Raw genomic sequence first — 57671 nt, 5'->3', positions numbered from 1 at the left:
AGTGGGAAGGTGCATTTCTGGTTTTCGCTATACTGCGACCTTGACAAATTCTGTTTTGGATAGTTCTACAATCTTTGATCATTGTTGATTCTTCTTTGTTTTCTCCAATTACAAAGGGATCTCCACTGTGTATTAAAACCGGGGGTCGATAAGAAGCAGCCGGTGTACAAAATTCTGGAGAAATTGTCCGGTCAAGGAAAGCTCAGACCCGGCAATGAATTATCCAAATGAGGGGATTATATAAAAAAAGAAAAGAAAGGATAGTTAGTGTATTCAGACAAATCAGCCGTGTATTAAATCCGGTAGATCAGTAAAATGGTTACCGGATTTTTTCATAAATATCCAATGCATTCAGGTTAAAGGAAGTTAGGTAAAAAGGCAAAAAATGAGTATTTCTAATACAAATAAAAAACATTATTTAACCAGTTCTTTGCAATGCTGCTTCAAACTCCTCCCTACTTAGCTTTATGATATCTTTTGCCGGATCAGCAATATTAACGGGTATTAAAAGAGAAAGAAAAATTCAAAAACAAGTAAAATTTATGCGTCCACCCTGGGCTTAAACTGAACTGCGGGCAATCATTAGTTTTTTTTAATATTAATTTACAACCCTTACCATTTTAGAATAAGTTTTACCACCATCTTTATCTACCTGTGCAATACGGATAAAATATTTGTCGCCCGTATTTTCGGCTAAACTATCTGTTCGTTTTGAGCAGGAAATAAACGTCATAAACAAAACAACCGAAACCATCAACAACTGTTTTTTATAACGATGCGCTACAGGCAACAGTAGAATAAGTAGAACAATGCCCAGCCCGGAAAAAGCAACTAACGCGCCCGAATCCGCTTCCCAGCTATATTGTAAGGTTGTACTGCTATTGCCGTCTTGGGCTTTGCTGGTAACCGTGGCTATGGTGGTAAAGTTTACGCCATCCTGCGAGGCTTCTATTTCAAAATGATCGTTATTGATTTCGGAAAGGGTTTGCCAGTTGACGGTAAGTTTATTGTTTTGGATAGAAGCTGATAGGGCGCCGAAGGATACGGGAAGGGAGATTAATTGTGTTTTTACAAAAAATCCACTAAAACCCCTAACATCAAAAGTTACTTCCCACCGTGCACTATTGGCATTCCAGATAATATTTGCATCAACAGGATTTATAGTTTCTATTGTGCCCGTGTAAGTGCCTGGTAAACCACTGCCATTAGTGCTTACACCACTTCTTTTCTCTATCAGTAAATTTGCTTTGCCGGCAGCATCAATTGCACTTGTTGGAAGTTTAACAGTATTTACCGCATTAAAATCTGTGAATTCCTGTTGTGTAAAATAAAGCGTAACTGTGCCACCATAGTCGTTTGGTTGATCGGCGGGTGTAATTTCATAATGGCGTTTTACAAACTGCGGATTTTGGGTATTATCAATCCATACTTTTGCAGTAACTGTATTCCTAACAGGGTTGGAACCATTTTGCATAATAGTACACACATTATGCAAACAATCGGAAAAATAATTCGTAATTGGTTGTTGAATTTTGGTAACGCTTATTGCAACATCGGAGAGCGCTGTAGAATTGGCACTTGTGCTACTTTCATACGCACCCATATCGTAGGTCTCCACACGGGCGTTACCTAATATATCCGTAGGCAGGGCGGGTGTGGGCGTAGTACCCATGTTGATGACGGGTGAGGAGCACGGAAAAAGTGCAAGGCCATCGTCGGCAGTCATCCAAATACCGTCAGAACCGGCAGGTGTGGTGGCGTTGACAAACAGAGGGTCGGTATCCAGATTACCCGTACCCGCATAACCACCCTGAATATCGGAATAGTTTATGATAGGTGTTGCGCCGCCAGAATTAGAAATACTGGCAATTAACCGCGCAGTATTACCATAAATAATAGAATTGGTAATAGTAGGGTAGGAGTAATTATAATTATACATAGCCCCGCCATTATCAGCCGCGGTATTGCCCGTAAATACACAATTGGTGATGGTTGGGCTAGCAGGCCTTGGGGAATAGCTTGAAGTGTTGTGTATGGCCCCTGCATGAGCGGCCGAGCTGTTGCCTGTAAATACACTATTGCTGATATTGGGACTGGAATTAGAATTATACATAGCCCCGCCTGAATTATACAAGGATTGATTGCCTGCAAATACGCAATTGCTGATAGTTGGATTGGAATTGCTATTATACATTCCCCCGCCATAAACTGCCTTATTATTGGCAAAAACACAATTTCTAATTGTTACCTGAGATGTGTAATTAGACATACCTCCACCATCGGCTGCAAAACCTCCATAACCATTGCTAATGGTGCAGCCGTCTAAAACCGCCGTGGCATCAAGGCTGGAGTTGCTAAATACGAGCTTATTACCTTGGCCATTGATTATGGTGGGGTTGGTTGCAAAATTGCGCTCACTAAGCTGCACTTCAGTACCTGCGAAGCCACCATAGATGGCTACCCCATTTTTCATTCCTAAGGTGGCGGCTGGTGTATAAGTACCTTTTTTAATCCATACCTCATCGCCGGGGGCCGATGCTGAAATCATAGCTGCAATATCGCCGCTGGCGTTTAACCAACTACTACCATTACCGGAGCCCGAAGGCGCCACATATCTTATAGTGGCATATCCCTGGCTGATGCACAGACAGCAAAACGCCAACAGGCATATTTTTCGTAGTAAAGCATTCTCCTGATTTTGAATAGTCATTTTGGCGTAATTTTTTTTCATCTTTTACTGATCTTTATTAAGGATTTTTGATAAAAATGTGCGGGTTATACATTTAAAAACAGTTTTTTAAGCTTTGTACGCCTTAATGTTCCCAAAGCTATTATGCAAAGCTACCTTAGTGCTTTGCCCTATTCAATCGTGAATTATAATGAGAAATGAGCCTTTTTATGATGTTATTGAGCGTGCTTATCATGAATATTCATGATATCAGTGCAGATAACCATTTACTTGCTACATTAGCATATACTTAGCAGTATGGTCAATACCATAAAATTTTTTATACTCATTTGCTTGCTTGCAGGTCACTATAATTACTTGCAAGCGCAAAACTATTTGCAACCAAATGCTGTGCAGGGAGAACCTCTTGGTGTAAAACAAGGTTTATCGCAGGGCATGATAAATTGCATATACCAGGATAAAGATGGCTTTATGTGGATATGTACTAAAGACGGCCTTAACCGCTACGATGGATACAACATTATTACATATAGAAACATTGCCAACGATGCATATAGCTTGCCTGATAACTACTGCAATGCAATAGCCGAAGATGAAAACGGTAATTTGTGGGTGGGTACCAATACCAAAGGCTTGTTTGTTTTTAATAAACAAACTGAAAGCTTTTATCCGGTACAGGTTATCAACAATAAAAAGGGAAATCTATGTATCAGGGAAATAAAATATGCTAACGGGAAACTTTTTCTAAAAACATGGACAGATGCGTTGATTTTAGATGTAAGTACTGTAAGACTTAAAAATAATGCCAGGGCAAGTGCTACAATACTGTTTAGCTATAACCAATGGCAACCCAATAAAAAATACAGGATAGATAATAATGTATATGCCCTCTATGGCTTGAGTGTTATGTCAAATCACTCCATTTGGGTGAGCTTTACAGATAGTATTTTTCATTTAACGCCTACCGCCGATTTTTCAAAATGGTCCGTCACTATATTTACTCCGGCGTTATTGGGTATTAAAGAAAATGGGAGGGGAGTGGTTTCTTTTTTTTCGCTACCAGGCGAGCCTGCCAATACGGTAATTGTTTATAAAAACCAAATCATCCATTTTAATGAAAACACCGGTAAGGTTTTATCTAAAAAAGCCATACCGGTTGCTAATCCTGCCAGTTTTAATAAATATTTCTTGCTAAATGACAGTAGTATCTGCAGTTTTAGCGATTCGCTGGTCTATATCTACCAGCCCCAATCTGGTAGTATAGTCGTTTCTGAAAGAAATAAAAGTTTACCAAAAGGAGCCATCATCTCATTTTTTACCGATGCCAGTGGCATACAGTGGTATGGAAGTTCGGGTTTTGGTATTGTTAAGATTGACCCTCATAAAAAACGATTTAAAAGTTTTAAACAGACGCATAGGGCAAATAATTTTTGGGCCCTGCCGCCTGTTTATACGCCCGGCATTGCACAGCAATTAAGAGACCATTACGGATTTAATTGGGTAGCTTTAGATAAGCAGGGAGTATATTGGGCTTATTTAAGAACCAGCATCAATAAACCGAATAGTTCTTTATTATCAAACAATACACATACCGGAACTATTACTACGCATCCGGGTTTACCAGACAATTACGTAGGGCAAAGCAATATATACAACGACCAGCAAGACAGGCTTTGGATATACTACCAAGATCGGGCTAATAAAAACTTTATAGCTCGGATGAATAAAACCACCGGAGCCGTGAGTGCCAGTTACAGCATACCTGATGATGTTGAATCGCCAGAACCTTTTGTATCACAATTTTACTTAGACCAGCAAGGTATTATTTGGCTCACTACCATTAATGGTTTGTATGCCTTTAATGAAATCCGAAATGAATGGAAGCATTGGAAAAATATTCCGGGTAATAGCAGCAGCCTGAGTGCCGACGGATTGTTGAGTATATGCGCAGACCCGAATGCACCCGAGAAATTTCTTTGGATTGGTACTGAAGGCGCAGGGTTGAATCGTTTCAACAAACAAGATGGCACCTGCTTACGCTTTGATGAAAAAGATGGACTGCCTAATAATGTGGCCTATTGCATACTTGCGGACAGCCTGAATAATTTATGGATTAGTACCAATAGAGGATTAAGCTGCTTTAACCCCGCACAAAAAATATTTAGGAATTTTACAGAAGAAGATGGTTTGCCTGGCAATGAATTTAACCGCTACTCAGCTATGAGGCTACAAAATGGGGAACTAATGTTTGGCGGTGTGGACGGGTTTGTTATTTTCAATCCAAAAGAAGTATTGCAAAAGCAGCCTGCATCTCCAATAACCTTTACCAACATTTCTATTTTTAATAAACCCATCCATTGGAAAACAGACAGCGCCAATTTAAATGCACCGGTTGGCTACGCAAATTCACTAACACTAAAACCAGGGCAAAATATTTTCAGCATCGGCTTTGCTACATTGGAGTATCGTAACAATGCAAAAAAAATGTATAAGTATAAATTAGATGGATTTGATAAAGACTGGACTAGCCCCAGCAGCAGAAATGAAGTAACTTATACCAATCTCTCGCCAGGAACTTATACATTTTATGTAATGGGCGCAAATACCGATGGGGTATGGAACGAAAAGCCTATCAATATGAAAATAGTTGTGTTGCCCCGATGGTACCAAACATTTTTGTTTAAGGTTACACTACTATTGCTGTTTGCAGCAGCATTATATGCCTTTTACCGTTATCGTTTAAAGCAAGGGTTGAAATTAGAAAAGCTCCGTAACCGCATTGCCCGTGATTTGCATGATGAGATTGGCAGCAATCTTAGCAGTATCTCTCTCTATGCAGCATCTGCACAAAAAATTACGACGGGTAATAAGAAGGCCGAAACCATTCTCTCAAAAATAAGTATTGGTACCAGTGAAATGATGGAAGCTATAAGTGATATAGTGTGGGCAGTAAACACCGGCAGCGACCATTTTGATGAGCTTGCTAACCGGATTCGTAGTTTTGCAGTACAGGTTACGGAGGCAAAGAATATTGAACTACGGTTTACTGATAACAAAGATATACCAGATATAACGCTCAATATGGAGCAGCGAAAAAATATTTACCTTATTTGCAAAGAAGCCATTAACAATGCCGTAAAATATTCCGGCTGTACGTTATTGGAAGTGCTGATCAGTAAAGAAAATCACCAACTGTGCATTAATATCCATGACAACGGAAAGGGTTTTGAATTGAGCAGTCTTGAATCACCTACTAACGCTCATTCATTTGGGGGCAATGGCATTAAGAACATGAAAAACAGGGCGGCAGAAATAAATTCTGTATTAGAGTTACATACATACCCAGATGCAGGCACAGGTGTTAAATTGATAACACCGGTATGAAAATCATGAGAATTAACGAGGGTATCTTAATATTCAGCGCTGTAATTTTGTAAAATGGACAAACGGATTGCAATTTTTGACGACAATAGTAAAAGAAGGGAAAGCCTTGAAATGCTGATTGAACTTACTGACGGCATGGCTTTTGCGGGCTCATTTCCTGATTGCAGTAATGTGATAAATGATATTGACATAAGCAATCCCGACCTGGTGCTGATGGATATTGATATGCCTAATGTGAATGGAATAGACGGTGTGATAATTATCCGAAAAAAATATCCGGATATTAAAATATTAATGCAAACGGTTTTTGAAGATGATGAAAAATTATTTGCCTGCATACGTGCAGGAGCTGATGGGTACATACTGAAAAAAGCACAGCCGCAGGAACTACTGAATGCAATTGAAGACGCACTAAAAGGCGGAGCCCCGATGACACCCAGTATTGCCCGGCAGGTGCTTCGTTTTGTTGGAAGTATCGAAAACAAAAAGCAAACCGAAGATTTTAACCTAACAGCCAGAGAAACTGAAATACTGTCTATGCTGGTACAGGGGCTTAGTTATAAAATGATAGCCAACCGCTGTTTTATATCTCTGCCAACCGTAAATTCCCATATTCAAAATATTTACGAAAAACTACAGGTGCATTCTGCCGTGGAGGCGGTAACTAAGGCTATTGGAAATAAAATAGTTTAAGGAGATTGGATTGCTATCAAAAACCTTTGCGCTTTATTCTATACTCTCGAGTTTATCCCTCCTGTGAGAATTTTAGAAAGCACATACCACGCCCTGGGATTATATGGAGTGAATTTTAAAGTCAGTGTGTCAGGGCACTTCCGACACTCGCGAGCTAATATTGTATTTGCAGGTATTATTATTGTAACTACCAAAGCATAGTTTAAATAGCATATGTTTTAAATATGCAATTCGTTGTTGTGCCCTACATGGGCCGGAATTAGATATGGTCAAAATATGGACGATTTGTACTGCTAAAATTCAACCAAATGTGCCGAATATCAGATGAACTCATATTATGTACCTGTACAGATGAAAATCAATCCACAGAAAGTCCATATACATGGAAATTGTATCGCCAACAGGAGTATATCGAACTGTTAGGGCGTTTTTTCCCATCTGCCCAATTACGGGCAGATATTATCCGGGATAATTATTCAACGCTGCTTTACAGATTAAATAGCGGTAATTGTTTTGATAAGGAAATACCCCTGGAAGACGGAGATGAGCTTAACTTGTTTTTAAATGTGCCGCTGAATAAAAAGAATAAACGTTACATCAATCGTAATGTTCAAGTCTTTAACCCCTACAGCCTTCTCCTGGAATATCGTTTTCGATTTGAATCGGGGAAATGGGAGCAAATGCCAAATCGATCCATGCAACTTGGAGCGCAGTATTGCAGCGGTGTTATCAAAGACCCATTTAAGGATAAAGGCCGTTCATCAGCGTTCCATTTTGGGAGGTAAGTCTCCACAGATCTCACCCGTAACAGGAAAATATGTATCTTTCAACTATCAATAAATAAGGTATAATCAAATGTTGTCCCTATGTTTACCCCAATAAAAAAAGACTCATACAACTGATTGATTTTCAATTATATGAGCCTTAATGTGGTGGTCCCACCTGGGCTCGAACCAGGGACCCTCTGATTATGAGTCAGATGCTCTAACCGACTGAGCTATAGGACCTTACGCATACGATTGCGCAATAATATTTTTTATTTTAAAGAACTCTTTTTCGGTCCACCTGATTATGAGTCAGATGCTCTGACCGGCTGCCCAATAGTTGCCGACTATTGTTGACAAAAAATACTTTAAGAGCAGCCGGGAACCACAGGGGTGGCCCGGGGGAGGGCGAAATTAAAGAAAATAGTTATTCCACAAACAGAAATACCCGATTTCCTACGGAAAAATTTATCGTTTTTCAAATAACCCCCGGTTATTAACCTAATTTTAACCCAAAGACAAATATATTTGCGCCAACTTAAAATATTTATGAAGAAAATAGTTCTATTCCTGGTTGCCTGCTTTTTGTTGGGTGGGGCGCTATATGCTCAGGTTGATACAACCGCTGCCGCAGCTGCGATGGCGGTGAACCCTCCGAAACCCAAAAAGAAAAAATATGATCTTACAAAACGGGCAAATGATCATTTTTTATTACAGTTGGGATATACGAATTGGACCAACCTGCCCGACAGTATCAAAACGGGTAACCTGCCCAGGAGCATTAATGCCTATTTTATGCTGGACTTTCCCTTCAAAAGCAATCAAAAGCTGAGTGCTGCTCTGGGGCTGGGCATAGGGTCAGATCATATGATGCTGGATAAAAACCTGAATTTTGTAAATGTAAGAGCAACAGGCGCAAGGATGCCGTTTAATGATACCACCCGCTTTGACGCAAAGAAAACAAAGCTTTCAACAGCCTACCTGGAAGCCCCGGTAGAACTGCGTTTTGTTTCAGATCCCGAGCATAGCGACAAGAGCTTTAAAGTGGCCCTGGGGTTCAAGTTCGGTACCATGATCAAGGCTTCAACCAGAACAAAAGTGATCCAGTCCAGCGGCGATTACCTGCTTAAGGAATCCAGCAAAAGATATTTTAATACAACAAGGATCGTTGGAACGGCCCGGGTAGGACTTGGACATTTTACCCTGTTTGGAACCTACCAGTTCACCAAGTTGCTGAAGGATGGTGTGGGACCGGAGATAAAACCGTACACGATCGGTCTTAGCTTTGGCGGGCTGTAGTTGTTTTTGAAACTTTTTGAGAAGCGGATCCGGACGGGTCCGCTTTTTTATTGTTGCACCCCGCTATTTCACTATCTTTCATAAAGTAATAGCATTTGTCAAAATATGTATATGAAAGAATGGATACGACTGCTTCCGAAAAAGCTGACAGGCTTAATAGTGCTGCTGCTGCCGCTGGCTTCCTTTGGATATGTAAAAAGAGACCTGCTTCAGAAACAGGGCAGTGTTCAGCAGTTAAAAAGCCTGTTACTGCCCCGGGAACAGTGGATCCCTTATCCCGCTTATAAAGACCGGACCGGCTGGGACCGGCTGATGGGGCACTATAAAAACGCATTTATTGAGCGGGGGAACACCGCGCTTTCCTATCAATGGAAAGTGATTAAAGCAACCGACTACCTGGAGTACGCGCGGAGCGGCTCCAGGGTTGTAATGGAAACCCCCTTTAATGATAACCTAACAGCGATCGTGAACCTGTTTGTTGCAGAACTGGCAGAGGGAAAAGGGCGGTACATGGACCAGCTGGCCAACGGTGTTTTTGCAACCTGCGAAATGACCTCCTGGTCGCTCTCGGCCCACCTGAGCCTGCAATCGAGCAAAATACTTTTCCCGGACCACCGGGAGCAGATCATCGATCTGGTAGCGGGCGACACCGGCTCGCTGTTTGCATGGATCTATTACTACTTTCATGACGGGTTCAAAAAGATTAACCCGCTGCTTGAACTGCGGCTGAAAAAGGAACTGGAAAGCCGCATCATCGAGCCGTATATGAAACGGGATGATTTTTGGTGGATGGCCCTCCGGTATAAGTCCGGAGACCTGGTAAATAACTGGAACCCCTGGTGCAACTCGAATGTGCTGCAAACCTATGCGCTTATTGAAGATGACCCGGAAAAGCTAGCCAGTGCCGTATACCGTACCATGACCTCGGTAGACCAGTTTATCAATTATACAAATGAGGATGGAGCCTGTGAGGAAGGCCCGTCCTACTGGGGGCATGCCGCCGGAAAATTGTATGATTATCTTCAGCTGCTTTATGATATGACCGGGGGAAAGATCTCCCTGTTTGGAGAGCCGATCATTAAAAATATGGGAACTTATATATCCCGCGCTTATGTAGGCAACGGCTGGGTGGTGAATTTTGCCGATGCTTCAGCTAAACTGAGCCCCGATGCCCCGCTGATTTACCGGTATGGCAGGGCGGTAAACAGTACTGAGATGATGCAGCTGGCTGCATTGCTTCAGAGCAGCAGCAAAGAACGGAATGCGCCCTCAGAGGGAAGGGATCTATACCGGTTGCTGCAATCGCTGCGTTTTGATGCTGCAATTGCCCGGAGCGAACCGGCGCATAACGTGCCGGCATATACCTGGTATCCGCAAACAGAAGTTTGTTATATGCGCGAAGGCGGAATGTTTTTTGCAGCCAAGGGCGGACATAACAATGAGAGTCATAATCACAATGATGTGGGATCATTCAACCTTTATATTGACAACACCCCGGTGCTGATAGATGCAGGTGTAGGTACCTACACCCGGCAAACGTTTGGCCCTGAACGCTACTCTATCTGGACAATGCAGAGCACTTATCACAATGTGCCGGAGAGCAACGGCTACGCACAAAAGAACGGGGCGGCCTATAAAGCCCGGGGTGCCCGTTTTGACCCGGCCGCAAAAACTTTTTCACTGGACCTGGCTGGTGCCTACCCGGAAGCGGCCGGTATAAAAACATGGAAACGTTCTTACCGGTTAAAAGCAGGCGGGCTGGAGATCCGCGACCAGTTCGTGATGACAAGGGCCGCAGAAAAGAACCGGCTTCATTTTCTCTGCCAGGGAACGGTAACAACGCCGGCTCCGGGGAAAATCGTCATCAGCCAGGGAAACCTCCGTTCACAACTACAGTATGAAGAACAGCTTTTTGATAGGACGGTGGACACTGTGAACCTGGACGACCGGCGTTTGTCGAACGTTTGGGGAAACCGGATTTACCGGATCACGCTCACCGCAAAGAAAGCTGCAGTTTCCGGCCGGTATATGTATACGATAAAAAGGCTCTGAGACGCAGTTTAAAACACAGCCTGTTATCTTTTTCACAGCTTACCGCAAGACCGGCGGCCGGCAGGTTTTTGCCGCCTCCGTCAATGGACCCCATTTTGCGTTTAACCAGCTCGCCGGCGGGAAAATTAAAAAGATGCATTCAGATCCAAACGGCTTCTGGTAGGATCAGGTACTTGTTGCATACTACCCGCATTAGCTTATAGCCGGGACAGGAACGCTGAGAAGGATGTGGGCTTTTGCAGAAGAGAGCAGCATCACACGGACACCCTATCCGGGATCAGAAACCGTGTTCCTCAAAATAAAGCAGTACATGGTCCTTCAGGAAATTTTCCTGCTCTATCGGGTTCATAACCGGCATTTGTTTTAACTGTTTAAAATGTGGCCAGCCATCTTTATCTTTTCCCTCAAAAGTATAATAACCGCTGGGCGTCAGCAAGCTGCAAACAGCCACGTGCATCAGCTCCTGCTTTTGTTCTTTCGAAAATTTTGGCTTTATCTGTCCGAATTCCTGGATGCCGATCAGGAATAAAAGGGTTTCCATATCCGGTTTTTTCCCGAAACGCTCTACCAGTTTTGCTTCCAGGCTCCACCAGCGCACCTGCAGATCATCACTCATTGTCATACTGCAAAAATACAGGGTTATTAAATACCTGTGTCCGGCCTTTTTACGGTGAAGAGCAACCCTTATCTTTGCAGCCCCAAAGGAGGGGTGTGCACACAATAGCGCCGGCTCCTTGGGAAAATAAAAACAAATCAGCATGAAAGCGTATAACTTTTTAATAAAGTACCGGTTACCCATCAGTATTATCTTATTAGTTGCGGGTGTATATGTGAATTATTCCGGCAGTTTTTGGCCGGCCTTTCCCCTGTACCTGGTCGGGGTTGTTCTTTTGTTCAGTCACTTCTTCTTTGGTCCCCTCCGGTTGATACAGGACTATATGGAAAATGGCGACCTGGACGGTGCTGAAAAAGTGCTGAATTCCGTTAAGTTCCCTAACCTGTTATATAAGCCTATCCGCTCTGTATATTATACACTGAAGGGGAATATTGCCATGAGCAAACAGGATTTTGACGGTGCTGAAACCATGATGAAAAAAGGACTGGACCTGGGAATGCCAATGAAAGAAGCAGAAGGCGCCAGCTTATTGCAAATGGGGATGCTGGCTATGCAAAAAGGCAATACCCGCCAGGGAGAGAGCTATATCCGCCAGGCGATCCGCAAAGGCCTGCCCGATAAAGAAAACGAAGCAGCCGCTTACCTGCAGATGTGCAGTATTATGATGAACAAAAGAGAGTTCAGGGCGGCCAAGGATTTTTTCCGTAAGGCCAAAGCCTGTAAGCCCACCACTCCACAGATCGTAAGCCAGATCAAGGAGATCGAAAAGTACATTTCCCGGATGCCGGGATAGGTGCGGTCAGTCACCCACGGTCGGTCTTCGGTCTTCAGTGGTCAGCCAACGGTTCTCAGTAATCGGCGACCAATCCCCGCTTTCCTGAGACAGTTTAACGCCAATCATTCAGCTATTGTGCCTTCAGGCAGTGCATAATCTGGAAATGTAAAAATGGAATATCCGGTATAAAAACGGATCAGAGGCGTGTCAGCAGTCAATACAGGATAGCACCCCAAACCTCAAACCTGGTTAAGCGGACAGCCGTTCTCAAAACTGAAAACTCCTATATTCGTTTTAAAGTTTCAGGTTCAGGGTTCAACGCTAAATCTGTTTAATGCGGTTGAACATTGTTTAAGGGGTGCTGATAACTGACAGTTAACTATTTTGGCGGCGGTTTCAGATTGATTTCCGGTTCCAGCGTCCAGTTGGCTTTGAAAGTAAGCTTCCGGTCCAGCGGCACGATGATCTCCGGCTGAATATGCTTGTCGAAATTTCCGGGATCCCATTTCCCGTTCCCGTTCCGGTCAAAAAGTATTTGCAACTCGTATTCACCGGGAGCATACAGGTCAATATCAAGGATATTGGTTCTGAGTGGAAATGCGTTTCTTAAGGATCCTCCCTGCGACATCAGCAGTACGGGGTGTACCGAAGTATCAAGGTTGTTAAAAGTGATCTGTGCCTGCCCGTATTCCTTACGTTCCATAGTGGCAAATTGCAAGGTATCAGGCTTAAGCAGCCCCCGGTCCAGGCTGTCAGAAGCAAAATCCTTTGGCAGGATCAGGTTATAGCGCGTGCCTTCCTTCCACTCAATGTTCATGGTAATGATCCTGCGGGTGCTGTCCAGTGTAAATTTATACCCGGTGGCGGGCGTATAGGTACTGTCTGTAGTGAGCACCATTTTTTCGGGGAAAAAATTCTTTAATGCACTTGGGAAGGTGAGCCGGACAGGCGCCAGCAGATCCTGTTTCCCCGACTGCAGGTTGCTCTGGAATTTCAGGCGTTTTTCCTTTTTATCCAGTTCCGGTTCCTCCTCTGTCCCGGAACCCTGTGCTTTCTCTTCTTCTGCATAAGCATAGAGCCGGACCGGCGGCGGCGGAGTGGGAGTTATTTCAATAGCGGAGTCCGCAAAAGCAAATACCTGTTGTTTGCTGGTATATATATAAGCGCCGCCCTCACTTTTGATGGCATAAAGCCGGTATGTGCCGGGGCGCAGGTAACGGAACAGGAAATTACCGCTGCTGTCGAGCCGGGCAATATAATCGGGATTCTGCTTATAAACCGCGCTGTCGTCCAGGTTGGAGTGCAGCATTACGGTTAAGGTAGAATCCGGCTTCACCGTTTGGGCCATCTTTACGTTACCGCTAAGCTGAAGGGAGTCAAAATAGTCACCCGTGGTTACCACGTAAAGCATATCCTTGGCCTTGTTACCCTCGGTTATATCTTTGATCACATTTGTGAAATTGAGCACATAGGTCGTGTTGGCCTTCAGCGTGTCTTTCAGCTTTACAGTAACCGTTTTTAACTTACGGTCTACCTGTGGTACCATTTTCGGCAGGGGCGACACCACGAGGTTCTGGTACACATCATTCAGTTCCACGTACTCATTAAAGTAAAAGACGATCTTTTTCTGATCAAAGTGTTTGCTCTCGTTGGGAGGATCTGCCCGAACGATCTGGGGGGGCAGGGAATCCCTGGGACCACCGCTGGGGGCAACGATATTGGCACATCCGCTGCCCGTGTAGATAAGCAGGAGTGCAGTTACGGCTGTGAAACATAAACCAATGAGGCGCTTTATTTGCATATGAATTGCAAACATAATTGCTTTTGCGGAAAATGGAACGACTGGCATGCTTAGTGATTGTTAATATGTACCAATTCTGAGCTTTCAGATGGGAGAATTGGGATATCCGGTATGAAAAGCCGGCGATCCGCCATCAGAAATCAGCTCTCAGCCGGCAAACTGACGGCTACCTGCCGGAGGCTGGAAATTGTTGCAGGTTTCTGTTTGTGGTCTGCCTTATATCTCAATTCTCAGGTCTCGGTGCTAAAACCAAGTTGTGTATCTTTGCAGGATGCAGTTTTCTTCCGGTTTATTGGAATCAGCGGTAAATGAGTTCGCAAAGCTCCCGGGTATTGGTAAAAAAACAGCGTTGAGACTGGTTTTGCACCTGTTACGACAGGAGCCCGGCACCGTTAGCCGGTTTAGTGAAACCATCGACCGCATGCGGAAGGAGATCTGCTTTTGCAAACGCTGTTTCAATGTGGCCGACGGTGATTTTTGTGCAGTTTGCGCTAATTCACACCGGCAGCAGCATACGATCTGCGTAGTAGAAACCATCCGGGACGTGATTGCGATCGAAAGTACCCAGCAGTACAATGGCACTTATCATGTGCTGGGTGGGGTCATTTCGCCGTTGGATGGTGTTGGCCCCGATCAGCTGAACATCGGATCCCTGCTGCACCGGGTAGAGCATGAAAGAACAGAGGAGCTTATTTTTGCCCTTAACCCCACGATCCAGGGCGATACAACCATTTATTATATTCAAAAGAAACTGCAGGACAGGCCGGTACGCATTACTACGATTGCCAGGGGCATAGCTTTTGGAGGTGAACTGGAATATGCAGATGAGTTAACGCTGGGCCGCAGCCTGCAAAACCGCCTGCCGGTGGAAAAATATATGAGCCGGTAAACGCATCCACCAGGTCCCGGATCACAACGTTCAGCAGTCCGTATCAGTTAAACGTTGCGATTGGCGGGGCGATGACCTTTAACACGGGATAGCTTTTGGGATTCTTTCGTAAATACCCCCCTCAGTCTCCCCGTTGTTCAAAAGCAGCTTCCGGCAGACCTGAGCAAATATAGGAGCTGTAAGCCGGGCTTTCTGCACTGAAAGCGGGTTGCTGATAACTGAAAGCTAAAAAACCGTACCTTTGCACCCGCAGGCGGATTTGTTTATTGTTCAGCCTGTTTAAAAATCTGAACTAATAAACGTTAGAATTCCCGCCAAAGATTTCCCACGTTTTTTTAGTTACAGATCCTTGTAATTCACAATTACATGCATTAAAATTTTGTACCATGAACAAAATAAAGGAACTGTTGCAGCAACGGATACTGGTACTGGATGGCGCCATGGGCACCATGATCCAGCGCTACCGGCTAACAGAAGCCGACTATCGCGGCGAGCGTTTTAAAGACTGGCATTCGGACGTAAAAGGCAATAATGACCTGCTCAGCATTACACGTCCGGATGTGATCAAAGCTATTCATAATGAGTACCTGGAGGCAGGTGCGGATATTGTTGAAACCAACACCTTCAGCTCCACTTCTATTGCCCAGGCGGATTATGATATGCAATCCCTGGCTTACGAATTAAATGTAGCTTCTGTAAAATGTGCGCGCGAAGCCATTGATGCATTTGCGGCGGCCCATCCCGGAGCCGGCCCCAGGTTTATTGCCGGTGCTGTTGGCCCGCTGAATAAGACGCTCTCTTTATCGCCTGATGTAAATAACCCCGGCTACAGGGCCGTCACCTTCGATGACGTGGTGGCGGCTTATATGGAGCAGATCCGCGGGTTGGTAGATGGCGGAGTGGATGTTTTACTGATCGAGACCATTTTTGATACGCTCAATGCCAAGGCGGCGATCTTCGCTGCAAAAAAGTTTTTCAGGGAGTACCCGGAAGCCGCAGTGCGGTTTGAGAACGGGAACGAAGGAGCGCCCATTATGATCAGTGGCACTATTACCGACGCATCCGGAAGAACGCTGAGCGGGCAAACCCTGGAGGCTTTTTATATTTCAGTGGCGCATGCCCGCCCTCTGAGCGTGGGATTGAATTGTGCACTGGGAGCAAAGGAAATGCGCCCGCATGTAAGCGAGCTGGCGCACCTGGCCGGTTGCTATGTGTCGGCCTATCCCAACGCAGGCCTGCCCAATGCAATGGGTGAATATGATGAACTGCCCGAGCAAACAGCAGCATTCCTCGAAGATTGGGCAAAGGAAGGCTATGTAAATATTGTAGGCGGATGCTGTGGCACCACCCCGGCACATATCGCAGCAATAGCCAAAGCCGTAAAAGGCGTGGAGCCGAGAGTGCTGCCGGTAGTGGAATATAGTTAAAAGAAAGGGGCTGAAAAGTCTTTCAGGGACCGATGGCCGTTCTGAACCCGGGACAAAAACGGCTTTTTAAATACTCCCGGATGATATTATAAAACCTTAGCGCCACTTTGTGCCTTGTGCCTTTGTGGTTCAAATGTATATTCATGTCAGGAATTACAAAAATACATACTTATTTAAGCCTTTCCGGGCTCGAACCGCTGGTGGTACGGCCGGAGTCGAACTTTATCAATGTTGGGGAGCGTACCAATGTGACCGGCTCCAAGAAATTTGCACGGCTGATCCGCGAGAACAAATATGAGGAAGCGCTGAGCGTGGCCCGGCAGCAGGTGGAGAACGGGGCGCAGGTTATCGATATCAATATGGACGATGCCCTGCTGGATGGCGTACAGGCAATGACCACTTTTATCAACCTCGTGCAAAGTGAACCGGACATCGCCAAAGTACCGGTGATGATCGACTCGTCAAAATTCGAGATCATACAGGCCGGGCTTAAATGTGTACAGGGAAAATGTATTGTGAACTCGATCTCTATGAAGGAGGGAGAAGAAAAGTTCATCGAGCAGGCAATCATTTGTAAAAGTTTTGGCGCGGCGGTGGTGGTAATGGCCTTTGATGAGCAGGGACAGGCAGATACCCGGGAGCGTAAAGTGGAGATCTGCCATCGTGCCTATAAGATCCTTACAGAAAGGGTGGGGATCCTGCCACAGGATATCATTTTTGATCCGAATATTTTTGCCATTGCTACCGGGTTGGAAGAGCACAATAACTACGGGGTCGATTTTATTGAGGCCGTAAAAGAGATCAAACAGCGGATGCCGGCAGTGAGCATCAGCGGCGGGGTAAGTAACCTCTCCTTTTCGTTCCGGGGGAATGAGCCCGTGCGGGAGGCCATGCATGCCGTATTTTTATATTATGCCATAAAGGCGGGTATGAATATGGGCATTGTGAATGCGGGGCAGCTGGCAGTATATGATGAGATAGAGCCGCAGTTGCGTCAGCTGTGTGAGGATGTGATCCTGAACCGGAACAATGAAAACAATGAAGCCACAGAAAAGCTGCTGGCTTTTGCAGAAACGGTAAGGGCATCCGGCAAAACCGAAAAAAAGGACCTGGCCTGGAGGGGTACAGACGTGGAAGAACGGCTGAAACATGCACTGGTGAACGGTATTACGGATTATATAGATGCAGATACCGAAGAAGCACGCTTAAAATATCCGCGACCGCTTGACGTGATCGAGGGCCCCCTGATGGCGGGCATGGATGTGGTGGGCGATCTGTTCGGTGCCGGCAAAATGTTCCTGCCCCAGGTGGTGAAAAGCGCCCGGGTGATGAAGAAAAGCGTAGCATGGCTTACACCCTTTATTGAGGAAGAAAAACTGGCCAACCCCGATATTGATGGCGATGCAGCTCCAACGATCCTGCTGGCCACGGTAAAGGGGGATGTACATGATATCGGTAAAAATATTGTAGGCGTGGTATTGGCCTGCAATGGCTATAAGATCATCGACCTGGGTGTAATGGTACCCACTGATAAAATACTGGATACGGCTGAGCGGGAGAAAGTGGATATCATTGGTGTGAGCGGATTGATAACCCCCTCTCTTGATGAAATGGTAAATGTGGCGCATGAAATGCAGCGCCGCAATATGCAGCAGCCGCTGCTGATCGGTGGTGCCACCACTTCCCGCATGCACACCGCTGTAAAAATTGCACCACAGTTTGATAAAGGAGTGGTGCATGTGCTGGATGCTTCCCGCAGTGTAACCGTGGCCGGCTCCCTGTTAAACCCTGAGCAGAAACCCCAGTTCCTGCAAGGCATCCGGGCCGAATACACCAAACTGGCAGCGGATTTTGCCAGTAAAAAAAAGGTAAAGGAATTCCTGCCGTTTGAAGCGGCACAACAGAATAAGGCCGGCATTGACTGGACCGGTTTTCAACCCGTGCCGCCGTCTTTTACAGGCGTGCGTACGTTTGAGGATTATGATCTTTCCGAAATACGGAAGTATATCGACTGGCAGCCCTTCTTTATTTCATGGGAGCTGCATGGCAAATTTCCGCAGATCCTGGAGGACCCCATAGTGGGAAAAGAAGCATCGAAATTGTATGCAGATGCCAATAAAATGCTGGACCAGATCGTTGCCGAAAAGTGGCTGAGGGCCCAGGGAACCGCCGGATTCTGGCCGGTGCATAAAACTTCGGATGATACGGTGCTGGTGCATAAAAGTGAAGAAGAAACCCTGCCGCTTCAATTCCTCCGCCAGCAGATAAAAAAAGCAGCCGGGCAGCCCAATCTGAGCCTGGCAGACTTTATTAGCCCGTCCCCGGGAGGAGATTTTATAGGGGCATTCTCCGTAACTATACATGGTATAGAGCCGCACCTGGAGCGCTTTATTGCCCAGAACGACGATTACAGCAAGATCAACCTGCAGGCACTTTCTGACCGGTTTGCAGAAGCTTTTGCAGAGCTGTTGCACGAAAAAGTGCGGAAGGAATTATGGGGATATATCCGGGATGAGCAGCTTTCAAATGAGGAACTGATCCAGGAAAAATACCTGGGCATCCGCCCGGCGCCCGGCTATCCTGCCTGCCCGGACCATACCGAAAAACGGAAGCTGTTCCGGCTGTTGGGTGGCGAGGAAAACACGGGAATCCATCTTACCGACGCTTTAGCTATGTACCCGGCTTCTTCGGTTTGTGGCTGGTATTTCAGCCATCCGGAAAGCAAATACTTTGGTGTAGGTAAGATCCAGGAAGACCAGTTCATGGATTATGTACAGCGGAAGGAAATGCCGGAAGAGGATCTGCGGCGCTGGTTACGGCCGGTACTGGAATAACCGTTAGGCTTCCAGTTCCTTCAGCAGGGAATCAAAATAGTGATCGAGGGAAGCGGTGGCATATCCCAGGAGGCGCCCGTTTTTTCCCAGTTCTGAAGAGACGATGGATGCTTTTTCGCGGATCTGCGTCATACAATAGGTATTGATGGCCTGCTGCATGGGCAGCGTAATGTATTGCCGGGCCTCGGCAATTTTGCCGCCCAATACGATCAGTTCAGGGTTGAAAAGCTGGATGAGGGTCGAAATGCCCTTACCCATGTTGGTGCCGATATTGGACAGCAGTTTGATCGCATACTGATCGCCCCGGTTGGCTGCCTTGATCACAACCTCCGCTTCAATGTTGTCGATCTCCTTCTCTGATAGTTCTGCGAGTATGGAGTTCTTGCCCGAGAGAATGCCTTCCTTTGCCATTTTTGCCAGTGCCAGACCGGATGCAACGGTTTCCAGGCAACCGTGTTTGCCGCAATAGCACAGGTCCCCGTTATCAATAAAAGGGATATGTCCCATTTCCCCCGAAAAACCGGACGCGCCCTGCCGTACTTTTCCGTCCATGATAATACCCAGGCCAACACCCCAGTCCATCAGCAGTACCAGCGCGTTTTTTTTACCAAGCGCCTGTCCGTGCCGCAGTTCCGCAACGGCAGTACCTTTAACATCGTTCTGAAGCACTACCGGGAGACCGAATTTTTCCTCAAAAGAATGTTGCAGCGTTTTTCCAGGCACATCGCCTGTAAAATAGCTATAATTTTCCCCTTTGAAGGAATCTACCAAACCCGGCATGCCGATGCTGACGCCAATAAGCCGTTTTTTATCGATACCCGACTGATCCAGCAGTGCAACGGCCATTTGGTGGATCTGGTCTATTTCGTGCCGGTCTTTCGACAAGGTATGCAGGGTGGTCACAATGGGTGTACTTTCAACATGGGCATTGTCCATGATGACCATCTTTACACTAAACAGTTCAATATCGATGCAAAGGGTGTACAGCGACCCGGGCTTCAGTCCAAAAAGGTCTGGTTTCCGGCCTCCCATCGACTTTCCAAAACCCCGCTTTTCAATCCATTGCTCTTTGTTCAGCTCTCCCAGCAATTTAAGCGTGGTTGGTGTGCTTATGGAAAGCGCTTTACAGATCTCTCCAACCGATGCTGCATTGACCTCATACAGGTACTTTAGTAACCGTACCTTAAAGAGATACTGTTTCCTGCTCTCAGAAAAAAGGAGGGGCTGTTCCTGCGCAACAATCGTTTTTGATTTCATGATCAGTCTGTTTCGTTATGCTGCCGAAAATAGCTAAACTTATTTTAAAAGTTTAATTAAGAAAAGAAAATCAGGAAAAAAATGGATTAAAAATAATGATTTGATTATTTTTTGTCTGAATTGAAGGTTTTTTAAATGAATAAATCGTTATAGCTCCGGAGTTTGCTAATTGTCTGGGGCCGGTGCGCTTTCAGAAGCCTGGAATTTCACAAAAGCTTTGCCCGGGCTCGTAAAATACTTCCGGTATTTGGAAAATTGGAGCAGATTAACAGATATGCGCTATTTTTACCAATCAGCAGGAAGCATGAAAACAGAAAATAATTGGATGATAATCAAATAGATGCTGGGAGGTTACCCAAACCTCAGGCATAGGATCCGGCTGCTCTTAGCCCTCTAAACCCAGGTCGCCGGTTTTGCAAGACCGGCGGCTACTTTTTTTTGTAGGTGATGGTCACCGGTACAACCCCGTCTTTTAGCATTCCGATCTTTTTAGCCGACTTTTTGCTCAGGTCAATGATCCTTCCCTGAACAAACGGCCCCCGGTCGTTGATATGTACCTTTACTTTCCGGCCATTATTCAGGTTGGTTACCTTCACTTTTGTACCAAAGGGCAGCGAGGGGTGTGCCGCCGTTCTTTTATACTGCCGGAAAACAGCGCCGCTTGCCGTTTTTCGCCCGATGAATGTATCTGCATAGTAAGAGGCCCTGCCGGTTTCGCTAACCCTGTGGCTGCAGGCCAGGAGCGTAAACAGGCATAGGGGCAATATGAAGGATCCACGCATCAGGACGACTGTTTGTTGGCGTAGGCAAACTTAAGATAGATCATCGTCAGCGACAGGCAAAGGATGACAGCATTGGTAAGAATGATGACCCAATCGTTCCGGAACGCGCCGTAGATGATCCATAGGATTTCATTGACCGCAGCAATGATAAACATCATCAGCGAAATATCTTTTACCGATTTTTCACGAACTGTTTTGAGTACCTGGGGCAAAAACGTAAGAGTGGTAATGGCGCCCGCAATATACCCTAAGATGTCAACTCCTGATACGACCAATGCCATGGGAAAATTGAATTATTTTTTGCGTTGTCTTTTTTTAGCGGCTGCAGCCTGTTGCTTGTTATAATAGGGACTGAGGTCAATGATCTCCACCTTCCTGAACTCTATGGGATGGCCCTCGCTTTGAAGGGATATATAGCCGGATTTTAAAAGCTCCCCGTCTTTTTTCACCGTGGGATCAAAATGGGACACGTTGCCGCCTCCGATCTGTGGTTTCTGGTAAACCAGTACCGTATCCCCGTTGGCTATGTGCTTGATCACCGAATCGCCCAGCACAAGTATCTCAGCCCGTACCCATTCCTCATTGCGGAAGGTTTTTGAGGTAGAGTTAATGCAATGCTGTGTTACCAGCTTGCCATCCATTTCTACATTGGTACCCGGTGTGCACAGGTTGCAGGTGCTCCGCTCTCCCGTGGCATCGCCACCCAGCAATTGTACCTCAATGGAGATCGGGAAATCCTGATCTTTGCCCATGGTGGCTGGCGGCTGGCAATGGATCATAACCCCGCTGTTCTTATACGCCCAGCCCGGAGCACCGGTGTTCTGTTTGCCCACAAAGCGGTATTCAACCGCAAACAGGTAATAAGAGTAAGGGGTTTTATAAAACAGGTGTCCAAAGCGGTCATCGAAGGTCTTATAGTGGTCATAGTTGACGGTTAGTTTTTTGTCGACTACCCGGAAAGTATTGCCAAAATTATCACCATAGGCATAGCCGGTGATCTTGGGTGTCCACCCTGTAAGATCTTTCCCGTTGAACAGCTGCACCCATTTTCGCGGAAATTTTTCCTGTGCATTGGAGAAAAATGAAATCACTGATAACAGAACAACGAAAAAGATCCGCATAAAAAATAAATTTGTTTAAAATAAAGATACCGAACTTTTAAAGGTACTATTTTAATCGGAGTTCCATAAGTTTCTTTGTATAGCCGGGCAAACCTACACCATCATTCTCTTCCTGTGCTGCGTGATCGGGAAGGACCACAGCTTTACCAATTTGTTAAGTTTCCGGAATTCATATAAAAGCAATATTAGCAGGATAGATTTGGGGCAAATATTCAGCACATGCAGCAATTCCGGGGTTTTATCAGTCAGCACAGGATGTTTGCCGGCTTCCTGTCGTTGTTTATTACCGGGGTGGCCTTCCCCAGCATACTGATACCCAGGGAACATAGTTTTTTCTGGCTGAATTTTTTCCATTGTAAAACGCTGGATGCTTTTTTTATTGCCTGTACCTTCATTGGAGATGGAGTGTTCTCGCTCTTTCTGGCATTGTTCCTGTTTTTTCTTAACAACCGGCTGCTGGCATTCCGCATATTGCTGGCTTTCCTGGTCTCCGGTATGATTGCACAGGTATTGAAAAAGATGGTGCATTTGCCAAGACCTATGGCGGCATTGGGATCGGCCGCCTATCCTTATTTTATCGAGGGGGTTACGCATTCGGGGTACAACAGCTTCCCTTCGGGGCATACCACTTCTGCATTTGCCCTGGCGCTGCTATGCTGTTTGCATACCAGGAAGCGGGGTGTGCAGGCCCTGTTTTTTTCCCTGGCCTGTATGACAGGGTACTCCAGGATCTACCTTGGGCAGCATTTTTTACCGGATGTTTTTGCCGGGATGCTGATCGGGAGCAGCACGGCTGTTGTTGTGTACGCACTGGCACAAAGCCCTTTCTGGCTTAAAAAAAAGGACCGGTTACCGGATGGGGAACATATGCCGGCTTAACTACCGTTTTTCAAAAAGCCAGGGAATGGGCCATCTTTTTTTGATCTTGTAGTTGGTGGTAATGTACTGGCGGATATGGTGCATGGCCTCGTCAATATCATCCGTCAGCAGTACCAGGTCCAGGTCCTCTTTTGAAATGGTCCCTTTGGCCGCCATACTTTCGATCGCCAGCATCAGCTCTTTATAGAATTCCTTTCCAAACAGCACAATGGGGAACTGTGTAATGGTCTTGGTCTGGATCAGCGTTACGGTTTCAAAGAACTCGTCCATGGTACCAAACCCGCCGGGCATAATAACAAAAGCGTAACTGTATTTTACCAGCAGTACCTTGCGGACGAAGAAATGCTCAAATGTTACAGAAGCAGTGAGGTACTTGTTATAATGCTGTTCAAAGGGCAGCTTGATATTACAGCCAACGGATTCGCCGCCGTTTTCAAAAGCACCCCTGTTGGCCGCCTCCATAATACCCGGTCCGCCACCGGTCATTGTGGTAAAGCCCAGTTCTGCTATTCTTTTCCCAAATTCCTCTGCCTTCTGATAGTAGATATGATCCTCCTTAAAACGGGCAGATCCGAAAACGGTGATACAGGGACCTACAAAGTGAAGGGTCCTGAACCCTTTCAGGAATTGCCATAACACATGAAAAGCAAATCCCAGTTCATAGGTCCTGCTTTTGGGCCCGTCTAAATATACATGTTCTTTTGCAGGAATGATCCGGTCGGCCTCTCTGCTCTTTTCTTTTAGGTCCATACGCTGTAATATCAGGGATACGAATATAATCCATATATAATTTTTAAATAACGAAATCCTTTTATTTTTGTTTTGTTTAATCAACCGTACGCTATGCGAATTATAAGTTATAATGTTAATGGTATTCGGGCTGCCATTAAAAAAGGTTTTATGGATTGGCTGAGGACCGACCCGGCCGATGTGATCTGTATCCAGGAAACAAAAGCGCTCCGGGAGGATGTGGATACCCGGGTACTGCAGGAGCTTGGATATGAAGACTACTGGTTCTCGGCCCAGAAAAAGGGATACAGCGGTGTAGCTGTGTTTACAAAGATCAAGCCGGATCAGGTTATTTGTGGAACGGGTCATCATACCAGCGATGAGGAAGGAAGAGTGCTGCAAATGGATTTTGGAACCATAAGGCTGATCAACGCCTATTTTCCAAGCGGTACCAGCGGCGATCTGCGGCAGGCCTTCAAATATATGTGGCTCGATGAACTTTATACCTACCTGGATGATCTGCGCAATACCCGCCCCGAGCTGGTACTTTGCGGCGACTACAATATTGCCCATGAGGCGATCGATATTCACGACCCGAAAGGGAACAAAAAATCTTCAGGATTTCTTCCGGAAGAACGGGAATGGATGACCAAATTCCTGAAGAACGGGTTCAATGATACATTCCGGATGGTACATCCCGATGTACCCCACCGCTACAGCTGGTGGAGCCAGCGGTTCCCTTCCGTGCGGCTGAACAATAAAGGATGGCGGATCGATTATATAACTGTTAGCGACGCGTTAAAAGGAAAAGTAACGGATGCTGAAATTTATCCGGATGTAAAGCATAGCGATCATTGTCCTGTTTACCTAAAATTGAAAAGCTGATGAAACCGGTTTATATATGGAATGTGACCACTAAAGTAACCAGAGGGGTTCACGATAAATGGCTGAACTGGTTGAAGGAAGTGTATATACCTGCCTTTATGGCTACGGGATGCTTTTATGATGCCATGATCTTAAAACTGATGAACCGCGATGAGGACGGAGACCCCACCTATGCCGTTCAGTTCTATGCCGGATCTGCAGCAGATTATGAGCAGTTTACGGCCTCGCATTATGCGGCGTTGAATGCGCAGATGCGAACAACCTGGGGCACGGATTGCTATAGCTTTGAATCGGCTTTGCAGGTTGTGAATTGAATGTGCATAACATTTTCGGGGGCAGGCAGAATGTCTGAAATAATTTGTATATTACCTGAAACCCTTGTTCCGCGTGGATTTCAGACGATAGTCCTCTGAAACCCTTTACAGCAAAGGGTTTCAGGAGGGATCTTTGTTTGGGCCGTGTTGTTCCTTAAATGCTTTTTCTGCTGGAAGTCTTATCAGGCGCGGGTTTCCCGGTAACGGAAGGAGCGCTATCGCTTAAAAGTTTTTTGCTACTGTCATTAAAAACCCTCTAATTTTGTCTTGTTATAAAAAACACTCATTAAATATTTTATTATGAACAAAGCAGAATTGATCGACAAGATATCCGCGGACGCCGGTATCACAAAAACACAGGCAAACACGGTTTTGGATTCTTTTGTTGAAGCAGTAACAAAAACGTTGAAGAAAGGAGATAAAGTGACCCTTGTAGGTTTTGGAACGTTTTCTGTGACCAAGAGGGCTGCGCGTAACGGGCGTAATCCCCAAACCGGTGCTGTGATCAAAATCAAGGCGAAAAAAGTTGCCCGCTTCAAAGCCGGTAAAGAGCTTGCTTCTAAGATCTGATCGCTTACTGAAAAAAATAGATGCCCCGTGATCTGCATTACGGGGCATTTTTATTACATAAAATGGCATTGTAGCTGCGGTGTATTATCCGGCCAGTATATCCGTACCGAATTTCATAGCGGTATTTGGAGGTAGAAAGGCAAGAAACCGTACATTTGCAAAAATTTAAAACTATGGGAAGAGGAGATAAAAAAACAGCAAAAGGAAAGCGCTTTAAGGGCTCATTTGGAAAAAGCCGTCCGGCCAACCCAAAAACAACAAAGGCTCCTGCCAAGAAAAAAGAGGAGGCGTAGCCGGGTTGATGGTTTATAGGTCATGGATCATAGAGGTGCTATGAACTGTGATCTATAGGCTGTGAACAAATAATGTATGCTCAAGCGATTCGTTTGGGCTTTTTCTTTTTCCGCCTTCTGCCGTACCATACAAGAAAACCTGTTACAGGAAGCGATGCACATACCAGGCTTGTTATAAAGGCAAGAATTTTCGTTGGCAGGCCCAGGATAGCGCCAACATGCACGTCGTAGTTAGCCCCGATAGCCTTTTCCCCGGGATTTTTTTCCCTGTGATTATAATTCTTTAGAAGTGCACCGGAGTTTTCATCAAAGATCAGCTGGTGCATAATATGGTAGGAATAGCCCAGTTGCTTCACATAAACGGAAAAGTTCGGATGCTCATGGCTATCCAGGTGCTCATTTCCCAAATCAACCGAATAACTGAACGCGGTAGGATACAGGGCTTCAACCTGCCGGCCGATCTTATCAAGGGTTTGTTCGTTGCGCAGGCTGTCCGGCGCCCGGGTTACAATATCAGAAAAATCCGGTATGGTGGTTTTGCCGCCTGAAAAGCTGAAATAAATGGCATTTTGTACAAATGTAAAGGCATAAAACAGGCCGGTTACAGCAATGATCAAAGCAGTAAAGGAAGCATAAAACCCAAGGATACTGTGCAGGTCATAGTTCCTGCGGCGCCAGGCGCGCACGTTTTTCCACCGGAACCAGATGCGCTGTTTCCGGGCCTTCCTGTTTTTGGGCCACCAGAGAATGATACCCGTGATGAGCATAACAAGAAAGATCAGCACCGGTATACCCACTACATATTTTCCCCAGCCGCTGTTTAACAGGAAACTCCAGTGAATGATCTTAACAATATTGAAAAAGCCGTTCTTTTCGTCGTATACAGCCAGCACTTTTCCCGTGAAAGGGTTTACATAAGCGGTTTTATAAATAATGTATTCATCAAAATAATTCCAGGCGTCCGGATCGGTTTCATAAAAATAGAACTGGTAAGATCGTTTTTTATCCATCGGGATATCTGCCCAGTGCACGTTGTACTTTTCATGACATTGTTCCTGGACCTTTGCTTCCAGCACCCGTAGGGGAAGAATGGTCTTGTTTTCAATGGAGGGCTCCCCGTGAAAAATGACCTCCCTTCGCAGCTGATCTTCGATCTCGTCTTTAAATACATACAGGCAACCGGTAATGGAAATGATGAATACAAGGATGCCAACGGTCATTCCCAGCCATAAATGCAGCCGGGAAGCCCATATTTTAAAAAGTCCCGGGATTTTTTTTCTCCCTGATGGGGGAGCAGAAGCATTGCCTGTATCCATAGTAGCAACAAAAATCGGCAAGGCCGCCTGCAGTATCTTTTCGCGATCCGGAGTTTTATTTACGCGATCGGGAATTTTTCCGGTGGATCGGAAAACAGCTGTTAGCTTTCGGCGATCAGTCGCCCAGTTTTACCGTTGCCTGAATTTTACGGCGCCAGCCGCTCAATTTTCCAAAGCAGGCCTTCCTGCCGTGTATACCGCAAACGGTCGTGCAACCGGCTGGGCCTTCCCTGCCAGAACTCTACGGAAACGGGGGTGACCTGGTAGCCGCCCCAGTGGGCGGGCCTTATGATATCCTGGCCGGAGGCGATGCGCTCGGTGATGGCCTGGGTCTGCTGGTCGAGGAAAGCGCGGCCGGGGATTACGGCGCTTTGGGGAGAAGCAATAGCGCCAATCTGGCTGCTGGCGGGCCGGGAATAAAAATAGGCATCGCTCTCGGCTTCTGACACCCTGGTAACGGTTCCGGTGATCCGTACCTGGCGTTCGAGTTCCTTCCAGAAAAAGACCAGGCAGGCATTCGGATTTTCGTGGAGCTCTTTGCCTTTCCGGCTTTCATAGTTCGTAAAAAAAACAAAGCCTTTCTCGGACACATCCTTCAATAAAACGATCCTCGCATCGGGGATGCCGTTGGCATCGGCCGTAGCCAGTGTCATGGCATTGACCTCCGAGATCTGGCTCTCCATCGCCTCCTGCCACCAGTGGTTAAACTGGCTGATAGGGTCTGCTGCCACTTCGGTTTCTGAAAGACTTTTTTTTGAATAATTGATCCGGATACCGGCAATTTCCTGGTTCATGGTATAGGAAGCTGTTTAGACTTTTATTAAATAATGAAACGCGGATTAATATCCCGCCGGCCGGCGCAGATTTTAACAGGTTGCATCCTTTACATAGACCTGGGGAAAAATAAAGGATAATGCATTCCCGGCGGCTAAAAAAAAATTGCGTCTTTTTTTAATGGATCAGCGTTCCGATTTTTTCCCCTTCTACCAGTTTCTTAAGATTCCCTGTCTGGTTCATATCAAATACAATGATCGGCAGGTTATTTTCCATACAAAGGGTGAAGGCGGTCATATCCATGATCCGCAGGTTCTTTGTGAGGCATTCCTGGTAAGTAACTTCATCATATTTGGTAGCAGTCGGATCTTTTTCCGGATCAGCGGTATAAACTCCATCCACACGGGTACCTTTCAGGATCACATCAGCGTTGATCTCGATCGCTCTCAGGGAACCGGCCGTGTCTGTGGTAAAATAAGGATTTCCGGTGCCGGCACCAAAGATCACCACACGTCCTTTTTCCAGGTGGCGGATCGCACGGCGGCGGATATAGGGCTCTGCGATCTGCTCCATCTTGATGGCGCTTTGCAGCCGGGTAAACAGACCCGTTTTTTCCAGGCCGGCCTGTAGTGCCATCCCATTGATCACAGTGGCCAGCATACCCATGTAGTCGCCATGTGCCCGCTCAATACCGGTCTCTGCCTCGTTCATTCCCCTGTAAATATTTCCCCCGCCGATCACTAAAGCTACTTCCACGCCCAGGTCCGTTACGGATTTTATTTCACGGGCATACTGCGAAATGACAGCGGAGTCCATCCCAAAATTTTTATCTCCCATTAATGATTCTCCGGAGAGCTTCAACAAAATCCTCTTATACTTTGGCATGAATGTTCTTTTTGAATGAAGGTGAATGTTTAACGCAACGAAGATACTGTTTCAGACAGTAAAATCAATATCTACGTAAAGTTGTATACTCAATGGTGTTTAAGATATCCGTATTTTTCTGTGAAAGTCCGTGGAATCTGTGAGCGACACATTGAGCATCTATGTACTAAGGAAATATTATTGAATCCGGGGTGTTTAAGATATCTGCAACTTTCTGTGAAAATCCGTGGAATCTGTGAGCGACATTATTGAGCGTTTACATGCTAAAGAAACGACATAGATGCTCGCTGCCGGATATTCTTCGTATGGCTCAACGCCCAATTCTCAATTCTTCACCCTCCATCCCCGGTCCTGTGTATGTTTTCTAAGCAATATCACCCTGGCGGCTGCTCTTCGGTGTTTAAGATACCCGCAGCTTTCTGTGAAGATCCGCGGCATCTGTGAGCGACACATTGAGCACCTATGTACTAAGGAAATGTTATTGAATTCGGGGTGTTGAAGATACCTGCAACTTTCTGTGAAAATCCGTGGAATCTGTGAGCGATACATTGAGCATCTATGTACTAAGGAAATATTACAGAATCCAGAGTTGTAATGCTCCATCCCCGGTCCTGTGTATGTTTTCTAAGCAATACCACCCTTGCGGCTGCTCTTCGGTGTTTAAGATACCCGTATTTTTCTGTGAAAATCCGTGGAATCTGTGAGCGACACATTGAGCACCTATGTACTAAGGAAATATTACAGAATCCGGAGTTGTAATGCTCCATCCCCGGTCCTGTGTATGTTTTCTAAGCAATACCACCCTTGCGGCTGCTCACCGGTGTTTAAGATACCCGCAGCTTTCTGTGAAGATCCGCGAAATCTGTGAGCGTTATCACCTGCGCTGCATATTATGGTAAAAAAAGTGGTGAAAAAGCAAAAAAAGGATGGATCCTTACTGTTCTTTAGCCGGAATTTGTCTGAGAATGATTGTACCTTCACCCGGCCGGTCTACCGGTCATTTGATAACAGGATTAAAAAAGAACTATGCAAAATAGAATCGGTACTACAGATGTTTCGGTAACACCCATTACCCTTGGCGCCTGGGCCATTGGCGGTGCCATGTGGGGCGGTAATGAAGAGGCAGATTCCATTGCGGCAATCAAGGCTTCTATCGATAATGGTATTACCTCCATCGATACGGCTCCCGTTTATGGAATGGGGTACAGCGAAGAACTGGTGGGAAAAGCGATCCGGGGATACGACCGGAGCAAGCTCCAGATCCTTACAAAATTTGGGATGGTATGGGACCAGGAAAAGGGCGACTATGCTTTTGAACGGAAAGATAATGCCGGTGTTTCAAGAAAGATTTATAAGTACGGAGGCTATGAGAATGCCATTAAAGAAGTAGAGATCAGTTTAAAACGGCTGCAGACCGATTACATCGACCTGATCCAGCTGCATTGGCCCGATAGCACCACGCCTGTCAGCGAAACCATGGAAGCCATGCAAAAAATGCTGGATGAAGGAAAAGTGCGGGCTATTGGTGTATGCAATTATAATGGTGCACAGCTGGCAGAAGCGGAGCAAACCGTAAAACTGGCTTCGGACCAGGTGCCTTACAGCATGCTGAAACGGAATATCGAAAAAGATGTAGTGCCTTATGCACTGGCAAATGAGCTTTCTGTGATCGCTTACAGTCCCATGGAGCGGGGATTGCTCACGGGCAAATACAATGCCGCATCGCAGTTTGCAGCAGATGATCACCGGAGCAATTATTTCAAGCAGTTCGATATGGATAAGGTAGCGGAGCTTACGGCCCGTTTAGCAGAAATGGCTGCAGGATACCAGGTTGCTGTTGCGCAGCTGGTACTGGCATGGACGGCGCATCAGCCTGCTGTTGCTGCTGCACTGGCAGGTGCCCGCAATGCAAAACAGGCGGCCGAAAATGCAGGAGCCATGCACCTGGAACTGGCAGAGGCCGACCTGGCACAGATCGAAGAATGGCTGGCCGGATCTTTTCTTTCATAAACCAAATGTATATTGCTGTTATGTGGAAACAAATAAAAAAAACGGCCGGACTGGCCGGAGCATGCTGTTTATTGCTTACTGCCAACGGGCAGGAGCAGGGCATACACCAACAATCCTCCCTGTATGAATGGCCGGCTGACCCGCTGGTAAAACAAAAGCTGGACCAGTGGCAGGATCAGAAATTTGGGATGATCATCCACTGGGGATTATATGCAGTACCCGGGATCGTGGAATCCTGGTCTATTTGCTCGGAGGACTGGATCGGCCGGGATAGCACCATTCCTTACGACACTTATAAACAATGGTACTGGGGATTGAAAAAGGATTTCAACCCGGTGCGTTTTGATCCGGATCAGTGGGCCGGCGCTGCAAAAGCCGCCGGGATGCGGTACCTGGTGTTTACAACCAAGCATCACGACGGGTTCAATATGTTTGATACCAAACAATCGGATTTTAAGATCTCAAACGGCCCCTTCGGAAATAACCCCAGGGCAGATGTGGCCAAATATGTATTTGATGCATTCCGGAAACAGGGCTTTATGATCGGGGCATACTTCTCCAAGCCCGACTGGCATAATGAGAATTATTGGTGGCCCATGTATGCAACACCGGACCGGAATGTAAATTATGATATTAAAAAGTTCCCCTGGCGCTGGCAGAAGTATAAGGACTTTACCTACAACCAGATCAGCGAGCTGATGCACAATTACGGTAATATGGATATTCTTTGGCTGGACGGGGGCTGGGTCCGTCCTATAGAAACGATTACCGATGAAGTGCGGGCCTGGGGCGCCCGGATCCCCGAATCGGGGCAGGACATTGATATGCCGAAGATCGCCGCCATGGCCCGGGAGGCACAGCCGGGCATCCTGATGGTAGACCGGACGGTACACGGCCCGTACGAGAATTACCAGACACCGGAGCAGCGCGTACCGGATCATAAGATCGATAACCCCTGGGAAAGCTGCATGACCCTGGGCGGCGCCTGGGGATATGTACGGGGCGACCGGCTGAAACCGGCATCACAGGTGATCCATACGCTGGTAGAGATCGTTGCCAAAGGCGGCAGCCTGCTGCTGGGCGTGGGACCGCAGCCAGATGGTACTTTAACAGCGGAAGCCGTATCCCGCCTCAACGAGATCGGGAAATGGCTGAAGGTGAATGGAGCGGCCATATACAACACCCGCACAACCGAACTTTATAACAGCGGCAATACCTGGTTTACCCGCTCAAAAGATGGTAAAACAAATTATGCGATCGCGCTGATCAAAGATGACCAAACACCCGCAGTTGTTGCGTGGGAAGGTAACCTGCCGCGTAAAGGATCTGTGATCCGGTCGGTTGCTACCGGCGAAAAAATAAAATGGGAAGCAAAAGGCAGCAAGGTAATCCTGCAGCTGCCTGCTAAACTAAAAACAATGAAGGATGCAACAGCATTCGCTTTCTCTTTTGTAAAAGATTAAAAATAGTATATGAAGAAGATTGTAGTCAGCTCTTTCCTGTGTATCGGGCTTTCGTTATGCGGCATAGCCCAAAAAACAGCACCTCCGGCCCCGGTATACCCGGTACCTTCTGCCCGGCAGCTGGCCTGGCACCAGTTGGAAACCTATGCCTTTATCCATTTTACAACCAACACGTTTACGGATAAGGAATGGGGCTTTGGCGACGAAGATCCTAAAATATTTAACCCTTTAAAAGTAGATGCCGATCAGTGGGCTGCAGTGCTGAAGCAGACAGGATTTAAGGCCATGATCCTTACCACGAAACACCATGATGGGTTTACACTCTGGCCCAGTAAATATACAGACCATTCTGTAAAGAATAGTCCCTGGAAGAACGGGAAGGGCGATGTGGTGAAAGAGGCCAGCGATGCGGCACGGAAAGCAGGGCTGAAGTTTGGGGTGTACCTGTCGCCCTGGGACCGCAACCGTGCGGATTACGGCAGCCCATCCTATATAACCTATTACCGCAACCAGCTGAAAGAGCTATTTACCACTTATGGTCCCATCTTTGAAATGTGGTTTGATGGTGCAAATGGAGGCGACGGCTATTACGGGGGAACAAATGAGAAAAGAAAAATAAATGGCGCTGCTTATTATGACTGGCCCGCTACTTTAAAGCTGGTGCGCAGCATGCAGCCCAATGTGCTGTTTTTTAGCGATGCCGGTCCCGATATACGCTGGGTGGGTAACGAAAGCGGTGTGGCTGGCGCCACCAACTGGAACAGCATTACACCCGATACGTTGTATGCAGGCAAAGCAGGGATCACCGGGTTACTGAATACCGGGTCTGCCGATGGTACAAAATGGATCCCGGCAGAAGTAGATGTCTCCATCCGCCCGGGCTGGTTTTATCATGCTTCAGAAGATAGTAAGGTAAAAACGCCGGAACAACTGTTTAACATTTACCTGACTTCTGTAGGGCGTGGCTCAAACCTGCTGCTGAATATTCCTCCCGATCGTAACGGGGTTTTTCACCCGACCGATGTGGCGGCATTAGAAGGATTTAAGAAACTGCTGGATGAACGGTTGACCCATAATCTTGCAAAACAGGCCCGCGTAAAAGCCAGCAATGTTAGGGGCCATTCGGCCGTTTATAACGGTGCAAAGATCACCGATGGAGACAGGAATACATATTGGGCAACGGATGATGGAGTAACCAAGGCCGATGTTGAAGTACAGTTGCCGGCGGCTAAAAAGATCAGTTATGTACTGCTGCAGGAATATATTGCATTGGGACAGCGTATAAGTGGCTTCGTGGTAGAAGCGCAGGAAGGCGGCAGCTGGAAAGAGATCGCCACCGGTACTACCATCGGGTATAAACGTATTTTAAAGATCGACCCGGTTGTTACCTCCAGGATCAGGCTGCGCATTACAGGTTCCAAAGCCGCACCGCTGATCTCTAACCTGGCCCTGTATTAAGGGCCGGTACCGGATGATATGAACTTTGCGTGTTTTAACAGAAACAATGATTTTTTATGACAGGGCAATTCCATACAGCTATTTGTTTTGGTGAAATCCTCTGGGATGTACTGCCCGACGGGGCACAGCCGGGCGGAGCACCCATGAATGTGGCGTATCACCTGAACCAGTCGGGGATTGCAGCCGGGGTGCTGTCAAAAAAAGGAAACGATGCCGATGGAGAACGGCTGATCCGTTTCCTGGACGGGCATCATGTAAACACGGCACTGGTGCAAACCGATCCGGTTTATCCCACGGGAAAGGTTCTGGCCACACCCGGGGAGAACTATGAAATGCAATATGACATTGTTTTTCCGGTGGCCTGGGATTTTATTGATGACAGGGACATGGCTGCGGAAAAGGTGGCTGCGGCAGAACTGTTCATCTTCGGGAGCCTTGCCGCCCGTAACGAACACTCGCGTAAAACCCTGTTTAACCTGTTGTCCGGTGCAAACAAAAAAATAATGGATATTAATCTGCGGCCACCGCATTTTACACAGGAATTGATCGAAGCACTACTGAATGAGGCCACAGTGCTGAAGCTGAATGAGAATGAGCTGGAGCTGCTCAGCGGCTGGTATACATTTACCGGTTCGGTGCGGGAGCAGGCGGAGGCGCTCGGGAAACGGTTCTCGATCCGGGATATCATCATCACAAGGGGTGCCGGGGGCGCGGCTTATTATACGGATGGCGCATTTTACGAACATCCGGGTATCCGCGTAAACGTGGTGGATACCGTAGGCAGCGGAGATGCCTTCCTGGCGGGGTTTCTATCGCAACTGCAAAAGGGCGGCAGCCCCGAAGCTGCACTGGACTTCGCCTGCCGGCTTGGGGCGTTTATCGCAACCCAAAAAGGAGCCTGTCCTGAATATGATCCTGCTAAAATATAGGCGTCAGCAGCCGGCTTTTCTTGTTTTCGGCATAATCGTTTCCCCGGTCTCCGCCAGCCCCAATGCCATTGGTTACCGGGATCTTGCCAGGGCTATTGGATGAACCGGGAACAAGCCCGGGCAAAACGCTTCTTTATCTTTTGTAGCAACCTCTTATTAGAAACAGCTTCTTAGAAAAAGCGGGTCTTGTAAAGCTTTATATCCGGGATCGTAATGGTCCTGTCCGGGTTGCGCATATAAATATGATAGGTCCACCAGCTTTCTTCAGCCTGTGTGAACAGGAGCTGTTTCTTGTGCGGATCATAGTTAGCCGATTTAATGTTCTGCCTTTCCTTTAATGGCTCAAAAACCTTAAAGCGCGCTTCCGGGATCGCAAAGGTGAAAACATTATGATGAGTGGTAACGATCAGGGTCTCCGGATCCATTGCTGAAAGATCGTGCCCGCCTTCAGATGGAAGTCTCCATTTTTGCTCAAGCCGCAAACGCGGTGCAGCGCTGTTCCAGTCTTGTAAGGCATAGGCCCTGAGTTCGCCAAACCCCAGAGCAAACAGCCGCTGGTACTTCGGGCTCCATACCACACCATGCCCGGAGTATAAGGAATCTCTGAACAACCGCTGCTCCGGTTTATCAAGATCATACAGTTCAATGCTGTTTCCCTGGGGATGGGTGGAAAGCGCTACTACCACCCGGTTGCCGGGCAGGATCTCGGCGGAATGAGCCATGGGTACGCGGGCATAAAAAACAGGTTTTTGGGTTTTAATATCCAGCAGTACCACGCCGCCTCCGGATGAGGTCAGCAGGAGCCTGGAGCGGTTCATCACCGGCTTGCAATCATCCAGGGGAACCATCCATTTCTGGTAGGCAGGGGGGAGACCCTGTGCATCGCTTACTTTCCAGCGCCAGCTGACGGCAGGCGCTGTGGCAGATTTCCGGCTGTTGAGCAGCAACACTTTATCATCGCCACATACTACAATATCTGCACTTCCCGCGTTGATCGTTGTTTTGGAGGTACAGGAACTCAGCAGCAATACACACAGGAAGCTGAAGCGGAATACAGGTCGTATCATTTCTTTTAATGGATTTTGATTTGTTATGCCCGGTAAAGGATTAAAGTTAAGGCGTCTCCGGTAAATAATAGCTATCAGCCGTCAGTTATCAGCTCCCCCAATTTCGGGCAGTCTTCGGCTATCGGTTTTCAGTCATCAGTGTCATTAAGGTATACACGCGGATCTGACGTTGAACCTTAAACTTTAAACTGAAATATACAAGGGAACAATCAGCGGTCAGCTAAACAAAATGTGCTTTTTTGTGATGCGCCCATTGTTCAACGCTCCGGAAACGGGTATTTTTGATGACACAAAATCAAAGAAGATGTTGTATAAGGAATTTAAAGAATCACTGGCCGCAACTGAGCAGCCTGCCGGTATGGGAGCCTTGCAATCGGGGCTCTGGCATGCCGCAAAAGGAAATTGGGAAGCAGCGCACCAGGTTGCGCAGGATCATGAAGGAGAACGGGATTTTGACCGGCTGCATGCCTACCTGCACCGGGTAGAAGGCGATTCGTGGAATGCGGATTACTGGTACCGCCGTGCAGGTACTACGATGCCCGCCCAATCCCCGGAAGAAGAGCTGGAATCGCTGATACAGCTTTGGAGCTGACAGCGGCATCAGGGTTTGGTATTTGAATCGATTTAATCTATAGAATTATAAATTTAATTGATTTTGTTTATGCGATAAATGTCGATAAGTTTGTTTATCTTTTACAGGAAAACGATCCTGGCAAAAGGAATCTGTCAATCATTATAAAAACTTATAAAAATGGGGAAAGATCCAAACGACATCAGCAAATGCCCGTTTCACAATGGCGCCATTAAACAAAGTGTAGGCGGCGGTGGAACCAAAAACCGCGACTGGTGGCCCAACCAGCTCAAGTTGAATATCCTGCGGCAATATTCTGCTTTATCCAACCCGATGGACAAAGGATTTAACTATGCCGAAGCATTTAAAGGCCTTGACCTGGGAGCCGTAAAGGAGGACCTGCATACCCTGATGACCGATTCGCAGGACTGGTGGCCTGCAGACTTTGGTCATTATGGAGGATTGTTCATCCGTATGGCCTGGCACAGTGCCGGTACCTACCGCGTAGGCGATGGCAGGGGGGGAGCCGGCTCGGGCCAGCAGCGTTTTGCACCGTTGAATAGCTGGCCGGATAATGTGAGCCTTGACAAAGCCCGGCGTTTACTTTGGCCCATCAAACAGAAATATGGAAAAAAACTATCCTGGGCCGATCTGCTGATCCTTGCAGGTAATGTGGCACTGGAGTCGATGGGCTTCAAAACCCTGGGTTTTGCAGGTGGCCGCGAAGACGCATGGGAAGCGGCCGAAGATGTATATTGGGGATCCGAAACTACCTGGCTGGGTGGCGATATACGGTATGCACATGGCCCCGAAGGAGTGGAAAAGAATGGCGGCGTTCTCGTAACGGACGATGATGCCGATGAGCAGACGCACTCCCGCAACCTTGAAAAACCGCTTGCTGCCGTACAGATGGGACTTATTTATGTAAACCCGGAAGGGCCCGACGGGAACCCTGATCCTCTTGCTGCGGCAAAGGACATCCGGGACACTTTTGGCCGCATGGCTATGAACGATGAGGAAACCGTGGCCCTGATCGCGGGTGGTCATACGTTTGGTAAAACGCATGGCGCCGCTCCTGCCACACATGTGGGTAAGGAGCCGGAGGCTACCGGCATAGAAGCGCAGGGACTGGGCTGGAGCAACAGCTTTGGCACAGGCGTTGGCGCAGACACCATCACAAGCGGACTGGAAGTGACCTGGACGCAGACACCAACAAAATGGGATAATAACTTTTTTGAAACCCTTTTCGGTTTTGAATGGGAGCTTACCAAAAGCCCGGCCGGTGCGCATCAATGGGTAGCAAAAGATGCGGAAGCCATTACACCCGATGCCTTTGATCCGGCTAAAAAACACAAGCCCACCATGCTGACCACTGATCTTTCGTTGCGGTTTGATCCTGCGTATGAGAAAATATCCAGGCATTTTTTGGAAAACCCGGATGCCTTTGCCGATGCTTTCGCCAAAGCCTGGTTTAAATTAACACACCGGGATATGGGACCGCGCAGCCGCTATTTGGGACCCGAAATTCCACAGGAAGAATTTATTTGGGAGGATCCCATCCCCGCAGTGGATCATGTGTTGATCGATGAAACCGATATCGCTGCCCTGAAGACAAAATTGCAGCAGTCCGGCCTGAGCATTGGGGAGCTGGTATCCACTGCCTGGGCTTCTGCAGCCACCTTCCGTGGAGGGGATAAGCGTGGGGGAGCCAATGGTGCCCGCATCCGGCTGGCCCCGCAAAAATACTGGCAGGTTAATAACCCCGTACAATTACAGAAAGTGCTGAATGTGCTTGAAGGCATTCAACAGGAATTTAACATGGCGCAAACAGGAGGAAAAAAAGTATCGCTGGCCGACCTGATCGTGCTGGCTGGTGCCGCCGGCATAGAAAAAGCAGCCAGGGATGCCGGGCATCCCGTGATCGTTCCCGTAACACCGGGTCGTATGGATGCCTCGCAGGAGCAAACGGATGTGGATTCCATCGCCTTCCTGGAACCCCTGGCAGATGGCTTCCGGAACTATCGCAAAACAAAAATACCCGTGTCTACGGAGGCATTACTGATCGATAAAGCACAGTTGCTCACACTTACAGCGCCGGAACTGACCGTGCTGCTGGGGGGAATGCGGGTGCTGCAAACCAACTTTGATGGCTCCGTATATGGCGTGCTCACAGAACGTCCCGGGCTGCTGACCAACGATTTTTTTGTAAACCTGCTGGATATGCGCACGGCATGGAAAGCAGCTTCCGGAGACCAGGAACTGTTTGAAGGGTACGACCGGGGCACCGGAGCTGCTAAATGGACAGCAACCCGTGCTGACCTGGTGCTGGGCTCCAATGCCGAGTTGAGAGCCATTGCTGAAGTATACGGGAGCGCCGATGGCCAGGAAAAATTTGTGAAGGACTTTGTGGCTGCATGGAATAAAGTGATGAACCTGGACCGGTTTGATCTGGGATAACGGATCATACAATTGGGATCTTATGAGACAGGCGGCCTGGGAACGGGCCGCCTTTTTGATCCGCTGTATGAGCATCGGGGCGTTGGCGATTCAATGTTTCTGCTGCGGTACACCGGCTTTTAAATTCCTGTTTTGATACCGGCATATGACCGTGCAATATGTAATCCAATCTTTTAGAGCCTGTTTAAATTTTATTGGTGGAATTTATTATGAAGCTATTTTGGAGCGAAACAAGGAAAATTTTGCAGGCATAGTAGGCCACTATGGCGAAAAATTTAACGCAGTTGCAGCCCAAAACGGCCATAATAAAGCCATTGAATGAATTTTAAACAGGCTCTTATTAATGAATCGTTAATTTTTTTATTAAATGAATGTTCAATTAATTTAATCAATAGCTTCCCGGCTGATCTACTGCGGTAATAACCTTCCTGTGCAGGCAGGTTAATGGAGTTGAGGAACAAATGAATTGCGAGTGAGATGTCTCCTGATTGCTGCTACTATAGTTGCCCTGCCGGCAGGTGTTAACAGGGCTCTGCGCCGGAAGCGGGGCAAAGTATATAAATTAAATTTAAATAGCATACAGCCCGGATCGATGAAACGGAGAGGGCGCCTGAACAGTAAATTATGAAGCAGTTTTTTTTGGCTATCGGAATTATTTTCCTGTGCTCGTGCAAACAGGGAACGCAACGGAAACAAACACGTGATCACCTTTCATTAATGCCGGAAGCTCCTGCCTGGGGTGCTTTGTGGCAGCAGCGTGCTGCAGAATACCGGGCCTTGTCGTACCAGGCTTATAACAGCGCAAGACTGAGCCTTGACAGGATCCTGGAACAACCTTCCGGGCGGCAAAGGGCCATCGTTACGGATGTAGATGAAACGGTGCTGGACAACAGTCCTTATTATATTCACCTGGCAATGAAACATGCGGGATATGCGGATTCATCCTGGATCAGCTGGACAAAGCAGGTCGCCTGTGATTCGGTACCGGGCGCACCCTCGTTTTTTCAATATGCCGCTTCAAGAGGGCTTACCGTATTTTATATCACCAACCGTATTGGAGGCGATCAGCAGCAAACGGTGGAGAACCTGAAAAAATATAACTTTCCCAATGCAGATACAAGCCACCTGATGCTGATGAGCACCACGTCCGACAAGGAAGCCCGCCGCCAGGTGGTGCTGAAGGATTATGATATCGTGATGTTGCTGGGCGACAATCTCGGGGACTTCTCGTCACTATTTGATAACAAAGAAATGAACAGCCGGCTTGAGTGGACCGAAAAGAACAAAGAATCTTTTGGTAAAGAATTTATCGTGCTGCCCAACCATATGTATGGCAACTGGGAGGAGGCTTATTACAGGGATCAGCAACTTAAAACCGCTGGAGACAGCAATGCTTTTTTGCAAACGCTTTTAAACTCCTATCCATAGGATGGCTACAGGAATCAGCTTCCAATTTCCGCGATCCCATTTTGGATCCGGGCATTGAGATCCGAGATTCGGAATCATGCATCGGAGATCAACCTTTTAAACGTTACCCCGGCTACGGTGACATCCCGGAATCATAAGTGTGCTTCCCGGTTACCCGGAACCTAAACCTATGGGGTCAATGAAAAATAAAATACACCGCTCTCAACCAGGGCGAAGCAGGCAGGTATAGCGTCAGCCTTACCCTGAAACGGACATAACAGACTACACTTCTTTTATCCCGCTTGCTGATCTTTGGCGGACCGGTCATCCCTTTTTACATAAAATTTTAAAGTTAAAACAACAAATACCAGTAAATTTGGGTAGATTAGATTAAACGAAAATCCTATGTTTGAAAAGTTGATTCCCAAAGAGGCAATAGCGCAATATCATATTATCCAGGCAGAGGAAGACCGCAGTATTCATTGGAAAGAGCATCTGAGTTATGCAGTGCGGCTGGGTAATGAATTTAAGAGTAAAACAACCGTTACATTTAATACCACCGAGGGGCCCCAGTCTGTAGAAACAACCGTATGGTCGCTCACGGAAAATCATATTTCATTAAAAGGAGGCGTCCTGATTCCGTTGAACAGTATCATCGATGTTCATTTTTAGTGCTGAAAAATTCAGTTTCCCTTCAGTATTATGATCCAACTTTGCAGGGATGAATATCCTGATTGTTGAAGATGAGCCAGCATTGAGCAAAAGTATCGTTACCTACCTGAAGCAGGAAGGGTATACCTGTGCAGTAGCCGCAACGGCGGCAGATGCCCTGGCTAAAACCGAGGTGTTTGATTATGATTGTATCCTGCTGGATATTATGTTACCGGACGGTAACGGACTCGACCTGCTCCGGACCCTGAAGCGGGATAAACGTACAGACGGCGTGATTGTGATCTCTGCCAAGGATGCACTGGATGATAAAATAACCGGACTGCAACTGGGGGCAGATGATTACCTGGCCAAACCCTTTTATCTGCCCGAGTTGAGTGCCCGTATTGCTTCTGTGATCCGTCGCCGGAAATTTGAGGGCAGCAATGAGCTGGAGCTGAACGAAATAAAAATAGATACGGCTTCCCGCATGGTAAGGGTACATCGCCATGTTGTGGATCTTACAAAAAAAGAATTTGATCTGCTCATCTATTTTATCGTCAACAAAAACCGTGTGTTATCCAAAACCGCCATCGCTGAACATCTTTCCGGTTCGGATGCCGATCTGTTTGAAAATTTTGACTTTATTTATGCGCATATCAAAAACCTGAAAAAGAAACTGGCGGCGGCAGGTGCAGATGACTACCTGAAGTCGGTGTACGGCATGGGCTATAAATTTGAAGTGGCTTGAGACTGATTCGTTATATATCCACCCGGTACAGCCTGTACACCATCATACTGGCGATTTTGTCAGTCCCTTTATTTTATTTCCTGGTGCAGCGTATCATGATGCACAACCTGGATGAGTCGATGGGGTATCAGAAAAACTGGATCCGGAAGAAACTGGAAACCGGCCCCCCGGAAGATTTTACATCCTATAATAATAGCGTGATCATTGCTCCTACGAAAGATACTGTGGTCCGGGACAGCTTTTACAACAAAGATATTTTTATACCGGATGATGATGAGATGGTAAAGCACCGGGTGTTGGAATCGGTGATCGGTGTAAATGGCGTGTACTATTCCCTCCGGATTCAAAAATCCATGTTAGAGGATATGGATCTTGTACAAAGTATCTCTGTATTGCAATTTGTTTTTATTCTTTTCCTGCTGGCGGGCCTCTTTCTTATTAACCGGAACCTTTCCCGCAATATTTTGAAGCCCTTCCAGGATACCTTGCGCAAGCTGGCGGGTTACCGGGTAGACAAACATCAAACCCCTCAGTTTGAACGGACGGCTATACAGGAGTTTGGCGAACTGAACCGGTCGCTGGATGCACTGTTATTGCGGAATGCCAGTCTGTACAAGGCGCAAAAAGAATTTACAGAAAATGCGGCCCATGAAACACAAACGCCATTGGCTATTATCCAAAGCAAGCTGGATCTGTTGCTGCAAACACCCGTAAATGGAGAGCAGGCCGGTCTTGTTGAAGAATTGAACCTAAGCGTGCGGAAGCTTCAGAAGCTGAACCGTACGCTATTGCTGCTAACAAAAATAGAGAACAACCAGTTCCCCGAAACGGAATCCATTGATATTAAAACAGTGGTCATGCACACGGCCGATCAATTTGCAGACATGGTCACAGAGAAGCAGATCCAACTCGAAACCGGTCCGATGGAAACCTGCCGGGTAGAAGCCAATGGACCGCTGATCGATATCCTGGCCAGTAATCTTTTTTCAAACGCGTTCCGGCATACGGCATCAGGGGGGACAATCAGGATGTCGTTGACGCAACATACTTTTACGGTAAGCAATACGACCTCGGGGTCTGCGTTGAACGCGGAACAGATCTTTCGGCGGTTTCAAAAGCAGTCAACTGATTCGAGAAGTACGGGATTGGGACTGGAGATCTGTAAACAGATCTGCGAATTATATGGGTACCGGCTGCAATACCGGTTCCTGGACCAGCGACACTATTTTTCAGTTTCATTTTCGTGACAGGCGCTTAATTTTTTGTTAAGGACGGAAACACATATGTAAAATTCCATTTTTCTACAGAATCATCGCTCAATTTTATACTGTCCGATTTTTATCCTGCTCTAAAAAATGTTGAAATGAAAACGAAGATCTTACTGGCCGGCCTGTTTGCCGGCATCAGCCTGGCTGGCTTCGCCCAGTCGAAAAGCTCACTTCCTGTTCCGGCGGCTGTGAAAGCGGCCTTTGAACACCAGTATCCCGGAACTAAGGCCAAATGGGAGAAAGAGGATGGCAATTATGAAGCTGCATTTACCAGCAAAGGCGTAAAAACAAGTGCCGTATACGACAAAAGTGGAAAGCTGATCGAAACTGAAACTGCAATATCCGGGGATGCATTTCCAAAAGCTGCAAAGGACTATATTGCCCAAAAAAAGCTGGGCCCTGTAACCGAAACCGCTAAAATAATAAAAGCGGATGGTACCGTAAGTTATGAGGCCGAAATAAAGAAGACAGATTATTTATTTGATGCAAAGGGAGCCTTTTTACGTGCACAAAAAGATTAGCTGACAGGCGCACAATAAAAAACGAATGTATACGATGTACCGGATTTTTGTTTTGTTGATGGGCTGTTGTTTTAGTTTGAATATTCATGCGCAGTTGAAAGTGCAGTTTCAGTGTCAAAACGCTGTCTCGGGTAAAGCGGTTCCGGGTGTTACAGTTACTGAGGATGGAAAAGCAACGGCTATGGCCGATACGAGCGGTGTTGCCGTCTTGTTGGTTCCCGCAGGAACGCATCATTTTTCTTTTTCCGCGGTAGGATATGAAAAAGCACAATTGACGATCCATATCACGCATGACACAACGCTGGTCATAAAAATGGGTGCTCTTGCTAAGGAAATGGACGAAGTGGTGATAGTGGCTACCACCCGGAACAACCAATCCATTGAGAATGCGCCTATAAAGGTGGAAGTATTGGGAAAAGAAGAAATGAACGAGGAAAACGGCATCCGGCCGGCCAATATCGCCAGTATATTGGGTGATGTAAGTGGTGTGCAGATCCAGCAAACAAGTGCCACATCCGGTAATTCCAATGTGCGCATCCAGGGATTGGATGGGCGCTACACCCAGATCCTGCGCGATGGGATGCCCTTGTATGATGGTTTTAGTGGCGGCTTTGGCATCCTTACTATTCCGCCGCTGGACCTGCAACAGATCGAACTGGTGAAGGGATCGGCCTCTACCTTATACGGTGGTGGCGCTATTGGTGGATTGGTCAATATTATTTCAAAACGACCAACGGCAGCGCAGGAAGGAAGCATTACGCTGAACCAGACCACCCTGAAGGAAACAGATGCCAATGTCTATTTGTCGAAACGGTATAAAGGATTTGGGTATACGCTTTTTGGAGGGTATATACACCAGAACCCGGTGGATGTAAACAAGGATGGTTTTTCGGATGTGCCGAAGCTGAATAGTTATAATCTACATCCGCGCTTGTTTTTCTATCCAAAAAACACCACCATTATTCTTGGTTACAACGGCAACATGAATCATACGAAGGGCGGAGATATGCAGGTGCTAAAGGGAAGCTCCGACGCGGTGCACCAGTATTTTGAGCAAAACAATACAACCCGTCATTCCGGTGAACTCGTGGTGGAGCACCATTTTGACAGCGGTAAAAGTCTGTATTTTAAAAATACGGTCAGTGATTATACTAATGATTTTGCAGATGCCCAACTGAACTATAAAGGCAACCAGCTGAGTTACTACAGTGAATTATCTACGTTGATCCCTTACGGGAATAAGAACAGTTTTGTAGGCGGGGTAAACGTAACCGGCGACCAGTTTAAGGCAACACATCAGAATCAGTTGATCCCCATCGCTTCACTGAACAATAATACGATCGGGGCCTTTGTGCAAAATACCTGGACGATAAAGGATCAGGCTACATTGGAACTGGGGCTGAGGGATGACTATCATCAGAAATATGGAAACTTCTTTTTACCAAGGCTGGCCTTTTTCAACCGGTTTAATGCGCATTGGGCTACCCGCCTGGGAGTAGGCTGGGGCTATAAAGTGCCCAATCCGTTTACGCCCTGGTATATGGATTATACGCCGGATAAAATTGCCGCCTTACCGGCCAGTATCACCCCTGAAAAATCGGTAGGATATAATGCAGAAATAAATTACAAGCTGGACTGGGAGGGCGGAAACAGCCTGTTTATTAACCAGGCCTTCTTCCTTACGCAGATCAAAGATCCGATTTACGGAACCATTAATCCGGATGGGACGTTGTTCTACCAGAACGGGAATAAGAATGTGCTCAGCCGCGGTTTTGATACCTATGTGAAGGCAAAGTTGGAGGAATGGGAGCTGTATGCCGGGTATACTTATACCGTAGTGACCCGGAACTATCTGCCACAGCAGCAATTTATGCCGCTGACACCCCGGAACCGGATGTCGTTTGTACTGGCCCGTGATTTTGAAAAGGCGGGCTTAATGACCGGACTGGAAGGCTCTTATAATGGGAGCCAAAAACGGCTGGATGGATCCAACACCCCGGGTTATATGTTTATGGCAGCGGTAATTCAAAAACACCTGGGCGATCATGTAACTGTAGTATTGAATTGTGAAAACCTGCTGAACTATAAGCAAAGCAATGTGGAAGCCCTGTATACCGGGTCTGTAACCGATCCTCAATTCAAACCGTTATGGGCACCCATCGACGGAAGGGTGGTGAACCTGTCGCTTCGTCTTAAACTGTAAGCAAGAAACCGACATGACTAAAATTTTCATTTTTTATCACAAGGGAATAAGAGTTTTAGTTATCAAAGGTTACATTCGACTATGAAAACCATAAAAATTTACGGATGAAAAAAATCATATTCCTGTGTCTATGTGTTGGTTCGTCCTTTTCCCTGTTGGCCCAGCAGGATTCTATGGTGGTGGCCGCAGATTCCGCTTACGTGCGGCTCCGGGAATTGCCGGCCTCCGGCAGCCCGGTCCGGTTAAAGCAATTTATTACGCCTGCTGCGCTGATAGCATTAGGTGGTCTGGCAGATGGAACCAATCTGTTCAAAGGATTGAATCAAACCACCCGGAATGAAATTGTAGAAGACCATCCGGATTTCGGAACGCATATCGATAATGTACTGGAATATACGCCCGGACTTGCAGTGTTTGCATTGCGGGGACTGGGGATAAAAGGGAAAAATACATTCGGGCATGAAGCCATTCTATATGCCATGTCCCTGGGTATAAATGCGGCCCTGGTAACGCCGTTAAAGCATATTGCCAATGTAGAACGCCCGGACAGCAGCAACCGGTTGTCCTTTCCTTCGGGGCATACGTCTACGGCATTCGCCTCGGCAGAGTTTCTCCGGAGAGAATATAAAGATGTTTCACCCTGGTACGGCATCAGCGGTTATTTGGTGGCAACGGCAACCGGTGTGCTCCGGATGTATAACAACCGGCACTGGCTGGGTGATGTGGTAGCGGGTGCAGGGTTTGGTATCGTTTCCACTAACCTGGCTTATCTCTGTTACAATAAATTGCATATCGGACAGAAAAAAGACCGGCAGAACAGGACTACTTATTTTTATCCCGCTGTTTCCGGCAGGTCGTATGGGATCGGACTGGTAAAAAGTTTTTAGTAAACTGATTTTTATGTGGTGGTTTTATGCATTGCTGTCGGCATTCTTTGCGGCACTCACTGCCATTTTTTCAAAACCCGGGGTGTCCTCTGTAAATGCCAATCTGGCCACGGCCATACGCACCATTGTGATATTGCTGGTGGCCTGGGGCATTGTTTTTGTAAAGCGGGAGCAACAAGGGCTGACTGCTATTTCCCGGCATTCCCTGTTTTTTCTGATTATTTCCGGTGTGGCTACCGGGCTCTCCTGGCTTTGTTATTTTAGAGCGCTGCAAATGGGGAAGGCCTCGCAGGTGGCGGCGGTGGATAAATTGAGTGTACCGTTTGTTTTTGTGCTTTCCCTTCTGTTTTTAAACGAATCACTCAACTGGTGGGCGTGCTATTCATTGCTTCTGGTTCTATTCTAATGATCCGGGCATAAAGGGTCTGGATGCAAACGAGCGTCATCTGCGGGAAAGTTATCCGTGATCTGTATTCGGATTTATTTCAATAATTTCACCCTATGGCAATCGGAAGAAAACGGGCACGGGGCACAACGGTCGACAATACCGGGCTGAATACGGCTGTAACGGCAAAATATGCCCGCTTTATCAATAAGGACGGAACAGCGAATGTGATCAACCGGTCGGGTTCCATGTTTGATAAATACAGCATTTATAATTTTCTGATCAACCTCAAAAGCTGGAAATTCGGCCTGCTCATTATCGGGTTTTACACAACTATTAACCTCCTTTTTGCCGTTATTTATTACCTGTTTTGCATCCCGCACCTGCAGGGACTGGTAAGGGGAACGCCGCTTGAGACCTTTGAAGAGGCGTATTTCTTTTCTTCGCAAACATTGACCACGGTGGGGTACGGGCGTATCAGCCCCATCGGGTTTATTACCAATACCATTGCTTCTATTGAAGCGCTGGTGGGTATTCTTACGCTGGCCATCATTACCGGCTTGCTGTATGGCCGGTTTGTAAAACCCAGGGCGTATATCCGGTTTAGCAAACACGCGGTCATTGCTCCCTTCAGAGGAGGGAAGGCGATCATGTTCCGGCTGGCGCCGATAAAAAATGCCATGCTCAGCGAGGTGTCGATGCAGGTTACGGTAAGTATGCTTGTAAATGAGAACGGTAAGGACAGCTACCGGTATTTTTCCCTGCCTCTCCAGTTTAATACCATTAATTCCCTGCATATATCCTGGACGGTAGTGCACCCCATTAACGAGGAAAGCCCGGTGTACAACATGACCATGGCGGAACTGGAACAGGCCGATTTTGAAATGATGGTCTATCTGAAGGCCTTTGATGAAGACTTTTCCAATACGGTAATTGCACGTACCAGCTATACGTATAGTGAGCTGGCGAATGGTGCAAAATTTGTTCCGGTATACCATGAATCTCCGGAAGGAAGGGGTACCATCGTGGAATTATCAAAATTGCACGACTACCGGCAGCATCCCGAAGCTGCGATCTGAGCGCATTTCTTTAAATTTGCGTGGTTTGAAAATAGGATATCATATCATTTTATATAGTTTGCTGGCAGCGGGCATCCTCTTGTTCAGTATGCCCATGCTCAGACCGGCATGCAAACGGATGCTACACCAGGTGAGCGCGGCATCCGGTAAACACAGTGTTCCTGCCGGTGATATGGAAACTCCGGTCTTTTGTGTTGTTGCGGGTATTGCGATTGAACCGGTTGTGGTGAACTATCTACCGGTGCTGACCGCATTGTTCCTCAAGAAAAACTACCCGCAGGCCAAAACCCGCTTTCCTGCAGATCCTTTCCCCGAATGCATTGATGCGCCTCCGCGCTGTTGCCCTGTTGCAATATGAAGTAGCAAACCCGTTGTTAAAGAACGGGCAGGGGCATAAATGGATCTTTATTTAACAAACAAAAAATAATTAATGAAACTGAATACAATTATACTGATGATGGGGTTGGGTATAGGCACCCTTACCGCCTGTAAAAATGAAGCAAAGCAAGATGCAGCGGATGGCACAGCACCTGCTGCAACGGATACGATAGCAGTGACTCCTGATGTGGAAACGAATACCGTGCCGGCAACACCCGCAGTATCGATGATGCCGGCATTTAAAATGTCCGACGAGAAAGGACAGCCGGTAAAGCTGGAATCCCTGAAAGGGAAAAAAGTGGTGGTAAATATCTGGGCTTCCTGGTGCCCGCCCTGCCGCGCGGAAATGCCTTCGATCCAGAACCTGTATAAAAAAACGGATAAAGAAAAAGTGGCCTTTGTATTACTATCGGTCGATGATCAGATGGAAGATGCCGCTGCATTTAAGAAAAAACAGAATCTGAATATGCCGATCTTTTTCCCAGGAGAGCAATTACCGCTTTTATTCAATGTACAGGCCATTCCTTCTACCTTTATATTTAATGAAAAGGGGGAGCTGATCAAGAAAATGGAAGGCATGGATGATTATGATACCCAGGAATATGTAGATCTGCTGAAGGGGTAAAATAGCAACTGAATGAGCGAGCGGGTTAAGAAGGAAATTAACGGAAAACGTTGTTTCCGCCTTAGCCCGTTTGCTTTTGTAAATATTCTGGTAGCAAAGGCCTTTGCCCAATCTCCTCCCGGTCTCCCCGTCCCCCAGTCAAATACTAGCAATTAATTATTTCACCATCTCATTATAAAGCTCATTAATAACATCATATAACAACGCCACCATTGATTTCTTATACTGCGGAATACAACCATTGGTGATGACTACAAACCCAAACTTCTTTTCCGGTTGAAAGAACATGCTGCTGTACAGGCCGTAGGCGCTTCCGGTATGGCCTACCATTTTTTCGCCATTAATTAGGTTTTCCGTAGACCAGAGCGCCAGCCCGTAATTTTCTTTGTCGGATCGTTTGGTCTGCATGGTTTTACTGCTTGCCTCACTGATGATCTGTACGCCATTACTGCTGCCATAGTTCATATGCATCATCATATATCTGGCAAGGTCCAGCGCCGAAATTTTCATGCCACCCGTAGGGGAAAACACCGGCGTGCTGTATCCCCTGGTATAGCCGGCCAGTTTTGCTTTGGGCGATGCATAGGCTGCCGGCGCCGCTTCAAATGCTTTTGTAGAATCATTGTACTCGTAAAGCGGAACCAGGCGGTCGTGCCCCAGCGAATCCACTACATAACCTCCGTATAAATGTAAGGGCTGCAGGATATGGTTTTTTACGTACTGATCAAACCGCTCGCCCGAAATCCGTTCCAGGATAGCCCCTGCCATATTAAAGTTCAGGTTACAGTACTGGTACCCTTCCCCGGGTTTGTAATCATTATAGCACCGGGCCCAGTCCGGGTTTTTTTCGGGATTGATAGCATCCAGTGTAAAATAGCCATTCTTGTCATTAATACTCGAGGTGTGGGACAGGATCATCTCCAGCGTAATGGGCACATCGGGGTACTTTGGATTGTTTACCTTGAAGCCCACCAGCCTGGTCACCTCATCTGTCAGACTGATACGGCCCTGCTCCACCAGCTGCATCAGTGAGGTGGCCGTGAAGGATTTTGAAATAGAGGCAATACGGAAGATATCCGTATTCCGGACAATGGTTTTATCGTCCGGGTTTTTATAGCCGAAGGATTTATTATAAATGATCTTATTGTCTTTCACAACGGCCACGGACAGGCCAATGGCCTGGTATTGCTGCATCAGCTTTAACAGGTTATTTTCAATAGAATCCTGTGCATAGGCATTCCCCCGCAGCAGTCCGGCAAGGATCATTATCAAAAGACAATATTTCATCATGGATGGGTAGTTTGCAAAGAAAGATACAATTAATGGCAAAAATGGTCAAACTTATTGTATAACTTTGGTAGGAGTTGCAAACGATCGGTGGCCTTTGAATAGCGGAATGAATCCATCTTTTAACGGTTAAACCTGAATACCATGACTACCACATTATTGGAAGAGCGCCTGAAAAACTGGTGGCTCTTACTTGTTTCCGGGATCCTGTTTGTATTGCTGGCCTTGTATATTTTTGGCCAGCCTTTGGCGTCCTATGTGGCGCTGTCCGTTTTATTTGCGTCTACCTTTCTGGTGGCCGGTATTTTTGAAATTGCCTATGCGATCAGCAGCCGCCGGCATGACCAGGGATGGGGCTGGTCGCTGCTGGGTGGGATTGTAGACCTGCTGTTTGGGATCTTCCTGCTTTCTTCGCCGATGCTTACGATGGCGGCCCTGCCAATGTATATTGGCATCGTGATCCTGTTCCGGGCTTTGCTGGGCGTATTTTATGCATTCAATTTAAAGAAAGCCGGAGTAACCGGCTGGGGCGGTGTATTGTTTATGGCCATTATCGGGACCCTCTTTGCCTTGCTGATGATCGGCAATCCTGTATTCGGGAGCTTGACCATTGTTGTGTATACTGCCGTATCTTTTCTAATGCTGGGGATCGTTCAGATCGCGCTTTCGCTGCTGTTGCGCAAGCTAAAAAAGCGGTTGGAATCCTGAATCGCTATGAATCCTGTTGCGAAGTCATTAGCCGCAACGATTTATTTGAACCGGTATTGTCCATTCCCGACCCGGATATGGCTATTGCTTAGAAGGCAGTCTGCAAAGAAGCGAGGGTGTTTCGAAGCATCGAATAAGTGCAGGTTTATAAAGATCCTGTTCGAATAAAATATGTTGACAAACGGTGCGTGCTTTTACGCGGTGTCAAATATGTAAAGGCGCAGCGCGCCGGTACCTTTGCAGCTCGGAGTAAAAAAAGAATGTTCCAGCCGCAGCGCGGCGGTAATCTCTATAACAGCGGCGACAACAACCGGCAGGTTTTTTCAAACAGCTGAATGTACAATGGCCGGTTCAACCATTTTTCGGCATCGATCCGTTCTGCCTCCTGCAAATCGGTTTCAAATGCCTGTGCCAGCTGCCCGGCAATAGAGGTGTCGTATACGAGGGCATTTACTTCAAAGTTCAGATCAAAACTGCGGTGATCCATATTCGCCGTGCCCACCATTGCGAGGTTGCGGTCCGATACCAATGTCTTTGCATGCACAAAACCCTTCTTATAGCGATAGATCTCCACACCTGCCTCCAGCAGTGTGGCATAATAGGAATTGGCGGCCGTGTTCACGAGCAAGGAATCAGAAATCCCTGGCACCAGGATCCGGATCCGGATACCGCTGTAAGCCGCTACGATCAGGGCTTCCATAATGCTTTCGCCCGGGATAAAATATGGGGTAGTAATCAGCAGTTCCTTTTTTGCCAGGCTGATGGCGCGAAGCATGGCATAAAGAATGGTTGGCTGATCGGAGTCGGGACCACTGGCCGCTGTTTGTACAAGAACGTTCCCTGGCTGGTATAGGGTATGTGGAGAGGGAAAGAACTGTTCATTGATCGAGAGCCGGTCGCCGGCGCAGAAATTCCAGTCGGCCAGGAACAGGTACTGCAGGTAATAAACACCAGGTCCGCGGATCATCAGGTGCGTATCGCGCCAGTACAGTTTGTTGTTGAATTCCGGCTTGTTCCAGTATTTGTTGCTGATATTGATGCCGCCTACAAATGCCGTATGACCGTCAATGATGATGATCTTCCGGTGATTGCGGTAGTTCAGCCGGTTGGCAAAGGCAATAAAAATGATCTTGTGAAACGGAAAGGCTTTTGCACCTGCTTGGCGCAGACGTTTAACCATTTTTCTCCGGATGGAGTGACTGCCAAAATCATCATAGATAAAGCGGACTTCCACGCCCTGTTGTACTTTTTCAATGAGCAGATCAGCAATGGCATTCCCGGTTTCGTCGTTCTCGTAAATATAATATTCGATGTGGATATGGTGCCTGGCGGCACGCAGTTGCTCCAGCACCCGGGGAAATTTTTCTTCGCCGTTGAGCAGGAGCGCTACCTGGTTTCCACCTGTAAGCGGACTACCTTCTTTTAGCAGGTAATGAAACAGGCGGTCGTTATTGGCCACCGATACCTTGCCCTGGTCATATGCTTCCAGGGAAGTGGTCTGTATCCGGTTGTTCAGTGATCGCTCCATGGTTTCGTTCATCTGCAGTTTTTTACTGTAGAGCTTTCGTCTCCGGTAGTTGATGCCAAATGAAAAGTAGGTAAACATGCCGATCACCGGCAGGAAGATGATCAGCAGCAGGTAGGCCAGTGTTTTGGTAGCGCTGCGCGTGTCATAGATCACCCGCATGCAAACCAGGATCACCAGGATCACATACAATACTTCCGCCACAAGAAGCCAACTCCAGTTCATAACTGTAAGTTAGCTCAAGGAACTCACAATAACCAATGTAAAATTTTGAATGTGAAAGGAACAGAAATCTCAATAGTACTTAGTGAACCCTCTTTTTGAAAAACAATCATACTTCAACATTCCAGTGTTTCCCAAGTTTCCCCGTCCCCTTTTCTAAGAAAATCACTCCTCATTAAAAATATCCCTCAACAACGAATAAGACCGGAGTTTCTTTTTCTGGTCAAACACCTGGGAAATCACCATCAGCTCCTGTATGCCGGTTTGCTCAATAAAATCGGTCAGCTCCTCTTTTACCTGTTCTTTACTTCCAAAAAAGGCATTGGACAGCATATGCATCACCCCGTATTTCTGTTCCGGGGTCCAGAGTTTTTCCAGCTCCCCATGCGTAATAGGAGGTTGCAACGGTGAACGGCTATTGGTAAAAATGCCCAGGAACATCCGGTAAAGCGAGGTGGAGAGTGCGGCTGCTTCGGCAGTGCTGTCGGCTACGATCACATTTACACAAGCCATGGCATAGGGCTTGCTGAGTACTGCGGATGGTTTAAAGCGACTTTGATAGATCTCCATGGCCTGCATCAGTTGTGCGGGGGCAAAGTGCGCGGCAAAGGCATAGGGCAGACCCATTTCCGCGGCCAGGTAGGCACTGTCGGTACTGGATCCCAACACCCATAAAGGAATATCCACACCCTCGCCGGGGAGTGCTCTTACCTTCGAATGACTGTTGTCTTTACTGAAATATTGTTGCAACGCTTCAATGTTGCTTTTAAAATCGTAGGGAATATTGACCGGCGCCTGACGGATGGTCATGGCCGTGAGCGCATCGGTACCCGGCGCCCGTCCCAGTCCCAGATCGATCCGGTTAGGATATAAAATACCGAGGGTGCCAAATTGTTCGGCGATGATCAGTGGGGAGTGATTGGGTAGCATAATACCGCCCGATCCTACACGGATGCTTTGCGTGCCGCCGGCTACATAGCCAATGAGGATCGAAGTAGCAGCACTGGCCACGCTTTCCATATTGTGGTGCTCGGAGAACCAATACCGGGTATAGCCCAGCTGTTCGGCATGGCGGGCACTTTCCAGGCTGCGTTCAAAGCTTTGTTGTAAGGTATCGTCCTGGCAAACGGTAGCCAGGTCCAGGATGGAATACTTGATGTTTTGTAAACGGCTCATATCTCCGGTTTTACTGTTTGTACCGGGTGTTTCCGGGAAACAGGCAAGTAAAAGAACAGTTGGGGAAGGAAAAAGTTTGATGGCCACTGAGGCACAGAAGCACAGAAGTACTGGATTATATCCCGGAGCCTCCTGGCAAAGCACTGTGCCCTGTTCCGCCAGTTTCCCCGTCCCCTAGGCAGCATTGGCAATAACAGTATGTTTATCATTCTATAGATGATTTTCTCAATTGCCAATTACTTAACCGGTTGTAAATGAACAACTCATGAGTAGTCTCTAATAGCCTACCAAGCTTGGGTATCTCAAAACGAGCGTTGGGTATCATACTACCGGCAGTATTTTGTATCCATAAAGCCGGTTATTGAGGGTATCTTGCAGAGGACGATTTTAGTGGACGGATTGTAATGTGTATTAAATACACATTTTGTTAAAAGACGATTTTTATTAAAATGATGAATAAAAAATTATTCCCCCTGGCCCTCGGTGGTCTGGGTATCGGAACAACAGAATTTGTGATTATGGGGCTGCTGCCGGATGTGGCGCAGTCGCTGGGTGTTGAGATCCCCGTTGCAGGCTATCTTATTTCCGCCTATGCGCTGGGTGTGGTCATCGGTGCGCCCTTGCTGGTGGCCCTGTCTGCCAAATACCCGCCCAAGCGGATCCTGATCGGACTCATGGTCCTGTTTACCCTGTTTAACGGACTTTCGGCGTTGATGCCCGGTTTTTACAGCTTATTCTTTGCCCGGTTCTTTTCCGGCTTACCACATGGCGCGTTCTTTGGGGTGGGGGCTATAGTAGCTTCGCGACTGGCGCAGGAAGGCAAGCAGGCCCGGGCCATTGCTATGATGTTTACCGGTCTTACCGTAGCCAACCTGGCCATGGTGCCCCTGGTTACCTTTATCGGGCACCAGTTTAACTGGCGACTGGCCTTTGGAATGGTATCTTTTATCGGTGCGCTCACCATCCTGTTCCTGCACCTGTGGCTGCCCGCAATGCCGAGTATGAAAACCACCGGCCTGCGGGAAGAACTGCAATTTTTTAAAACAAAAAAATCCTGGCTCATTATTGGCATTACGGGTATCGGTTTTGGCGGATTATTTGCCTGGTTCAGTTATATAGCCCCGCTCATGACCCGTGTATCCGGCTTTAGCGAAAGTTCCATTTCCTATATCATGGTGCTGGCTGGTGGAGGCATGGTGGTGGGTAACCTGGTAGGTGGTTATATGGCCGACCAGATGAAACCCATTAAGGCGGCGGCGATCCTGTTTTCGTTGATGGTGGCCGCGCTCATCGCCGTATTCTTTTTCTCGGGTAACCAGCCGGTATCCCTGGCGCTCACCTTTATCTGTGGGGCCCTGTCCATGGCCGTGGGTACCCCGGTAAATGTGCTTATGCTGCGTTCGGCTAAAAAATCAGAGATGATGGCGGCAGCCATTATGCAGGCGGCATTTAATGTGGCCAATTCATTGGGGGCCTACTTTGGAGGTATCCCGCTAAAGCATGGGTTCGGATACCAGTATCCTTCACTGGTGGGTGCGGTAATGGCCTTTGCCGGCCTGGGGCTTTGTTTTATTTTTATCCGGCGCTACCAGCAGGAGCGGGCCATTAGCAAGGTTCCGGCCGCCGTAGCTGCCACCACCCGCATCATTGCTCCAGAAAGCCGCGAAGCGACCTGCCCATAATTTCCTTCCAGCCCTGTTCATAATTTTCTTTTGCAAAGGCCGCACCGCCATCTGCCAGTTGCTCAATGCCCGAATGGGTAAGCAATACGCGGGTTTGATCACCTTCCGGGAACAGCTCCCAGGTAAGCAGGGAAACGCCCTTGCTTTGCTCCGGGTGCGTCCAGGTATGCTGAAACTTTTGCAGGGGAACGATCTCCGTAATGGTGCAGCGATGCAAAAATTCTTGCTTTTCACTTTCATAAAACTCAAAGTTGCTGCCCACTTCATGCCGGAAATCGGGGATGTTAAAGTACCAGCTTTTCATCTGGTTCTTATCTGTAAGCGCCAGCCACACTTTTTCTACCGGCGCGTTATAGGTTTCTTCATGTGTTATGGTTTGCGGTTCCATTTTTTTTATAAAGTTAACACGAATCCGGAAAATGCTCCGGCGCAGGCGGAGGCGTTGTTCAGTCAGGGGATTATTTGGGCGTGTCCCCGGCTTTCCGGCGCGTCCCGATAAATCGGGCCCAACACACGGCCGGGGCCGGGCTATACGCTGCTACTCCGCCGCAGCCCCACCGCACAGGGCTTCAGCGGGGTATCCGCTTCCATCCCTCACGCGGGCTTCCCGTTTCTTAACCCGGCTTATGGGTGGGAAAACGGCCAGCGAAATGGAGTTCAAGCGTAAAATAATTTGGGCTGTAGTAAAAGTTTATCCGCTGAGCGCCAAAGCAAGGGACAGGGTTACCAGGGATTCGTCATTTTCAACCCTTCAATATTTTTAAAATCAGCAGTATTGCGTGTAACAAGCGTGTAATTATTAACTAATGCAGTAGCAGCTATAATCGCATCCGGCAATTTTATTGAGTGTAATTTTCTGATCTCAATACTTTTTAAAATGACCGGCTCCTCAAGATTATATAAGATGGTGTTTTTAATAAATGCTTCTAACATTGCGAGTTCTTCTACGCTGGCGTTGCGCCAGGCCAGCAGTTCCATGCGGGTTATTACCGAAATGCTTAAAGTCTCTTTATCCAGTTCATTGGCTATTGCAGCCGGGAGCTGGTTATTAAGGTAATAAATTGCAATGTTGGTATCTATTAAATATTTTCCGGCCACTCTTTACGTATTTCCTGTGCGTGTCTTTGAAAATCTTCAAACTTTTCTTTTGAAAGTTTAAGTGCACCTCTGAAACCAGCCGTGTCGCTTGTTGCTATTTCAGGTGTCTTTATAGTTTTGCTCTTTTTTAAAACCTTGATAATATTTAAATCTTCAAGGTCTTTTAAAAGTTTATAAGCCTTATTGTTTGTTATTTCAATGATATAAGTATCCATGATAAACCGGTTTAAATCACTTTTCGGTTCCCCGGAAAATACCGGGTAGGCGGCCCCTTTCAATTAACATTTTACCGCTTATCAAAAAATGTGTTGTACAAATTTACTGAATTTTTGGTAAGTGATTTATTACTAAGAACAGGCAATACATTGCTCATTATCACATTGTTAAGGTTGTCAGGCTCTCTGGCCGCTATTAGTAAAGCCCGCCACATGCCAGGCTGAGCCTGTCGAAGCGTGAGCTTGCTACCAAAACCTCCGTAATCAAAGATGGCTGAAAAAGAATTGCGACTTCCTGTAGGGTGCATTTCAAATTTTCGCATAGTTATTTTGGGATAATGGGTAAATTTAAGAAACAAACCCATAAGTCATGACCAAACAACAATACCTTGATGCAGCAGAAAAACGATATGATGAGCTCCAGCGATTGAACCTGCTTACTGATTTTTATGATTATGAAAGCGAGTTTGTAAGAATTTGGCAGGACTTGGGTCGGGAGGTCCTGGAAAAGAACATTAGCACTCCGGGCAACGATAAGCGTAAAAAAAAACCTCACGACGCTCGGATACGTAACAATAAATAACAAGCATCCTTTTAGTGATGGTAAAAATGGGTTTCAAATT

General features: G+C 47.0%; 53 protein-coding genes and 1 tRNA gene. 35 read left to right on the top strand and 19 right to left on the bottom strand.

Features of this window, described 5'->3' with window-relative positions; translation table 11 throughout:
- Window positions 1-598: 598 nt before the first annotated feature.
- Complete coding sequence (locus tag BLS44_RS24185; RefSeq protein ID WP_090393282.1) at window positions 599-2731, bottom strand: choice-of-anchor Q domain-containing protein; 2133 nt, start codon at window positions 2729-2731, stop codon at window positions 599-601.
- Window positions 2732-2986: 255 nt separating this feature from the next.
- Here BLS44_RS24185 and BLS44_RS24180 point away from each other — a divergent pair, with 255 nt between their 5' ends.
- From BLS44_RS24180 to BLS44_RS24170, 3 genes are all read left to right on the top strand, one after another.
- Complete coding sequence (locus BLS44_RS24180) at window positions 2987-6073, top strand: ligand-binding sensor domain-containing protein (RefSeq protein ID WP_090393280.1); 3087 nt, start codon at window positions 2987-2989, stop codon at window positions 6071-6073.
- Window positions 6074-6127: 54 nt separating this feature from the next.
- Complete coding sequence (locus tag BLS44_RS24175; protein WP_090393279.1) at window positions 6128-6766, top strand: response regulator; 639 nt, start codon at window positions 6128-6130, stop codon at window positions 6764-6766.
- Window positions 6767-7074: 308 nt separating this feature from the next.
- Window positions 7075-7551 (top strand): hypothetical protein, encoded by a 477-nt coding sequence (locus BLS44_RS24170; protein ID WP_090393276.1) that lies wholly within the window; start codon window positions 7075-7077, stop codon window positions 7549-7551.
- 145 nt (window positions 7552-7696) lie between these two features.
- On the opposite strand, the gene BLS44_RS24165 is transcribed toward BLS44_RS24170, so the two are convergent.
- Window positions 7697-7773: transfer RNA gene (locus tag BLS44_RS24165), tRNA-Ile, on the bottom strand.
- A gap of 306 nt (window positions 7774-8079) precedes the next feature.
- Between BLS44_RS24165 and BLS44_RS24160 the strand changes: the two genes are divergently transcribed.
- Window positions 8080-8829 (top strand): outer membrane beta-barrel protein, encoded by a 750-nt coding sequence (locus BLS44_RS24160; RefSeq protein WP_090393274.1) that lies wholly within the window; start codon window positions 8080-8082, stop codon window positions 8827-8829.
- A gap of 111 nt (window positions 8830-8940) precedes the next feature.
- Window positions 8941-10881 carry a heparinase II/III domain-containing protein gene (locus BLS44_RS24155; RefSeq protein WP_090393302.1) on the top strand — a complete coding sequence of 647 codons (1941 nt, stop codon included), beginning with the start codon at window positions 8941-8943 and terminating at the stop codon, window positions 10879-10881.
- Window positions 10882-11158: 277 nt separating this feature from the next.
- Here the strand turns inward: BLS44_RS24155 and BLS44_RS24145 are convergent, their stop codons facing one another.
- Complete coding sequence (locus tag BLS44_RS24145; RefSeq protein WP_090393301.1) at window positions 11159-11503, bottom strand: hypothetical protein; 345 nt, start codon at window positions 11501-11503, stop codon at window positions 11159-11161.
- 136 nt (window positions 11504-11639) lie between these two features.
- Between BLS44_RS24145 and BLS44_RS24140 the strand changes: the two genes are divergently transcribed.
- Window positions 11640-12290: a tetratricopeptide repeat protein gene (locus BLS44_RS24140; RefSeq protein ID WP_090393270.1), complete on the top strand. Its 651-nt coding sequence runs from the start codon at window positions 11640-11642 to the stop codon at window positions 12288-12290.
- Between the two features lie 361 nt (window positions 12291-12651).
- Here the strand turns inward: BLS44_RS24140 and BLS44_RS24135 are convergent, their stop codons facing one another.
- Window positions 12652-14088 (bottom strand): Ig-like domain-containing domain, encoded by a 1437-nt coding sequence (locus BLS44_RS24135; RefSeq protein WP_090393268.1) that lies wholly within the window; start codon window positions 14086-14088, stop codon window positions 12652-12654.
- 256 nt (window positions 14089-14344) lie between these two features.
- Here BLS44_RS24135 and recR point away from each other — a divergent pair, with 256 nt between their 5' ends.
- The 3 genes from recR to metH all read left to right on the top strand — a co-directional run bounded on the left by recR (window position 14345) and on the right by metH (window position 19223).
- Complete coding sequence (recR, locus tag BLS44_RS24130) at window positions 14345-14962, top strand: recombination mediator RecR (protein ID WP_090393266.1); 618 nt, start codon at window positions 14345-14347, stop codon at window positions 14960-14962.
- Window positions 14963-15348: 386 nt separating this feature from the next.
- Window positions 15349-16389: a homocysteine S-methyltransferase family protein gene (locus BLS44_RS24125; protein WP_090393264.1), complete on the top strand. Its 1041-nt coding sequence runs from the start codon at window positions 15349-15351 to the stop codon at window positions 16387-16389.
- A gap of 143 nt (window positions 16390-16532) precedes the next feature.
- Entirely contained in the window at window positions 16533-19223 is a 2691-nt protein-coding gene (gene metH, locus BLS44_RS24120) for a methionine synthase (RefSeq protein ID WP_090393262.1), read from the top strand.
- A 3-nt stretch (window positions 19224-19226) separates the two neighbouring features.
- Here metH and BLS44_RS24115 read toward each other — a convergent pair whose 3' ends face one another.
- The 4 genes from BLS44_RS24115 to BLS44_RS24100 all read right to left on the bottom strand — a co-directional run bounded on the left by BLS44_RS24115 (window position 19227) and on the right by BLS44_RS24100 (window position 22383).
- Window positions 19227-20480 carry an ROK family protein gene (locus tag BLS44_RS24115; RefSeq protein WP_090393260.1) on the bottom strand — a complete coding sequence of 418 codons (1254 nt, stop codon included), beginning with the start codon at window positions 20478-20480 and terminating at the stop codon, window positions 19227-19229.
- A gap of 428 nt (window positions 20481-20908) precedes the next feature.
- Entirely contained in the window at window positions 20909-21262 is a 354-nt protein-coding gene (locus tag BLS44_RS24110) for a septal ring lytic transglycosylase RlpA family protein (RefSeq protein ID WP_090393258.1), read from the bottom strand.
- Window positions 21262-21543: a SemiSWEET family sugar transporter gene (locus BLS44_RS24105; RefSeq protein ID WP_090393256.1), complete on the bottom strand. Its 282-nt coding sequence runs from the start codon at window positions 21541-21543 to the stop codon at window positions 21262-21264. The genes BLS44_RS24110 and BLS44_RS24105 overlap by 1 nt, the downstream gene beginning before the upstream one ends.
- 12 nt (window positions 21544-21555) lie before the next feature.
- Entirely contained in the window at window positions 21556-22383 is an 828-nt protein-coding gene (locus tag BLS44_RS24100; protein WP_090393254.1) for a 3-keto-disaccharide hydrolase, read from the bottom strand.
- Between the two features lie 219 nt (window positions 22384-22602).
- On the opposite strand from BLS44_RS24100, the gene BLS44_RS24095 reads away from it, so the two are divergent.
- Window positions 22603-23262: a phosphatase PAP2 family protein gene (locus BLS44_RS24095; RefSeq protein WP_090393252.1), complete on the top strand. Its 660-nt coding sequence runs from the start codon at window positions 22603-22605 to the stop codon at window positions 23260-23262.
- Here BLS44_RS24095 and BLS44_RS24090 read toward each other — a convergent pair whose 3' ends face one another.
- Window positions 23263-24012 (bottom strand): LOG family protein, encoded by a 750-nt coding sequence (locus BLS44_RS24090; protein WP_090393298.1) that lies wholly within the window; start codon window positions 24010-24012, stop codon window positions 23263-23265.
- A gap of 93 nt (window positions 24013-24105) precedes the next feature.
- On the opposite strand from BLS44_RS24090, the gene BLS44_RS24085 reads away from it, so the two are divergent.
- From BLS44_RS24085 to BLS44_RS24070, 4 genes are all read left to right on the top strand, one after another.
- Complete coding sequence (locus tag BLS44_RS24085; protein WP_090393250.1) at window positions 24106-24876, top strand: exodeoxyribonuclease III; 771 nt, start codon at window positions 24106-24108, stop codon at window positions 24874-24876.
- Entirely contained in the window at window positions 24876-25190 is a 315-nt protein-coding gene (locus BLS44_RS24080) for a DUF4286 family protein (protein WP_090393248.1), read from the top strand. The genes BLS44_RS24085 and BLS44_RS24080 overlap by 1 nt, the downstream gene beginning before the upstream one ends.
- 300 nt (window positions 25191-25490) lie before the next feature.
- A complete protein-coding gene (locus BLS44_RS24075; protein WP_090393245.1) occupies window positions 25491-25760 on the top strand; it encodes an HU family DNA-binding protein in 270 nt (89 codons plus the stop codon).
- 173 nt (window positions 25761-25933) lie between these two features.
- A complete protein-coding gene (locus BLS44_RS24070; RefSeq protein ID WP_090393296.1) occupies window positions 25934-26053 on the top strand; it encodes a 30S ribosomal protein THX in 120 nt (39 codons plus the stop codon).
- Between the two features lie 80 nt (window positions 26054-26133).
- Here the strand turns inward: BLS44_RS24070 and BLS44_RS24065 are convergent, their stop codons facing one another.
- The 3 genes from BLS44_RS24065 to pyrH all read right to left on the bottom strand — a co-directional run bounded on the left by BLS44_RS24065 (window position 26134) and on the right by pyrH (window position 29028).
- Window positions 26134-27369 (bottom strand): PepSY-associated TM helix domain-containing protein, encoded by a 1236-nt coding sequence (locus tag BLS44_RS24065; RefSeq protein ID WP_090393243.1) that lies wholly within the window; start codon window positions 27367-27369, stop codon window positions 26134-26136.
- Window positions 27370-27515: 146 nt separating this feature from the next.
- Window positions 27516-28163: a pyridoxamine 5'-phosphate oxidase gene (gene pdxH, locus BLS44_RS24060; RefSeq protein WP_090393241.1), complete on the bottom strand. Its 648-nt coding sequence runs from the start codon at window positions 28161-28163 to the stop codon at window positions 27516-27518.
- A gap of 157 nt (window positions 28164-28320) precedes the next feature.
- A complete protein-coding gene (gene pyrH / locus BLS44_RS24055; RefSeq protein ID WP_090393239.1) occupies window positions 28321-29028 on the bottom strand; it encodes a UMP kinase in 708 nt (235 codons plus the stop codon).
- A 1026-nt stretch (window positions 29029-30054) separates the two neighbouring features.
- Between pyrH and BLS44_RS24050 the strand changes: the two genes are divergently transcribed.
- The 4 genes from BLS44_RS24050 to BLS44_RS24035 are packed head-to-tail and all read left to right on the top strand — an operon-like array spanning window position 30055 to window position 34888.
- The gene (locus BLS44_RS24050; RefSeq protein ID WP_090393237.1) at window positions 30055-31038 is read left to right on the top strand and encodes an aldo/keto reductase; all 984 of its coding nucleotides are present in this window, start codon (window positions 30055-30057) and stop codon (window positions 31036-31038) included.
- A 20-nt stretch (window positions 31039-31058) separates the two neighbouring features.
- Window positions 31059-32501 (top strand): alpha-L-fucosidase, encoded by a 1443-nt coding sequence (locus BLS44_RS24045; RefSeq protein WP_090393294.1) that lies wholly within the window; start codon window positions 31059-31061, stop codon window positions 32499-32501.
- Between the two features lie 9 nt (window positions 32502-32510).
- Entirely contained in the window at window positions 32511-33959 is a 1449-nt protein-coding gene (locus tag BLS44_RS24040) for an alpha-L-fucosidase (RefSeq protein WP_090393235.1), read from the top strand.
- Between the two features lie 56 nt (window positions 33960-34015).
- Window positions 34016-34888 (top strand): carbohydrate kinase family protein, encoded by an 873-nt coding sequence (locus BLS44_RS24035; RefSeq protein ID WP_090393233.1) that lies wholly within the window; start codon window positions 34016-34018, stop codon window positions 34886-34888.
- Between the two features lie 170 nt (window positions 34889-35058).
- Here the strand turns inward: BLS44_RS24035 and BLS44_RS24030 are convergent, their stop codons facing one another.
- Window positions 35059-35955: a DUF6528 family protein gene (locus BLS44_RS24030; RefSeq protein ID WP_090393232.1), complete on the bottom strand. Its 897-nt coding sequence runs from the start codon at window positions 35953-35955 to the stop codon at window positions 35059-35061.
- Between the two features lie 304 nt (window positions 35956-36259).
- Between BLS44_RS24030 and BLS44_RS24025 the strand changes: the two genes are divergently transcribed.
- The 14 genes from BLS44_RS24025 (at window position 36260) to BLS44_RS23965 (ending at window position 49135) form a co-directional block, all read left to right on the top strand.
- Window positions 36260-36547: a hypothetical protein gene (locus BLS44_RS24025; RefSeq protein WP_090393292.1), complete on the top strand. Its 288-nt coding sequence runs from the start codon at window positions 36260-36262 to the stop codon at window positions 36545-36547.
- Between the two features lie 159 nt (window positions 36548-36706).
- The gene (katG, locus tag BLS44_RS24020; RefSeq protein WP_090393230.1) at window positions 36707-38983 is read left to right on the top strand and encodes a catalase/peroxidase HPI; all 2277 of its coding nucleotides are present in this window, start codon (window positions 36707-36709) and stop codon (window positions 38981-38983) included.
- A gap of 145 nt (window positions 38984-39128) precedes the next feature.
- Window positions 39129-39305: a hypothetical protein gene (locus BLS44_RS26720; protein ID WP_176954539.1), complete on the top strand. Its 177-nt coding sequence runs from the start codon at window positions 39129-39131 to the stop codon at window positions 39303-39305.
- 302 nt (window positions 39306-39607) lie between these two features.
- Window positions 39608-40411, top strand: coding sequence for a 5'-nucleotidase, lipoprotein e(P4) family (locus BLS44_RS24015; RefSeq protein WP_090393228.1), 804 nt, complete (start codon window positions 39608-39610; stop codon window positions 40409-40411).
- 384 nt (window positions 40412-40795) lie between these two features.
- Window positions 40796-41062 (top strand): hypothetical protein, encoded by a 267-nt coding sequence (locus BLS44_RS24010; RefSeq protein ID WP_090393226.1) that lies wholly within the window; start codon window positions 40796-40798, stop codon window positions 41060-41062.
- Between the two features lie 49 nt (window positions 41063-41111).
- A complete protein-coding gene (locus tag BLS44_RS24005) occupies window positions 41112-41789 on the top strand; it encodes a response regulator transcription factor (RefSeq protein WP_090393224.1) in 678 nt (225 codons plus the stop codon).
- Window positions 41786-43036, top strand: coding sequence for a sensor histidine kinase (locus tag BLS44_RS24000; protein WP_090393222.1), 1251 nt, complete (start codon window positions 41786-41788; stop codon window positions 43034-43036). Before BLS44_RS24005 ends, BLS44_RS24000 begins: the two co-directional genes overlap by 4 nt.
- A 116-nt stretch (window positions 43037-43152) precedes the next feature.
- A complete protein-coding gene (locus tag BLS44_RS23995; RefSeq protein ID WP_090393220.1) occupies window positions 43153-43578 on the top strand; it encodes a PepSY-like domain-containing protein in 426 nt (141 codons plus the stop codon).
- Between the two features lie 34 nt (window positions 43579-43612).
- The gene (locus BLS44_RS23990; RefSeq protein ID WP_090393290.1) at window positions 43613-45781 is read left to right on the top strand and encodes a TonB-dependent receptor; all 2169 of its coding nucleotides are present in this window, start codon (window positions 43613-43615) and stop codon (window positions 45779-45781) included.
- Window positions 45782-45885: 104 nt separating this feature from the next.
- The gene (locus BLS44_RS23985; RefSeq protein ID WP_090393218.1) at window positions 45886-46668 is read left to right on the top strand and encodes a phosphatase PAP2 family protein; all 783 of its coding nucleotides are present in this window, start codon (window positions 45886-45888) and stop codon (window positions 46666-46668) included.
- Between the two features lie 13 nt (window positions 46669-46681).
- Window positions 46682-47074, top strand: coding sequence for an EamA family transporter (locus tag BLS44_RS23980; protein WP_090393216.1), 393 nt, complete (start codon window positions 46682-46684; stop codon window positions 47072-47074).
- 95 nt (window positions 47075-47169) lie between these two features.
- Window positions 47170-48132 (top strand): ion channel, encoded by a 963-nt coding sequence (locus BLS44_RS23975; RefSeq protein ID WP_090393215.1) that lies wholly within the window; start codon window positions 47170-47172, stop codon window positions 48130-48132.
- 25 nt (window positions 48133-48157) lie between these two features.
- Window positions 48158-48490, top strand: a complete 333-nt coding sequence (locus BLS44_RS23970; protein WP_143019913.1) for a hypothetical protein — start codon at window positions 48158-48160, stop codon at window positions 48488-48490.
- 72 nt (window positions 48491-48562) lie between these two features.
- Window positions 48563-49135 (top strand): TlpA family protein disulfide reductase, encoded by a 573-nt coding sequence (locus BLS44_RS23965; RefSeq protein ID WP_090393211.1) that lies wholly within the window; start codon window positions 48563-48565, stop codon window positions 49133-49135.
- A gap of 156 nt (window positions 49136-49291) precedes the next feature.
- On the opposite strand, the gene BLS44_RS23960 is transcribed toward BLS44_RS23965, so the two are convergent.
- A complete protein-coding gene (locus BLS44_RS23960) occupies window positions 49292-50425 on the bottom strand; it encodes a serine hydrolase domain-containing protein (protein WP_245729392.1) in 1134 nt (377 codons plus the stop codon).
- A gap of 141 nt (window positions 50426-50566) precedes the next feature.
- On the opposite strand from BLS44_RS23960, the gene BLS44_RS23955 reads away from it, so the two are divergent.
- Window positions 50567-51130, top strand: a complete 564-nt coding sequence (locus BLS44_RS23955; protein ID WP_090393209.1) for an HdeD family acid-resistance protein — start codon at window positions 50567-50569, stop codon at window positions 51128-51130.
- 289 nt (window positions 51131-51419) lie between these two features.
- Here the strand turns inward: BLS44_RS23955 and cls are convergent, their stop codons facing one another.
- Complete coding sequence (gene cls / locus BLS44_RS23950) at window positions 51420-52880, bottom strand: cardiolipin synthase (protein ID WP_090393207.1); 1461 nt, start codon at window positions 52878-52880, stop codon at window positions 51420-51422.
- Window positions 52881-53042: 162 nt separating this feature from the next.
- A complete protein-coding gene (locus tag BLS44_RS23945) occupies window positions 53043-54053 on the bottom strand; it encodes an LLM class flavin-dependent oxidoreductase (protein WP_090393286.1) in 1011 nt (336 codons plus the stop codon).
- Between the two features lie 449 nt (window positions 54054-54502).
- Here BLS44_RS23945 and BLS44_RS23940 point away from each other — a divergent pair, with 449 nt between their 5' ends.
- Window positions 54503-55735, top strand: coding sequence for an MFS transporter (locus BLS44_RS23940; RefSeq protein WP_245729390.1), 1233 nt, complete (start codon window positions 54503-54505; stop codon window positions 55733-55735).
- Here BLS44_RS23940 and BLS44_RS23935 read toward each other — a convergent pair.
- From BLS44_RS23935 to BLS44_RS23925, 3 genes are all read right to left on the bottom strand, one after another.
- The gene (locus BLS44_RS23935; protein ID WP_090393205.1) at window positions 55698-56123 is read right to left on the bottom strand and encodes an SRPBCC family protein; all 426 of its coding nucleotides are present in this window, start codon (window positions 56121-56123) and stop codon (window positions 55698-55700) included. The two genes, BLS44_RS23940 and BLS44_RS23935, sit on opposite strands and share 38 nt — an antisense overlap.
- A gap of 335 nt (window positions 56124-56458) precedes the next feature.
- A complete protein-coding gene (locus BLS44_RS23930) occupies window positions 56459-56833 on the bottom strand; it encodes a type II toxin-antitoxin system VapC family toxin (RefSeq protein WP_090393203.1) in 375 nt (124 codons plus the stop codon).
- On the bottom strand, window positions 56815-57048 hold the full coding sequence (locus BLS44_RS23925; protein ID WP_143019912.1) for a hypothetical protein: 234 nt from the start codon (window positions 57046-57048) through the stop codon (window positions 56815-56817). The genes BLS44_RS23930 and BLS44_RS23925 overlap by 19 nt, the downstream gene beginning before the upstream one ends.
- A gap of 370 nt (window positions 57049-57418) precedes the next feature.
- Between BLS44_RS23925 and BLS44_RS23915 the strand changes: the two genes are divergently transcribed.
- Window positions 57419-57631 (top strand): hypothetical protein, encoded by a 213-nt coding sequence (locus BLS44_RS23915; protein ID WP_090388646.1) that lies wholly within the window; start codon window positions 57419-57421, stop codon window positions 57629-57631.
- The last annotated feature ends 40 nt before the right edge of the window (window positions 57632-57671 follow it).

The sequence above is a fragment of the Niabella drilacis genome, from assembly GCF_900101395.1.
GTDB lineage: Bacteria > Bacteroidota > Bacteroidia > Chitinophagales > Chitinophagaceae > Niabella > Niabella drilacis.
The sequence above is the reverse complement of the archived record's forward strand: the minus strand, read 5'-3'. Positions and strand labels throughout refer to the sequence as shown.

What these genes read in the sequence shown, in the direction of transcription:
- BLS44_RS24010 (WP_090393226.1), top strand. Translation starts at nt 40,796, where the DNA reads ATGTTTGAAAAGTTGATTCCCAAAGAGGCAATAGCGCAATATCATATT.
- BLS44_RS24105 (WP_090393256.1), bottom strand. Translation starts at nt 21,543, where the DNA reads ATGGCATTGGTCGTATCAGGAGTTGACATCTTAGGGTATATTGCGGGC.
- BLS44_RS23980 (WP_090393216.1), top strand. Translation starts at nt 46,682, where the DNA reads ATGTGGTGGTTTTATGCATTGCTGTCGGCATTCTTTGCGGCACTCACT.
- metH (WP_090393262.1), top strand. Translation starts at nt 16,533, where the DNA reads ATGTCAGGAATTACAAAAATACATACTTATTTAAGCCTTTCCGGGCTC.
- BLS44_RS23915 (WP_090388646.1), top strand. Translation starts at nt 57,419, where the DNA reads ATGACCAAACAACAATACCTTGATGCAGCAGAAAAACGATATGATGAG.
- BLS44_RS23995 (WP_090393220.1), top strand. Translation starts at nt 43,153, where the DNA reads ATGAAAACGAAGATCTTACTGGCCGGCCTGTTTGCCGGCATCAGCCTG.
- recR (WP_090393266.1), top strand. Translation starts at nt 14,345, where the DNA reads ATGCAGTTTTCTTCCGGTTTATTGGAATCAGCGGTAAATGAGTTCGCA.
- BLS44_RS23945 (WP_090393286.1), bottom strand. Translation starts at nt 54,053, where the DNA reads ATGAGCCGTTTACAAAACATCAAGTATTCCATCCTGGACCTGGCTACC.
- BLS44_RS24070 (WP_090393296.1), top strand. Translation starts at nt 25,934, where the DNA reads ATGGGAAGAGGAGATAAAAAAACAGCAAAAGGAAAGCGCTTTAAGGGC.
- BLS44_RS24045 (WP_090393294.1), top strand. Translation starts at nt 31,059, where the DNA reads ATGTGGAAACAAATAAAAAAAACGGCCGGACTGGCCGGAGCATGCTGT.
- BLS44_RS24035 (WP_090393233.1), top strand. Translation starts at nt 34,016, where the DNA reads ATGACAGGGCAATTCCATACAGCTATTTGTTTTGGTGAAATCCTCTGG.
- BLS44_RS24185 (WP_090393282.1), bottom strand. Translation starts at nt 2,731, where the DNA reads ATGAAAAAAAATTACGCCAAAATGACTATTCAAAATCAGGAGAATGCT.
- BLS44_RS24080 (WP_090393248.1), top strand. Translation starts at nt 24,876, where the DNA reads ATGAAACCGGTTTATATATGGAATGTGACCACTAAAGTAACCAGAGGG.
- BLS44_RS23940 (WP_245729390.1), top strand. Translation starts at nt 54,503, where the DNA reads ATGATGAATAAAAAATTATTCCCCCTGGCCCTCGGTGGTCTGGGTATC.
- BLS44_RS24075 (WP_090393245.1), top strand. Translation starts at nt 25,491, where the DNA reads ATGAACAAAGCAGAATTGATCGACAAGATATCCGCGGACGCCGGTATC.
- BLS44_RS23935 (WP_090393205.1), bottom strand. Translation starts at nt 56,123, where the DNA reads ATGGAACCGCAAACCATAACACATGAAGAAACCTATAACGCGCCGGTA.
- BLS44_RS26720 (WP_176954539.1), top strand. Translation starts at nt 39,129, where the DNA reads ATGACCGTGCAATATGTAATCCAATCTTTTAGAGCCTGTTTAAATTTT.
- BLS44_RS24125 (WP_090393264.1), top strand. Translation starts at nt 15,349, where the DNA reads ATGAACAAAATAAAGGAACTGTTGCAGCAACGGATACTGGTACTGGAT.
- BLS44_RS24160 (WP_090393274.1), top strand. Translation starts at nt 8,080, where the DNA reads ATGAAGAAAATAGTTCTATTCCTGGTTGCCTGCTTTTTGTTGGGTGGG.
- BLS44_RS24115 (WP_090393260.1), bottom strand. Translation starts at nt 20,480, where the DNA reads ATGAAATCAAAAACGATTGTTGCGCAGGAACAGCCCCTCCTTTTTTCT.
- BLS44_RS24145 (WP_090393301.1), bottom strand. Translation starts at nt 11,503, where the DNA reads ATGACAATGAGTGATGATCTGCAGGTGCGCTGGTGGAGCCTGGAAGCA.
- BLS44_RS24030 (WP_090393232.1), bottom strand. Translation starts at nt 35,955, where the DNA reads ATGATACGACCTGTATTCCGCTTCAGCTTCCTGTGTGTATTGCTGCTG.
- BLS44_RS24180 (WP_090393280.1), top strand. Translation starts at nt 2,987, where the DNA reads ATGGTCAATACCATAAAATTTTTTATACTCATTTGCTTGCTTGCAGGT.
- pyrH (WP_090393239.1), bottom strand. Translation starts at nt 29,028, where the DNA reads ATGCCAAAGTATAAGAGGATTTTGTTGAAGCTCTCCGGAGAATCATTA.
- BLS44_RS23965 (WP_090393211.1), top strand. Translation starts at nt 48,563, where the DNA reads ATGAAACTGAATACAATTATACTGATGATGGGGTTGGGTATAGGCACC.
- BLS44_RS24140 (WP_090393270.1), top strand. Translation starts at nt 11,640, where the DNA reads ATGAAAGCGTATAACTTTTTAATAAAGTACCGGTTACCCATCAGTATT.
- BLS44_RS24050 (WP_090393237.1), top strand. Translation starts at nt 30,055, where the DNA reads ATGCAAAATAGAATCGGTACTACAGATGTTTCGGTAACACCCATTACC.
- BLS44_RS24065 (WP_090393243.1), bottom strand. Translation starts at nt 27,369, where the DNA reads ATGGATACAGGCAATGCTTCTGCTCCCCCATCAGGGAGAAAAAAAATC.
- BLS44_RS23925 (WP_143019912.1), bottom strand. Translation starts at nt 57,048, where the DNA reads ATGGATACTTATATCATTGAAATAACAAACAATAAGGCTTATAAACTT.
- BLS44_RS24175 (WP_090393279.1), top strand. Translation starts at nt 6,128, where the DNA reads ATGGACAAACGGATTGCAATTTTTGACGACAATAGTAAAAGAAGGGAA.
- pdxH (WP_090393241.1), bottom strand. Translation starts at nt 28,163, where the DNA reads ATGAACCAGGAAATTGCCGGTATCCGGATCAATTATTCAAAAAAAAGT.
- BLS44_RS23985 (WP_090393218.1), top strand. Translation starts at nt 45,886, where the DNA reads ATGAAAAAAATCATATTCCTGTGTCTATGTGTTGGTTCGTCCTTTTCC.
- BLS44_RS24155 (WP_090393302.1), top strand. Translation starts at nt 8,941, where the DNA reads ATGAAAGAATGGATACGACTGCTTCCGAAAAAGCTGACAGGCTTAATA.
- BLS44_RS24025 (WP_090393292.1), top strand. Translation starts at nt 36,260, where the DNA reads ATGTTGTATAAGGAATTTAAAGAATCACTGGCCGCAACTGAGCAGCCT.
- katG (WP_090393230.1), top strand. Translation starts at nt 36,707, where the DNA reads ATGGGGAAAGATCCAAACGACATCAGCAAATGCCCGTTTCACAATGGC.
- BLS44_RS23990 (WP_090393290.1), top strand. Translation starts at nt 43,613, where the DNA reads ATGTACCGGATTTTTGTTTTGTTGATGGGCTGTTGTTTTAGTTTGAAT.
- BLS44_RS24090 (WP_090393298.1), bottom strand. Translation starts at nt 24,012, where the DNA reads ATGGACCTAAAAGAAAAGAGCAGAGAGGCCGACCGGATCATTCCTGCA.
- BLS44_RS23955 (WP_090393209.1), top strand. Translation starts at nt 50,567, where the DNA reads ATGACTACCACATTATTGGAAGAGCGCCTGAAAAACTGGTGGCTCTTA.
- BLS44_RS24095 (WP_090393252.1), top strand. Translation starts at nt 22,603, where the DNA reads ATGCAGCAATTCCGGGGTTTTATCAGTCAGCACAGGATGTTTGCCGGC.
- cls (WP_090393207.1), bottom strand. Translation starts at nt 52,880, where the DNA reads ATGAACTGGAGTTGGCTTCTTGTGGCGGAAGTATTGTATGTGATCCTG.
- BLS44_RS24100 (WP_090393254.1), bottom strand. Translation starts at nt 22,383, where the DNA reads ATGCGGATCTTTTTCGTTGTTCTGTTATCAGTGATTTCATTTTTCTCC.
- BLS44_RS24015 (WP_090393228.1), top strand. Translation starts at nt 39,608, where the DNA reads ATGAAGCAGTTTTTTTTGGCTATCGGAATTATTTTCCTGTGCTCGTGC.
- BLS44_RS24085 (WP_090393250.1), top strand. Translation starts at nt 24,106, where the DNA reads ATGCGAATTATAAGTTATAATGTTAATGGTATTCGGGCTGCCATTAAA.
- BLS44_RS23960 (WP_245729392.1), bottom strand. Translation starts at nt 50,425, where the DNA reads ATGATGAAATATTGTCTTTTGATAATGATCCTTGCCGGACTGCTGCGG.
- BLS44_RS23975 (WP_090393215.1), top strand. Translation starts at nt 47,170, where the DNA reads ATGGCAATCGGAAGAAAACGGGCACGGGGCACAACGGTCGACAATACC.
- BLS44_RS24135 (WP_090393268.1), bottom strand. Translation starts at nt 14,088, where the DNA reads ATGTTTGCAATTCATATGCAAATAAAGCGCCTCATTGGTTTATGTTTC.
- BLS44_RS24170 (WP_090393276.1), top strand. Translation starts at nt 7,075, where the DNA reads ATGTGCCGAATATCAGATGAACTCATATTATGTACCTGTACAGATGAA.
- BLS44_RS24005 (WP_090393224.1), top strand. Translation starts at nt 41,112, where the DNA reads ATGAATATCCTGATTGTTGAAGATGAGCCAGCATTGAGCAAAAGTATC.
- BLS44_RS24110 (WP_090393258.1), bottom strand. Translation starts at nt 21,262, where the DNA reads ATGCGTGGATCCTTCATATTGCCCCTATGCCTGTTTACGCTCCTGGCC.
- BLS44_RS24040 (WP_090393235.1), top strand. Translation starts at nt 32,511, where the DNA reads ATGAAGAAGATTGTAGTCAGCTCTTTCCTGTGTATCGGGCTTTCGTTA.